The sequence below is a fragment of the Rhodococcus sp. NPDC060084 genome (assembly GCF_042730335.1).
Lineage (GTDB): Bacteria > Actinomycetota > Actinomycetes > Mycobacteriales > Mycobacteriaceae > Rhodococcus.
Window position 1 is genome coordinate 57,121 of the sequence record NZ_JBHWWX010000004.1, and the last position, 57,671, is coordinate 114,791.

General features: G+C 64.1%; 47 protein-coding genes and 3 pseudogenes (2 of these 50 only partly in view). 28 read left to right on the top strand and 22 right to left on the bottom strand.

Annotation, left to right across the window (positions count from 1 at the left end; genetic code table 11):
- The 6 genes from ACFWBU_RS03725 to ACFWBU_RS03750 form a co-directional block, all read right to left on the bottom strand.
- A protein-coding gene (locus ACFWBU_RS03725; protein ID WP_378527518.1) for a sulfurtransferase crosses the window boundary here: on the bottom strand, window positions 1-752 show its 5' portion. 127 nt of this gene lie to the left of the window's left edge; only the first 752 of its 879 coding nucleotides appear in the window; its start codon is at window positions 750-752; its stop codon lies beyond the left edge, outside the window.
- A gap of 88 nt (window positions 753-840) precedes the next feature.
- A complete protein-coding gene (locus ACFWBU_RS03730; protein WP_378527520.1) occupies window positions 841-1,956 on the bottom strand; it encodes a phosphatase PAP2 family protein in 1,116 nt (371 codons plus the stop codon).
- A gap of 54 nt (window positions 1,957-2,010) precedes the next feature.
- Window positions 2,011-2,376 (bottom strand): hypothetical protein, encoded by a 366-nt coding sequence (locus tag ACFWBU_RS03735; RefSeq protein ID WP_378527521.1) that lies wholly within the window; start codon window positions 2,374-2,376, stop codon window positions 2,011-2,013.
- A 167-nt stretch (window positions 2,377-2,543) separates the two neighbouring features.
- Window positions 2,544-3,053 (bottom strand): hypothetical protein, encoded by a 510-nt coding sequence (locus ACFWBU_RS03740; protein WP_378527522.1) that lies wholly within the window; start codon window positions 3,051-3,053, stop codon window positions 2,544-2,546.
- Window positions 3,054-3,243: 190 nt separating this feature from the next.
- Window positions 3,244-3,948 (bottom strand): hypothetical protein, encoded by a 705-nt coding sequence (locus ACFWBU_RS03745; RefSeq protein ID WP_378527523.1) that lies wholly within the window; start codon window positions 3,946-3,948, stop codon window positions 3,244-3,246.
- Window positions 3,945-4,880: an Lrp/AsnC family transcriptional regulator gene (locus ACFWBU_RS03750; RefSeq protein WP_378527524.1), complete on the bottom strand. Its 936-nt coding sequence runs from the start codon at window positions 4,878-4,880 to the stop codon at window positions 3,945-3,947. Before ACFWBU_RS03750 ends, ACFWBU_RS03745 begins: the two co-directional genes overlap by 4 nt.
- Before the next feature lie 246 nt (window positions 4,881-5,126).
- Here ACFWBU_RS03750 and ACFWBU_RS03755 point away from each other — a divergent pair, with 246 nt between their 5' ends.
- From ACFWBU_RS03755 to ACFWBU_RS03805, 11 genes are read left to right on the top strand one after another with little or no spacing between them, the layout of a single operon-like run.
- On the top strand, window positions 5,127-5,960 hold the full coding sequence (locus ACFWBU_RS03755; RefSeq protein WP_378527525.1) for a transporter substrate-binding domain-containing protein: 834 nt from the start codon (window positions 5,127-5,129) through the stop codon (window positions 5,958-5,960).
- Window positions 5,961-5,964: 4 nt separating this feature from the next.
- On the top strand, window positions 5,965-6,693 hold the full coding sequence (locus tag ACFWBU_RS03760; protein ID WP_378527526.1) for an amino acid ABC transporter permease: 729 nt from the start codon (window positions 5,965-5,967) through the stop codon (window positions 6,691-6,693).
- A complete protein-coding gene (locus tag ACFWBU_RS03765) occupies window positions 6,690-7,460 on the top strand; it encodes an amino acid ABC transporter ATP-binding protein (protein ID WP_378527528.1) in 771 nt (256 codons plus the stop codon). The genes ACFWBU_RS03760 and ACFWBU_RS03765 overlap by 4 nt, the downstream gene beginning before the upstream one ends.
- A gap of 19 nt (window positions 7,461-7,479) precedes the next feature.
- Window positions 7,480-8,445 (top strand): C-terminal binding protein, encoded by a 966-nt coding sequence (locus ACFWBU_RS03770; protein ID WP_378527529.1) that lies wholly within the window; start codon window positions 7,480-7,482, stop codon window positions 8,443-8,445.
- Window positions 8,442-9,332: a sugar phosphate isomerase/epimerase family protein gene (locus ACFWBU_RS03775; RefSeq protein WP_378527531.1), complete on the top strand. Its 891-nt coding sequence runs from the start codon at window positions 8,442-8,444 to the stop codon at window positions 9,330-9,332. Before ACFWBU_RS03770 ends, ACFWBU_RS03775 begins: the two co-directional genes overlap by 4 nt.
- Window positions 9,329-10,534 (top strand): aromatic ring-hydroxylating dioxygenase subunit alpha, encoded by a 1,206-nt coding sequence (locus ACFWBU_RS03780; protein ID WP_378527533.1) that lies wholly within the window; start codon window positions 9,329-9,331, stop codon window positions 10,532-10,534. The genes ACFWBU_RS03775 and ACFWBU_RS03780 overlap by 4 nt, the downstream gene beginning before the upstream one ends.
- Window positions 10,531-11,517, top strand: coding sequence for a PDR/VanB family oxidoreductase (locus tag ACFWBU_RS03785; RefSeq protein ID WP_378527534.1), 987 nt, complete (start codon window positions 10,531-10,533; stop codon window positions 11,515-11,517). Before ACFWBU_RS03780 ends, ACFWBU_RS03785 begins: the two co-directional genes overlap by 4 nt.
- A complete protein-coding gene (locus ACFWBU_RS03790) occupies window positions 11,463-12,281 on the top strand; it encodes a class II aldolase/adducin family protein (protein ID WP_378527535.1) in 819 nt (272 codons plus the stop codon). The genes ACFWBU_RS03785 and ACFWBU_RS03790 overlap by 55 nt, the downstream gene beginning before the upstream one ends.
- A 26-nt stretch (window positions 12,282-12,307) precedes the next feature.
- Window positions 12,308-13,249: an agmatinase gene (gene speB / locus ACFWBU_RS03795; RefSeq protein WP_378527536.1), complete on the top strand. Its 942-nt coding sequence runs from the start codon at window positions 12,308-12,310 to the stop codon at window positions 13,247-13,249.
- Window positions 13,250-13,282: 33 nt separating this feature from the next.
- Window positions 13,283-14,662 carry a 4-aminobutyrate--2-oxoglutarate transaminase gene (gene gabT, locus ACFWBU_RS03800; RefSeq protein ID WP_378527538.1) on the top strand — a complete coding sequence of 460 codons (1,380 nt, stop codon included), beginning with the start codon at window positions 13,283-13,285 and terminating at the stop codon, window positions 14,660-14,662.
- Window positions 14,659-16,095: an NAD-dependent succinate-semialdehyde dehydrogenase gene (locus ACFWBU_RS03805; protein WP_378527539.1), complete on the top strand. Its 1,437-nt coding sequence runs from the start codon at window positions 14,659-14,661 to the stop codon at window positions 16,093-16,095. Before gabT ends, ACFWBU_RS03805 begins: the two co-directional genes overlap by 4 nt.
- On the opposite strand, the pseudogene ACFWBU_RS03810 reads toward ACFWBU_RS03805, so the two are convergent.
- Window positions 16,080-16,266, bottom strand: a pseudogene (locus ACFWBU_RS03810) (MFS transporter); the annotation flags it as partial. The gene ACFWBU_RS03805 and the pseudogene ACFWBU_RS03810 overlap by 16 nt on opposite strands.
- A 137-nt stretch (window positions 16,267-16,403) precedes the next feature.
- Entirely contained in the window at window positions 16,404-16,763 is a 360-nt protein-coding gene (locus tag ACFWBU_RS03815) for a hypothetical protein (protein WP_169652723.1), read from the bottom strand.
- Between the two features lie 82 nt (window positions 16,764-16,845).
- Here ACFWBU_RS03815 and ACFWBU_RS03820 point away from each other — a divergent pair, with 82 nt between their 5' ends.
- Window positions 16,846-17,397, top strand: a complete 552-nt coding sequence (locus ACFWBU_RS03820; protein ID WP_169622393.1) for a helix-turn-helix domain-containing protein — start codon at window positions 16,846-16,848, stop codon at window positions 17,395-17,397.
- Window positions 17,398-17,603: 206 nt separating this feature from the next.
- On the top strand, window positions 17,604-18,593 hold the full coding sequence (locus ACFWBU_RS03825; RefSeq protein ID WP_378527603.1) for a rod shape-determining protein: 990 nt from the start codon (window positions 17,604-17,606) through the stop codon (window positions 18,591-18,593).
- Window positions 18,594-18,613: 20 nt separating this feature from the next.
- On the opposite strand, the gene ACFWBU_RS03830 is transcribed toward ACFWBU_RS03825, so the two are convergent.
- Window positions 18,614-21,427, bottom strand: coding sequence for an FtsW/RodA/SpoVE family cell cycle protein (locus tag ACFWBU_RS03830; RefSeq protein ID WP_378527540.1), 2,814 nt, complete (start codon window positions 21,425-21,427; stop codon window positions 18,614-18,616).
- Window positions 21,414-22,673, bottom strand: coding sequence for a hypothetical protein (locus ACFWBU_RS03835; protein ID WP_378527541.1), 1,260 nt, complete (start codon window positions 22,671-22,673; stop codon window positions 21,414-21,416). The genes ACFWBU_RS03830 and ACFWBU_RS03835 overlap by 14 nt, the downstream gene beginning before the upstream one ends.
- A 214-nt stretch (window positions 22,674-22,887) precedes the next feature.
- Here ACFWBU_RS03835 and ACFWBU_RS03840 point away from each other — a divergent pair, with 214 nt between their 5' ends.
- A complete protein-coding gene (locus tag ACFWBU_RS03840; protein ID WP_378527542.1) occupies window positions 22,888-23,337 on the top strand; it encodes a hypothetical protein in 450 nt (149 codons plus the stop codon).
- A gap of 144 nt (window positions 23,338-23,481) precedes the next feature.
- A complete protein-coding gene (locus tag ACFWBU_RS03845) occupies window positions 23,482-24,090 on the top strand; it encodes a DUF2510 domain-containing protein (RefSeq protein WP_378527543.1) in 609 nt (202 codons plus the stop codon).
- A 163-nt stretch (window positions 24,091-24,253) separates the two neighbouring features.
- Here ACFWBU_RS03845 and ACFWBU_RS03850 read toward each other — a convergent pair whose 3' ends face one another.
- Complete coding sequence (locus tag ACFWBU_RS03850) at window positions 24,254-25,666, bottom strand: hypothetical protein (protein ID WP_378527544.1); 1,413 nt, start codon at window positions 25,664-25,666, stop codon at window positions 24,254-24,256.
- A 43-nt stretch (window positions 25,667-25,709) separates the two neighbouring features.
- Here ACFWBU_RS03850 and ACFWBU_RS03855 point away from each other — a divergent pair, with 43 nt between their 5' ends.
- The 5 genes from ACFWBU_RS03855 to ACFWBU_RS03875 all read left to right on the top strand — a co-directional run bounded on the left by ACFWBU_RS03855 (window position 25,710) and on the right by ACFWBU_RS03875 (window position 34,452).
- Window positions 25,710-26,162, top strand: coding sequence for an aminotransferase class V-fold PLP-dependent enzyme (locus ACFWBU_RS03855; RefSeq protein WP_378527604.1), 453 nt, complete (start codon window positions 25,710-25,712; stop codon window positions 26,160-26,162).
- Between the two features lie 616 nt (window positions 26,163-26,778).
- Window positions 26,779-28,356 carry a hypothetical protein gene (locus ACFWBU_RS03860; RefSeq protein ID WP_240955155.1) on the top strand — a complete coding sequence of 526 codons (1,578 nt, stop codon included), beginning with the start codon at window positions 26,779-26,781 and terminating at the stop codon, window positions 28,354-28,356.
- A 181-nt stretch (window positions 28,357-28,537) separates the two neighbouring features.
- Entirely contained in the window at window positions 28,538-29,206 is a 669-nt protein-coding gene (locus ACFWBU_RS03865; protein ID WP_378527546.1) for a GIY-YIG nuclease family protein, read from the top strand.
- A 437-nt stretch (window positions 29,207-29,643) separates the two neighbouring features.
- Window positions 29,644-31,542 (top strand): UvrD-helicase domain-containing protein, encoded by a 1,899-nt coding sequence (locus ACFWBU_RS03870; protein ID WP_378527547.1) that lies wholly within the window; start codon window positions 29,644-29,646, stop codon window positions 31,540-31,542.
- Between the two features lie 39 nt (window positions 31,543-31,581).
- Window positions 31,582-34,452, top strand: coding sequence for a DUF262 domain-containing protein (locus ACFWBU_RS03875; RefSeq protein WP_240955154.1), 2,871 nt, complete (start codon window positions 31,582-31,584; stop codon window positions 34,450-34,452).
- Between the two features lie 105 nt (window positions 34,453-34,557).
- Here ACFWBU_RS03875 and ACFWBU_RS03880 read toward each other — a convergent pair whose 3' ends face one another.
- The 4 genes from ACFWBU_RS03880 to ACFWBU_RS03895 all read right to left on the bottom strand — a co-directional run bounded on the left by ACFWBU_RS03880 (window position 34,558) and on the right by ACFWBU_RS03895 (window position 43,831).
- Window positions 34,558-35,484 (bottom strand): HNH endonuclease, encoded by a 927-nt coding sequence (locus ACFWBU_RS03880; protein ID WP_378527548.1) that lies wholly within the window; start codon window positions 35,482-35,484, stop codon window positions 34,558-34,560.
- A gap of 78 nt (window positions 35,485-35,562) precedes the next feature.
- A complete protein-coding gene (locus tag ACFWBU_RS03885; RefSeq protein WP_378527549.1) occupies window positions 35,563-36,783 on the bottom strand; it encodes a hypothetical protein in 1,221 nt (406 codons plus the stop codon).
- Window positions 36,783-38,543, bottom strand: a complete 1,761-nt coding sequence (locus ACFWBU_RS03890; protein WP_169652714.1) for a helicase-related protein — start codon at window positions 38,541-38,543, stop codon at window positions 36,783-36,785. The genes ACFWBU_RS03885 and ACFWBU_RS03890 overlap by 1 nt, the downstream gene beginning before the upstream one ends.
- The gene (locus ACFWBU_RS03895) at window positions 38,540-43,831 is read right to left on the bottom strand and encodes an AAA domain-containing protein (protein ID WP_378527550.1); all 5,292 of its coding nucleotides are present in this window, start codon (window positions 43,829-43,831) and stop codon (window positions 38,540-38,542) included. Before ACFWBU_RS03895 ends, ACFWBU_RS03890 begins: the two co-directional genes overlap by 4 nt.
- 702 nt (window positions 43,832-44,533) lie before the next feature.
- On the opposite strand from ACFWBU_RS03895, the gene ACFWBU_RS03900 reads away from it, so the two are divergent.
- The 3 genes from ACFWBU_RS03900 (at window position 44,534) to ACFWBU_RS03910 (ending at window position 47,663) form a co-directional block, all read left to right on the top strand.
- Window positions 44,534-45,112, top strand: coding sequence for a TerD family protein (locus ACFWBU_RS03900; RefSeq protein WP_169652713.1), 579 nt, complete (start codon window positions 44,534-44,536; stop codon window positions 45,110-45,112).
- Window positions 45,113-45,200: 88 nt separating this feature from the next.
- Window positions 45,201-46,334 carry a DUF475 domain-containing protein gene (locus ACFWBU_RS03905; RefSeq protein WP_378527551.1) on the top strand — a complete coding sequence of 378 codons (1,134 nt, stop codon included), beginning with the start codon at window positions 45,201-45,203 and terminating at the stop codon, window positions 46,332-46,334.
- 81 nt (window positions 46,335-46,415) lie between these two features.
- The gene (locus ACFWBU_RS03910) at window positions 46,416-47,663 is read left to right on the top strand and encodes a TerD family protein (protein WP_378527605.1); all 1,248 of its coding nucleotides are present in this window, start codon (window positions 46,416-46,418) and stop codon (window positions 47,661-47,663) included.
- Between the two features lie 217 nt (window positions 47,664-47,880).
- Here ACFWBU_RS03910 and ACFWBU_RS03915 read toward each other — a convergent pair whose 3' ends face one another.
- The 4 genes from ACFWBU_RS03915 to ACFWBU_RS03930 are packed head-to-tail and all read right to left on the bottom strand — an operon-like array spanning window position 47,881 to window position 50,438.
- Window positions 47,881-48,645: a hypothetical protein gene (locus tag ACFWBU_RS03915; RefSeq protein WP_378527552.1), complete on the bottom strand. Its 765-nt coding sequence runs from the start codon at window positions 48,643-48,645 to the stop codon at window positions 47,881-47,883.
- A gap of 52 nt (window positions 48,646-48,697) precedes the next feature.
- Window positions 48,698-49,882 carry a hypothetical protein gene (locus ACFWBU_RS03920; RefSeq protein WP_378527553.1) on the bottom strand — a complete coding sequence of 395 codons (1,185 nt, stop codon included), beginning with the start codon at window positions 49,880-49,882 and terminating at the stop codon, window positions 48,698-48,700.
- Complete coding sequence (locus tag ACFWBU_RS03925; protein WP_378527554.1) at window positions 49,879-50,160, bottom strand: hypothetical protein; 282 nt, start codon at window positions 50,158-50,160, stop codon at window positions 49,879-49,881. The genes ACFWBU_RS03920 and ACFWBU_RS03925 overlap by 4 nt, the downstream gene beginning before the upstream one ends.
- Window positions 50,157-50,438, bottom strand: coding sequence for an SAV_915 family protein (locus ACFWBU_RS03930; protein WP_378527555.1), 282 nt, complete (start codon window positions 50,436-50,438; stop codon window positions 50,157-50,159). The genes ACFWBU_RS03925 and ACFWBU_RS03930 overlap by 4 nt, the downstream gene beginning before the upstream one ends.
- Window positions 50,439-50,813: 375 nt before the next feature.
- Here ACFWBU_RS03930 and ACFWBU_RS03935 point away from each other — a divergent pair, with 375 nt between their 5' ends.
- The 4 genes and pseudogenes from ACFWBU_RS03935 to ACFWBU_RS03950 all read left to right on the top strand — a co-directional run.
- Complete coding sequence (locus ACFWBU_RS03935) at window positions 50,814-51,815, top strand: hypothetical protein (RefSeq protein ID WP_378527556.1); 1,002 nt, start codon at window positions 50,814-50,816, stop codon at window positions 51,813-51,815.
- A complete protein-coding gene (locus tag ACFWBU_RS03940; protein ID WP_378527557.1) occupies window positions 51,796-52,236 on the top strand; it encodes a hypothetical protein in 441 nt (146 codons plus the stop codon). Before ACFWBU_RS03935 ends, ACFWBU_RS03940 begins: the two co-directional genes overlap by 20 nt.
- Window positions 52,237-52,246: 10 nt before the next feature.
- Window positions 52,247-52,411 carry a hypothetical protein gene (locus ACFWBU_RS03945; RefSeq protein ID WP_378527558.1) on the top strand — a complete coding sequence of 55 codons (165 nt, stop codon included), beginning with the start codon at window positions 52,247-52,249 and terminating at the stop codon, window positions 52,409-52,411.
- A gap of 471 nt (window positions 52,412-52,882) precedes the next feature.
- A pseudogene (locus ACFWBU_RS03950) lies at window positions 52,883-53,255 on the top strand (transposase); the annotation flags it as partial.
- Window positions 53,256-53,288: 33 nt separating this feature from the next.
- On the opposite strand, the pseudogene ACFWBU_RS03955 reads toward ACFWBU_RS03950, so the two are convergent.
- A pseudogene (locus ACFWBU_RS03955) lies at window positions 53,289-53,432 on the bottom strand (helix-turn-helix domain-containing protein); the annotation flags it as partial.
- A gap of 271 nt (window positions 53,433-53,703) precedes the next feature.
- Between ACFWBU_RS03955 and ACFWBU_RS03960 the strand changes: the two are divergent.
- The gene (locus ACFWBU_RS03960) at window positions 53,704-54,693 is read left to right on the top strand and encodes a linear amide C-N hydrolase (protein WP_378527559.1); all 990 of its coding nucleotides are present in this window, start codon (window positions 53,704-53,706) and stop codon (window positions 54,691-54,693) included.
- Between the two features lie 174 nt (window positions 54,694-54,867).
- Here the strand turns inward: ACFWBU_RS03960 and ACFWBU_RS03965 are convergent, their stop codons facing one another.
- The gene (locus ACFWBU_RS03965) at window positions 54,868-57,411 is read right to left on the bottom strand and encodes an AAA domain-containing protein (RefSeq protein WP_378527560.1); all 2,544 of its coding nucleotides are present in this window, start codon (window positions 57,409-57,411) and stop codon (window positions 54,868-54,870) included.
- Window positions 57,396-57,671, bottom strand: the 3' end of a protein-coding gene (locus ACFWBU_RS03970; RefSeq protein WP_378527561.1) for an AAA domain-containing protein. It continues 1,509 nt past the right edge of the window; the window shows 276 of its 1,785 coding nt (coding positions 1,510-1,785); the start codon falls outside the window, past its right edge — the gene reads right to left on this strand; its stop codon occupies window positions 57,396-57,398. Before ACFWBU_RS03970 ends, ACFWBU_RS03965 begins: the two co-directional genes overlap by 16 nt.

Consider the following 57,671-nt stretch of genomic DNA (forward strand, 5'->3'; position numbering starts at 1 on the left):
GCGATGCCGCCACCGCAGTACGTCACCGGTCGCACGTCCGGGTCCAGCGCACCCGCCTTCTCGAAGATCTCCCTCAGTTCGGCTGCGGGCTTGAGGCGGCCGGTGGACGGGTCCACGAGGTCGCCGAAGGGGATGTTGATGCTGCCCGGGATGTGCCCACGACGCGGATACGACGGGCTTTCACCTCGGTAGGTCGCCGGGTCGAGAGCGTTGATGATGAGGGTGTGGGGGTCGTCGAGAGCGCCCAGAATGTCCTGCGTCGACGTCAGCAAGTCCGGACGACGATGCGCCGTAAAGGTCGCGGCGTGCGGAATCACCTGCTCTTCCGAAACGGGATACCCCGCGGCACGCCACGCGGGGAGGCCGCCGTCGAGGACTGCCGCGTCGTCGAATCCTTCGAGTCGCAACTGCCACCACAATCGGGCGGCCCAGATTCCGTTCGACTGGTCGTAGATCACTACCCGTCGTCCGTCTCCGATACCCACCGCACCCGCCGCGATCGCGAACCGGTCGGACGAGACAGCGGTAAACGGCTGCGGCGCTTGATGGTCGGAAAAGTCGGTGAACAGGTCGGCGTACACCGCCCCCGGGATGTGCGCCTCGGCGTACGTGTCGAGACCGGGCTCGATGTGCACCGATCCGTCCGGCGGCATGCTCAGGTGTGTCGTGGCGTCGACGATCACGAGGTCTTCGTCGTCGAGGTGCTCGTGCAACCACTCGGGAGTGACGGACTGGGGTGTCGGGTCGCTCATGGAGCACTCCTTCTGCCGTCCCACGGCAGTGCTGGCCTCGACCCCGGCGCGCGAGGTCCGAACCACCAAATCGTACGCGGCGAGGCTCCTACACAGTCGCGTACGCGGCAGCGAGATCGATGCGTAGCCACCCGCCGTCGGGGTCGGCGCGATCGAGGGGGTACCCCGCAGGTAGCGCGGTGTCCCGGAGCACGCCGAGGCGCTCCTCGTCCGTGAGATGGGGCGCGACGCTCCGCAACAGCACCGCGGCGTCCGCGGGAATGTCGTTCACCATCGCCGGATCGACCGGCTCGAACCAGTAGGTCATCCGGTCCCGGTATTCGCCACACGCCGCATCGAGTGAGCGATACGGGACGTCGGACTCGATGTAGTCGGCCAACGGCGCACCCACCGACCGTTCGAGTTCCGACCGGAGTTCGGCCTTCGCTTCGTCGACGAGACGGACGAACGTCGGGTCGTTCAGCCGGTCGGCCGCTGCGGCCTGGCCCATGATGCGCGCGCCCATCACGTCGAGCGGGTAGTGCACACCCAGCACGATTCGGCTGTTTCCCACCTCCGAGGCACGGGCGAGAATCTGCGGTGCAAGCTCGGGAAGCATGTCCGCCAGCAGGATTCCCTTCCAATACGCCTGCGCCGTATGACCCGAGGGGTACGAACTGGTACCGAACACTTCCGCATAGGGGTCGGCAGCGCCGCCGGTTCCGTCGCCGAAGTAGTAGTGGATCCTCTCGGGTGCTGCCTCGAACGGCCGCGGGTTGTTCCAGTGCTGCTTTTCCAGGAGCGTCGAATTGGCGATGCCGCCGGCCCGAGCGAGGTCTCCTCCGAGCAAAGTCTCGGTCTTCGGTAGACGTCCCTCGTCGAGCGCGACGCGGAACGCTTCGCCCAGGCCGTGGCCGAACCCATCCGACAACGACAGCAGCCGGTCGTAGTGACTGTCGAACAACGCGCGCTGCTGCTCTACAGGCGACGCCGCATTGTTGATCGCCACGGCGGTACCGAGGTTCTGCTGCACAACGTCGGGACGACTCTCGCGAAGTTCGGTGAACCCGTCCAGCACGGAGATGTAGTTGACGCGCGCGGGGAGATCGGACGGGTAGGGACCGACCAGGTCCGGGAGAGCGAAGGGCCCGGCATAGGCGACGGGTGCCGTCGCCGTCATCATCACCGCAGCGATCAGTGCCCCTGCATACCGGCTGAACTTCATCGAGTGGCCTTCCCCCGGACGACGGTCCACGAAGTTAAGCCGCCCAGGTGCCCGTTACGCAAGAGGCAGCGACAGCGGCGCGTTCCTCGTGGGTTCGCTGCCCGCGGATTCTTCAGCGAGTCGCATCGCTACTCCGATGGCACCAGCCAAGGAACCCAGGAGTACGAGCAGGGTGAGTGCGCCGTTACCGGGGTCGCGTGCCGACCCTCCCAAGGCGTCGGTGTCGAGGGCGAGGTACGTCACCGTGTCCTTCAATGCGCTGGTGAAGGTTACTGCGGTGCCCAGCCAGAGCAACACGAGACGAGCCGGCGTAAGCCGCTTTGCCCTGACCAGACCCGTCGCAGCCGCGGCACCTGCGGCAGCGGCCGACGCTCCTACGACGAGGAATACTCGTTGCGCGATCGTCAGGTCCGAAAACACCGCACTCCCCCACACCGCCCACACCAACTGCTGTCCGGTGAATATGGCAGCGGCAGCGACCAATACGGCACCGAGGTGGTTCTGTAGTCGGCGGGCTCAGGTGGTGCTTCAACCGCTTGGGCGGTTGCCGCCGGTTGACCCGCGCCGACTCGGGAGCGTGGCTCCGCTCAGGCCTGTCCTTGCAGCGTCACCGCCAGCACGTACGCAACGACGGAGTAGCCGTCGGGAATCGGGCCATCTCGGTGCACAGTCCTCGGCCCCTGGTATTCGACGCTGTGCCAGCTCACATATTCGGTCGGAGTCCTTACTGCCCGCTGGATCACCGGACGACGGTCGGTGACCAGGGCACGGCCTGCGGGTTGGGCACGGTAATCCATCCACAGGTATCGGTCCCAGATCAGGCAACCGGTCAACGTCGTGTCACCGGTGAGGTCGAGACCGGGGGGAAGCATCGTGGAGAATCCGTGACCGAGATGGGCCCTGCGCTCGCCACCCGCATCGGTTTCGATCTCCTCCACCCGTGCCGAGATCGAGCACACCAGTTCGACGGGGAGATTCACCATGTCGGGCGTGATCCATCGGGTGGCGGGTGCACACACCTGGCCGACGCCCGGCTCGTCCGGCCACGGTTCGAGATCCTCGATCATCCACAGTGTCGTCGTTTCGGTCCTGCCCATATGAGAAGTCTCCCGACGACGACACGGACTCGGGGCGGCGACACGCACAACGGAGCGCCTCTTTCAGGTGGGTTCGGTCGGCGTTACTGGTGGAGAGGAGTCGTCACACCTCGATAGCCCGCACTGTACGCAGGATTCCGGACTTCACATCCTCGTCATGGCTGATTGTGGCCGTGCATCTGCCGAGATCTCAGCTGGTCGGCTCGGGAGCATCCGTGCGCACAGTCCGCGCCGTGTAGTCGGACGGCACGAGGGCACTGCCCGGCAACAAGTACTCGTCCGCCGCCAGCAGGCGGTTCCAGCAGTCGAGAAATCCGGGTAATGCTGCGTCGAGCGGGGCGGTGTCGACGATCCGGGTTCCGGGACGAATCAGCGCGGCGAGCAGCGCCGTCAGTACGACACGCACGTCGCCGCCGTGCGCGACGACGACAACTGCGGTCTCCTGAATCCCCGGCGACACCACGATCGCAGTACCGGCGCCGCGGGCAGTGATCCCGATCTGCCGCAGGACCGGAAGCCATTCCGTGGCAGCGGAATCTGTGCACGACAGGACGCAGTCGTCGGCCGCCCGGGCCGCCGCCACTGCATAGAGCGGAAGCACGTCCGCCGGAACGGTGCACCGGAACGGCGGGAGTTCACCCGCAGTGGCACGCGTGGTCGCGGTCAACCCGTCAGCCGAGGCCACCACGTATGCCCCGGTCGAGGCGACTGCCGCGCGGAGCGCCCGGGCGGCGTCGTCGTCGAGAGGTAAGGGCTCGCGCACCATCACGGTTCCGCCGGTCACGACGCCGGCGAGGAGCAGCGCGGTCACCGCAGCCGCGGATTCGGCACAGTGGGCGGTCGTACGGCCCCGCACCGGGATCGCTGCGTGCGGGAGTTCGAAGGAAGTGGTCATGACTGTTCCCCTCTGATGGTCGACAGCGCCGGCATGTTGTTGTAGCGCTCCTTGACGGTGTTGAGGTGGACCCAGCTGTCCACCTCGAGGACGGACCGGAGCGCGCGCACAGCATCGAGAGACGGCACCACGTCCTCGAGTCTGGTGGCGTGCACCGTACCGAGAAGGTCGTACCTGCCGATGGTGGCGGCCAGAAACCGCACCCCGGGCATCTCGCTGATCAGTGCACCCAGATCGGCGGCACGTCCGGTCGCGCGGACTCCGAAACCCACCGCGACTTCGCTCTCGCTCTGTCCCGCGCCGGTCAGTGCGCCGATTCGCAGGACTCCGTCGTCGATCAGTCGCTTGACGCGGATCCGCGCTGTGCCGGGCGAGGTGCCGGCCTCCTCGGCGAGGACCGAGTACGACGCCCGCCCGTCGTCCTGCAGGACCCCGAGAAGGCGGACGTCGAGGGGATCGAGACGCGTGGCGGCGACCTTGTCGGGTCGTCCGATATCGACGATCAGGTCGGAATAGACCAACGTGTTCGTTTCCCGGACGCCGTCGATGCACCGGATCCGTTCGAGCGACGACGCGAGGCGGGCAGCCCCGACCGTGCGCACCTCGGCGATGAGGGGGTATCTGCCGCTGACCAGCGACACGTACGGCACGTCGTGAAGAGTGGCGATGCGAGCAGCGACCTGCCGGACCGGCTGGTCCACCGCGATCGCAACGTGCCCCAGCGCGTCCAGTCCGATCGTGGACGGATGAACGATGCCCACGACATGCACCCGGCCGCTCTCGAGCAGCGCATTCAGCCGTTTCGAGACGGTCGGACGCGACACATTCAGCTTGGCGGCGAGCTCGTTGCGGCCGATGCGTCCGTCGCGGCGCAGTTCTTCGACGATGCGGGAGTCCAGGTCTTGCACGGCAAATGTTACGGGGCTGGTCATCGGAAGTTTACAAACGAAAAACGGACCAACATAAGTTTACTTATTATCAAATCACAGCACCCTTCTCGTTGTTCTGCGAACGATTCGCAATCAGATCTTTCCATAACATCAACGAGTGACGTTGATTGCTCGGATACCGACTTGGAAAGAACCTATCTCAGTTCATATGTTCTGTCGTAACCGAACGAGCACAGGCCAATGTCGATCTCGCTGCTCGGAATCCGCGCTTCGACAGGAGATTGATCAATGAGAAAAGTTCGCCTGCTAGCAGCCGGAGCCGGCATCGCCCTGCTGGTCACCGGATGCGGAAACGAGTCCGGCGGCAGTGAGGCCAGCGGCGCAGCGCCCGCCGGCCTGATGCGCGCCGGAGAAGTGACGTTCTGCACGGACCCCGAGTACCCCCCGATGGAGTACTACGCCGAAGGCGACACGAGCACGCCGATCGGATTCACCTCCGACGGGGCACGCGCCCTCGCCGATCTCTGGGAAGTCGAAACGAAGTGGCAGATCACCGCGTTCGACGGACTCATGCCGGGACTCCAGGCAGGTCGCTGCGACGTACTGTGGACTGCGCTGTACGTCAGCCCCGAGCGACTCGAGGTCGCCGACGCCGCTCCCTTCCTCGAGACCGGCCCGGGCCTGATCGTCCGTAGCGGCGACACGTCCATCACGGCACCAGGCGACCTGTCCGGCAAGACCGTCGCCGTGCAGGGCGGTGGCAGCAACGAGCTGACGGTAAAAGCGCTCTCCGACAAACTCGAGGCCGAGGGTAAGCCCGGCATCAAGATCCAGGCTTACCCGAAGACGGCGGAGACCGTCGCCGCAGTCACCAACGGCAAGGCCGATGCCCTCATCGAGACAGACGTCGCGGTCGTCGACATGGTCACCAAATCGAACGGCGCCCTTGTTGCCGTCCCGGATATCTTCCCGGCCGACACCCAGTTCGGCGTCTACACGAAGAAGGGTTCTCCACTGAGCGGTCCCGTGGCAGACGGTGTCCGGACCCTCGCCGAGAACGGCACCCTGGAGGAGATCGCGCTGAAGTACGGCCTCGACCCCGCCCGCATCACGACGGGTTGACGCCATGACCTTCGATCTCGACATCTTCTTCTCGGCCCTGACCTCCTCGGCGTTCTTCCGTGGCGCCTGGTTGTCCGTCGCCCTGGCCGCATCGTCGATGCTGTTCGCGACGGTGATCGGCTTCGGCGTCGCACTGCTCCGTATCAGCAACAACCGCATCGCCCGGACGATCGGCGGAGCGTACGTGTGGTTCTTCCGGGCGATCCCGACCTTGCTCGTTTTGCTCATCATCTGGAATGCCGGCCCGCAATTGTTCCCCGCCCTCCGGGAGAACTGGTTCAGTCCGTTCCTCGCGGCATTCATCGGTTTCGCGGTCGTCGAAGCCGCCTATATGGCAGAGATCCTGCGCTCGGCGCTGCTCAGCGTCGACGACGGCCAACGCCAGGCGGCCCGTGCGATCGGAATGCCGCCCCACAAGGTGATGCTGAAAGTCGTCCTGCCCCAAGCCGTCAAGGTCGCGTTGCCGCCGACAGGCAACGAGTTCATCGCAATGCTCAAGTACACCTCGCTCGCGTCGGTCATCTCCCTCCGCGAGTTGCTCACCACCGCGCAGGTCGGTGTATCGAACACCTTCCGCTACGCGGAGTACTACAGCGCCGCGTTGGTCTACTACCTCGTCATCGTCACGGCACTCATGGGCGTACAGACCCTGATCGAGCGTCGTTACCGCTGGGTCTCGTCCGGAGTCGACTCCGTCGCGACCGGAACAAGGAAGGTCACGGTGTCCGCATGACCAGCACCGCCCTGCTCGAGACGATCGGACTGCGCAAGACCTACGGGAATAACGAAATCCTCAAAGGTGTGGACTTCTCCATCTCGCCCGGCCAGGTCAAGGCCGTACTCGGACCGTCCGGCTCCGGTAAGTCCACCATTCTCCGCCTCATGTCGTTGCTCGAACCCGCCGATGGTGGATCGATCCTACTGCACGGCAAGGAGATCGGGGTCGCCACCGGCCGCGACGGGCGATCGGTGCCGCTTCCCGAACGGAAACTTGCTCGCGAACGCACCAACATCGGCATGGTCTTCCAAAAGTTCAACCTCTTCGCACACCTCGACGTTCTCCACAACGTCACCCTCGGACTGACCGAAGTGCACGGCGTACCCAAAGCGGAAGCCGTCGATCGTGCCGAGCAGATGCTCGACCGGGTCGGAATGTCCCAGCGCATGCGGCACTACCCGTCGGAACTGTCCGGCGGGCAGCAACAGCGCGTCGCGATCGCTCGCGCCCTGGTCCTCGACCCGTCGGTCATGTTGTTCGACGAGCCGACCTCGGCACTCGACCCCGAGCTGGTCAACGAGGTGCTTTCGGTAATGGAAGACCTTGCGCAACAGGGCATGACGATGATCGTGGTCACCCATGAAACACGGTTTGCCCGACGGGTCGCCGACGAGGTCGCTCTGTTCGACAGCGGCGTCATCGTCGAACAAGCACCACCCGAGCAGTTCTTCACCGCGCCCGAACACGAACGCACCCGCGCATTCCTGTCCCACATCCACTGATCGACCCGAACGGAGCATCATGGCATCCCCGATCGCGGTCTACACCGATCTCGACGACCTCGACCCCTCCGAAGGAGTCGCACTGCTCGAGGCCGAAGGCTTCGAGGTGCGTGTGCTCGACACCCGCGACCCTGACACGATCGCCGCCGCGGCGGCGGATGCGTCCGCGCTCCTCGTTGGGTACGCACCCGTCGACAGCGACCTGCTCGGGCAGCTCCCTCACCTGGGTATCGTGTCGATGCTCTCGCGCGGTTACGACTCCGTCGACATCGATGCGGCCACCGCCCGTGACGTCTGGGTGGCCACGGTCGGGGATGTCGCTTCCAGCGAGGTCGCCACCCACACGTGGGCACTGACACTGGCGGCGGTGCGCCGGCTCGACTTCTTCGCACTGCACGGTCGACGCGGGTGGCTGGACCGCCCGCGGTACGCCCCGCGGCGACTCTCGGATACCACTCTCGGCCTCGTCGGGATGGGGCGTATCGGCAGCGAAGTGGCCGCACTGGCCGCCGGTTCGACCGGACGGATCCTCGGCTACGACCACGCCGGGCGCCGGATGCCGGCGGGAGTGACAGCGTCGTCGCTCACCGACGTCATCACACAGTCCGACGTCGTCTCGATCCACCTGCCACTCGACGACTCCACCGAGAAGCTGTTCGACGCCGACCTCATCGCTGCGATGAGACCCGGCTCGTGGCTGATCAACGTCTCCCGCGGCGGCATCGTCGATTCCGATGCACTTGCGGACGCACTCGACTCCGGCCACCTCGCCGGGGCCGCCCTCGATGTGCTCGACGTCGAACCTCCGCTCCCAGGTGACCGGCTTGCCGAACACCCCAACGTCCTCCTGACCCCGCACGTGGCGTACCTGTCGGACCGAACGGCCCGCGAGTACGTCCGCATGCAGGCGGCCAACGTCGTCGAGTGGTACCGCACCGGCACCCCGGCACACGCCGTCACGAACCTGTACGAGGTGACCGCATGAGTATCCGACTGGAGATGTTCCAATCCCTCTGGGCAATGGAGGATCTGCCGTGGCAGGGCACCCCGTGGAGCCTGACCGAACAACTCGACCGTCTCGCCGGCGAGCACTTCGACGGCGTCGCAGTCGACCTCGGTGCACGCGGCAAGCCCGAAGCCGCGACCCTCGCTCCTCTGCTGCGCGACCACGACCTACAGGCTGCGGTGTTCGCCTTCGTCCGCGACGACAGCGACCTCGACGCGGCCCTGCGCTATGCCGACACGATCGGCGCGAGCCGGATGGTGGTGTGCGGCTGCGTCTTCGACCCCGACGACGCGGTTGTGCTCGACACCGTGCACCGCTGGCATCGCACCAGCCGGGCGGCGGGCGTGGCGATGCAACTCGAAACCCACCGCAACACCCTCACGGACGATATGCGCCGCACCACCAGACTGTTGAAGGATCTGGATCCGGACGTGAACCTGGCAATCGACTTGTCGCACTATGTAGCCGGCAGTGAGATCCCGGTGACGCCGACCTCCGAGATCGACGGACACATCGAGGCGTTGTTCGCCCGTGCGGAGTCCGTCCAGGGACGCGTCGCGACCCGTTGCCAGGTGCAGATCCCCCTCGGGTTCCCCCAGCACCGTGAGTGGGAGGAGCTGTTCACCGGCTGGTGGACTCGGGCGTTCACCTCGATTCTCGAGCGCCGCGGCCGCCGCGGCAGCACCGATCCGGTGATGTTCTGCACCGAACTCGGCACCACCCCGTACGCCATCACCGATCGCGTGGGTGCTGAGCTGTCCGACCGGTGGGCCGACACCCTGACCCTGCGCGACCGGGCCGTCACCGCGTTTGCCGAAGCGACGGACCGCACCACCACCATCACTTCCCGAGGAGCGTCCCGATGAGCACCCTTCAGTTTCCGGTACCGGAACGAACCACCACGTCCACCGGCAACGTCGTGATCGACGGTCCGCTGCCCGCGATGCCCACCGGACGCTCTCTCGTCCCGGCGCGCGCGTACACGGGTGCCGACGAATTCGCCCTCGAACAGGACCGGATTTTCTCGTCCGGATGGGTGTGGGCCGGTTACGCCCACTGGGTTGCAGAACCCGGCGCTGTACATCCCGTGACCATCGGCGGTAAGCCACTGCTCCTGGTACACGGAGAGGACGGCCGTATCCGCGTGTTCCACAACTCGTGCCGCCACCGCGGCATGGCACTGACCGAGGATCCGATGGTCGTGCAGGGGCGCATCCAGTGCGCCTACCACTGCTGGTCGTTCAAGCTCGACGGAACGCTCGCCGCGGCACCGTATTACACCCGTGAGCGTCGGTCGAAGCTCGATCCCGAGACCGCCGAACGGCTGAGCCTGCTGCTCGTGGCGAGCCACACGTGGGCCGGCATGATCTTCATCGACCTGTCGGCGACCGACACGGATCCTCAGGCTTGCGCCGACAGCTTCGCTGCTCATCTCGAGCCGCTGCTCGCTCGCTGGTCGCATATCGACTTCAGCCGCCTGCACCTCGCCGGCGAGAAGAAGTTCGAGATCGACGCCAACTGGAAGCTCATCGTGGAGAACTTCCTGGACTTCTACCACCTGCCGTTCGTGCACCCGCAGGTCGGCCCGGTGACCGCGTCCCTCGACGTCGACGATGTCGCGCTGCATCCGGACATCATCGGAGGAAGCTACCCGCGCGGTGCCGCGGGCAAAGCCGAGAAGACCGCGAAGTCACTGCCGTGGCTCGGCGACGTGCCCGCCGACCGGCTCGAACGGCAGGACATCTTCTGTATCTTCCCCAATGCGCTGGTGTTCCTCGAGGCCGACTGGTTCCAGGTCATCGGCTACCACCCCGTCGCGCCGGACCGCACCGTCGAGTACATGTCGGTGTTCGTCGACTCGTCCGCTGCCGGTGACGATTTCGCCGACACCCGCGCTCAACTGACCCAGGTGTTGTGGGAGGTCAACGAGCAGGACATGCCGATGCTGCACCGCCTGCAGATCGGGCGGAACTCCCCCGGCTCCGACTCCACGAACCTCGTATCGCACTGGGACCAGATCACAGCGATGTTCCAGGACCGCGTCGCAACGAAAGCAGGGTACCGATGACCGCGCTGCTCGAGAGCTCGACCGACCGCACGCTGCGCACCCGATCGGTGCGCGTCACCGGAATCACCTGGGAGGCCGAGGGAATCCTATCGATCGACGTCGCCGACCCGGCCGGTGAACAGATGACCGCCTGGGATCCCGGCGCCCATATCGACATGGAACTGTCACCGGGGCTTACTCGCCAGTACTCGCTGTGCGGCGATCCGGCAGACCTGCGCAGCTGGACGGTCGCGGTGCGCGCCGCCACAGATTCTCGCGGTGGCTCGGCGTACGTGCACTCGACGTTGCGCCCCGGTGACATCCTGCGTGTGCAAGGTCCCCGTCAACACTTCCCACTCGAGGACGCAGCGGCCTACGTCTTTGTCGCCGGGGGCATCGGAATCACCCCGCTGCTGCCGATGGTCGAGGCCACTGCCGCGCGCGGTGCGACCGTGTCGGTGCACTACGCCTACTCCGGTGAAGCCCCGGCGCGATTCGTCGAGCGACTCGCGGCCACCGGGGTACCCGTGCATCTCTACCCTTCCACCGAGGGCGAGCGCATCGATCTGCCGACGCTGTGCGCGGATCTCGGTCCCGGGGCATTGATGTATTCGTGTGGCCCGGAGCGCATGCTCGCCGAACTCATCGAGCTGCTCCCCGCTGAGGTGTTACGGATCGAATCATTCTCCCCCGCAACGGCCCTGCCTGCGGAAGCTCCGGCCGTCGATGCTCGATCCGGTACCGCATGCTCGGTGCAACTCGGTATCGACGGACCGGTGCTGGAGGTCGCGGAAGGCGAATCGGTCCTCGACGCTCTCGAGCGTGCCGGCGCCGACGTGATGTGGTCCTGCCGCGAAGGCACGTGCGGTAGCTGCGAAGTCGGGGTGCTCTCAGGTGCGATCGAGCACCGAGACAACATCCTCCTCGACGAAGAACGTGCGGAAGGAAAATGCTTCTTCCCGTGCGTATCCCGCCCTCTCTCGAAGGCGGTGCTCGACCTGTGACCGATACTGCCGTCGCCGCCGACACCGCGGAAGAGCTGCGCCTGCGATGCGAACTTGCCGCCGTCTACCGGCTCGCCGCGCACTTCGGGATGACCGACCTGATCTTCACCCACATCTCGCTCCGGCTGCCCGGGCCGGAGCCGCGATTCCTCATCAACCCCTATGGGCTGTTGTTCGAGGAGATCACCGCATCGAACCTCGTGGTGGTCGATCCGGCGGGACAACCGATCGGAGACACCGGGACACTGGTCAACCCGGCCGGGTTCGTGATCCACGGCGCCGTGCACACCGCGCGATCCGACGCGCACTGCGTGATGCACACCCACACCCGGGCAGGCTGCGCAGTCGCCGCGAACCCTGACGGTCTGCTTCCCGTCAACCAGATGTCCATGGAGTTCTACAACCGCGTGGGCTACCACGAGTACGAGGGTGTCGCGCTGAGCCTCGACGAACAGGCCCGGCTGGTCGCCGATCTCGGCGACCACCCCGTCCTGATCCTCCGCAACCACGGACTGCTCACCGTCGGGAGCACTCCGGCCCAAGCGTTTCTGCGCATGTTCTACCTCAACCGCGCGTGTGAGATCCAGGTCACCGCCGCTGCCGCAGGGCCGCTCGTCCTGCCCCCTCCGAACGTGTGCGAGCGCAGCGCACGCCAGCTCACCGGCACCGAGACCGGTGACGATTTCATCGACCCGGGAGCCGACCTGGCGTGGGCAGCGATGCTGCGCCTACTCGATCGCATCGCGCCCGGTTACGCCGACTGACACTTCCCTACAAAAAGGACCCGATCATGAGCCCTATCGGACCCGTCGACGCCTCCCGGATCCCCCGCTACAACGGCCCCGGCACCTTCGCGCGACTCCCCCGCCTCGACGAGGTCACCAGCACCGACGTCGCCATCGTCGGCGTCCCCTTCGACACCGGAGTGAGTTACCGGCCGGGCGCACGCCTCGGCCCCGCCCATGTCCGCGCGTCGTCGAAACTGCTGCGTCCGTACAACCCGGCGCTGGACGTCTCACCGTTCAACGCGATGCAGGTCGCCGACGCCGGCGACATCGCCTGCAATCCGTTCAATATCGACGAGGCCGTCACCGACATCGAACGCGGCGCCGACGCTCTCACCGGTGACGGCACGCGCCTGCTCACCATCGGTGGCGACCACACCATCGCGCTACCGCTGCTGCGTTCGGTGGCGCGTCGCCACGGTCCCGTCGCCGTCGTCCACTTCGACGCGCACCTCGACACGTGGGACACGTACTTCGGCGCCTCGATCACTCACGGCACGCCGTTCCGCCGGGCCTCCGAGGAGGGCCTGATCGACCGCGAAGCCAGCATGCACGTCGGTACGCGAGGTCCGCTCTACAGCGACCAGGACCTCGCCGACGACAAAATGCTCGGCTTCTCCGCCGTCACCTCCCCCGAGATCGAAATCGACGGTGTCGCAGCGGCGATCGAGCGGATGCTCGCCCGTATCGGGGATCGACCGGTCTATGTCTCCGTAGACATCGACGTGCTCGACCCCGCCCATGCCCCGGGCACCGGCACCCCCGAAGCCGGCGGCATGACGAGCCGGGAACTGCTGCGGATGCTCCGCGCGTTCGCCGGAACGAATCTCGTCGGCGCCGACATCGTGGAGGTGTCGCCGTCGTACGACCACGCCGAGATCACGGGTATCGCCGCCGCGCACGTCGGCTACGAACTGCTCTCCGCCATGGCCCTGCCGAAGGCCTGACCACCCCTCTCTGCTCCACCGAAAGGCCCGTCGATGTCCGAGATCGAATACCGCATCCCCCAGCAGCGCCGCCTCGTCACCGAACTGCCCGGCCCCCGCTCGGCGGCGCTGGACGAACGACGCCGCAATGCCGTCGGTGCCGGAGTCATGTCGTCCGTCCCCGTCTACACCGCTGACGCCGACGGCGGCATCATTCTCGACGTCGACGGAAACGCACTCATCGATCTCGGTTCCGGTATCGCCGTCACGAGTGTCGGAGCATCCGACTCGGCCGTGGTCGCGGCGATTCGGGAACAGGCGGGGCGCTTCACACACACCTGCTTCATGGTCACCCCCTATGAGGGGTACATCGCGGTCGCGGAGAAACTCGCCGAACTCACGCCCGGCAACCATGCCAAACGCACGGTGCTGTTCAACAGCGGCGCCGAGGCGGTAGAGAATGCGGTGAAAATCGCCCGCGTCGCCACCGGCCGCAAGACCGTGGTCGTCTTCGACCACGCCTACCACGGGCGCACCAACCTGACGATGGCTATGACGGCGAAGAACAAGCCGTACAAGGAGGGCTTCGGTCCGTTCGCATCGGATGTTCAGCGCGTCGCGGCGTCGTATCCGTTCCGTGACGACCTCAACCACGACGGCACTCCGATCTCCGGGCCGCAGGCCGCACAGCGCGCAATCATGCAGATCGACAAGCAGATCGGCGCGCACAATGTCGCGGCGATCGTGATCGAACCGATCCAGGGCGAGGGCGGATTCATCGTTCCCGCCGAGGGTTTCCTGCCCGCGCTCGTCGACTGGGCCAAAGCCAACGGCATCGTGTTCGTCGCCGACGAGGTGCAGACGGGCCTCGCCCGCACCGGCCGGTGGTTCGCGTGTGACGACGAGGGCGTCGTGCCCGACCTCGTGACGATCGCCAAGGGTGTCGCGGGCGGTATGCCACTCGCTGCGGTCACGGGTCGTGCCGACCTGATCGACGCGGTGCACGGCGGCGGACTCGGCGGCACCTACGGCGGCAACCCGGTTGCCTGCGCAGCCGCGCTCGCCACTCTCGCTCGCATGGAAGAACTCGACCTGTGTGGTCGGGCCCGACGCATCGAACAGATCGCCACCGAAAAGCTGCGTAGTCTCGCCGACGACATGGACGTCATCGGCGAGGTTCGTGGCCGCGGGGCGATGCTCGCCGTCGAACTGGTTCGTCCCGGTACTCGCGAACCCGATCCCGAGGCCGCCTCGGAGATCGCCGCGCGTGCCCTCGCCGACGGCGTCATCGTGCTCACGTGCGGTACGTACGGCAACGTCATCCGGCTGCTGCCGCCGCTCGTGATCTCCGACGAACTGCTCGTCGAGGGCCTCGACGTCCTCGCCGACGCGGTGCGTGCCGTCGCCGGCGCACTCGTGGGAACACCGCAGTGACCGCGCTCGGCGCCCCGACCCGACTGTGGCTCGGCGGCACCCTCGCCGACGCGTCCACCGGCGCGACATTCCCGGTCGAGGATCCCGCCACCGGTGAGGTGCTCGCCGAGGTCGCCGATGCGTCTGCGGCGGACGGTCTGCGCGCGCTCGATCTCGCCGCAGAGGCGCAGGCCGCGTGGGCGGCCACACCGCCTCGTGTGCGCAGCGGCATCCTCCGCACCGCATTCGAACTCGTGAAGCAACGAGCGGACCACTTCGCCCGCACGATCACCCTGGAAATGGGCAAGACCCTCGCAGAGGCGCACGGTGAGGTGAACTACGGTGCCGAGTTCCTGAGGTGGAACGCCGAGGAGGCCGTACGTATCGGTGGGCGCACCACGACGTCGCCCGGCGGCAACGGCCGCATCCTCGTCACCAAAGAACCGGTCGGGCCGGTCCTCGCGGTGACTCCGTGGAACTTCCCGTTGGCTATGGCAACTCGCAAGATCGGCCCGGCACTTGCGGCGGGCTGCACAATCATCGTCAAACCCGCTGCCGAAACTCCGTTGACGATGCTGCTGCTCGGGCAGGTCTTCGCCGACGCCGGCCTCCCTGAAGGGGTGCTGTCGATCCTGCCGGCGTCGGACGCTGCCGCGCTGACCGAACCTCTGATCACCGATCCGCGCCTGCGGAAGATCACCTTCACCGGCTCCACCGGTGTCGGGAAGCTACTGGTCCGCCAGTCTGCCGAGCGCCTGCTGCGCACTTCCATGGAACTAGGTGGTAACGCGCCATTCCTCGTCTTCGACGACGCCGACATCGACGCCGCCGTCGACGGTGCCATGGCAGCGAAGATGCGGAACGGTGGCGAAGCGTGCACCGCCGCAAACCGCTTCTACGTGGCTTCCCAAGTGGCGCAGCAGTTCACCGATACGCTGGTCGCGCGGATGACGGCGCTTCGCATGGGGCACGGCCTCGATGACGGTACCGACCTCGGGCCGCTCATCACCTCCGTACAGCGCTATCGAGTGCACGAGCTGGTTCTCGATGCGGTGGCACGCGGGGCGGGTCTCCTCGCCGGCGGCGTCGTCCCCGACGGACCGGGCACCTTCTACCCCCCGACCGTCCTCGACCAGGTGCCCGCCGACGCCCGTGTGCTGCGCGAAGAGATCTTCGGCCCGGTCGTCGCCATCACAACGTTCGACACCGAGGAGGAGGCGGTCGCTGCGGCGAACGACACCGAGTACGGCCTCGCCGCGTACTTCTACACCCGCGATCTCGACCGTGCGCTGCGCGTCGCGTCGGCGCTGAACGCCGGGATGGTCGGCGTCAACCGAGGCGTCATCTCCGACGTCGCAGCACCTTTCGGCGGGGTCAAGGAATCGGGCTTCGGGCGTGAGGGCGGTACGGAAGGGATAGAGGAGTATCTCGAGACCAAGTACGTCGCGCTGTAGCCCGAGGTGAGGTCTTGGAAGACGGCAGACAGCAGCGGACCGAGGCGGGCCGCGGTGTGACCCACGCCCTGGGTGAAGCCCGACAGTGCGGCCGAACCGTGGGTACGTGAGCGCGGGGTGATCAAGGTCCTCCATCGGGAAGGTGCGGGGTCCGAGGACGAGCAACACGATCGAGCCACGGGGCTCGGCTTCGAACCCGAGCACTCCGCGCTGGTTACGGCCGTAATCGACGGCAACGAAGACGCGTCAGGCAGGCAGCACAGGTATTGCTCGCCGAAACCGCCGGCTGAGCCGGACAGCGTCGGTGGTCAGTGAGCCCCGGCCGGGTCCACGGCGTTCGCGAGTGCGTACGCATTCGGAGAACTCAGTAGAAGCTCGTCGAACTCGGTGCCGGCCCGGCGCACCCCGATGCGCAGCACCGGATATCCGCGCTTCATCGCGACCAGGCGCCGTGTGCCGCGCGGATGCCGGAAGGTGCCCACTTTGAGATATCCGGAGATCACCAATCCCGATCTGATGCCGAGTATTTCGGACGTCCAGCCCGGCAGAACCTCGACGCTCGAGATCTCCGACAACGGCACCTCCATCGTGCTCCGGTGGACCATGATCGCCTCCCACCAGGAGAACGAGAGATGAAGGGCGTTGTCTCGAATGGTCGATGTCGCCATAACGTCAGGTCTCCCGTCGACGGTAAGCTCGATGTAGTACTGAGAACATTATCAGACTGATAATAATGCGGGAAGGGTGCCGATGGGAAAGACCTCACCGATTGCCGAGGTGGTGCTGCATCCCGTTCGCCTGCGGATCGTGCAGCAACTCGGCGGGCGCCGGCTGACCACCGCACAACTCCGGGCCGAGCTCCCCGACGTCACCCAGGCCACGCTCTATCGGCACATCGCGGCCCTGATCGACGCCGAGATCGTTACCGTCGTCGACGAACGCCGCGTACGCGGCACCATCGAACGCACCCTCGCGCTCGGCGAGCGTATGGCCCATGTCGGACACGACGAGCTCGCGGCCATGGACGAAGCCGAACTACGGAATGCCTTTCTCGCCTTCCTCGGATCACTCGGCAAGAGTTTCGACTCGTTCGTCGAGAACGACGATCGACAGCTCCGGCACTATCTGGGTTTCGGAACCACTCCGCTCTACGTCACCACCGACGATCTTGCGGAAATCCAGGCGCGACTCGGCGAGATCCTTGCCCCCTACCGAACGGATGCAGGCGGCGACCGAATGCGCGTCGATCTGACCACCGCGGTGATTCCCACTCCCCCGCCCGTCGCTCCCGACGAGAAGTAGCCGACCCCCCCGAAGGCAGGGGTGCGCATCCCCGTATCCGGTCATCCACGACGAGCGGGGCACTCTGCGAGAGTCCACGTCGCCTATTCCGCCGAACAACGCGCCGAGGCGAATTCGACAGCGGTAACCTTGCTCTTATTCGACATCTTCGGATGCCGCTGACCAGCATCTGAACACTCTCGCGGGTGATCCGCTCGGAGGCCGACGTGCGTGGATTCGGTATCGATCTCGGAACAGCCAACACTGTCGTCGGCACTCCCGAAGACGGCATAGTCCTGAACGAACCGTCGCTGTTGATGGTTCGGACGAGGGAGCCCCACAAAGCGCTCACGATCGGCCATGACGCGAGTGACCTCGTCGACCGCATTCCCTCCGGAATCACGGCGATTCACCCGATACGTGACGGTGTCATCGTCGATCTCGGGACCGCTCGGACGTTTGTCAGTGCCGTTCTCGAGCGGGCAGCCCCCCGCCGCCGGTTCGGTACACGGCCGACGGGCGTCGTCGCGGTTCCCGCCGGCGCGACCCCGCTCGAGCGTCGCGCGATGTTCGAAGTCGCACACGAGGCGGGTCTGCGGAAGGTCGGTCTGGTGCCGGAACCGGTGGCCGGCGCGCTCGGTTGCGGTCTCAACCCGCTCGAGCCGTCCACCCACCTCGTTGTCGATATCGGCGGTGGCACTTCGGAAGTCACTGCTCTCTGTTACGGCGGTGTCCTGTCGCACCGCAGTTGCCGAATTGCGGGAAACGACTTGAACAGGGCGATACTCCGCTACCTGCGCGCGGAACACGAACTCGTCGTCGGCGAGTTCACCGCGGAGCGGGCCAAGGTGGGAGCGCCCGAGGTCGCCGAGGAACAGCCGCTCGTGGTGGAGGGCCGCGACGCCGCGACCGGCCGGGTCCGGCTGGTCACTCTCGAAACCGACGAGATCATGGATGCGGTGCGGCCCACGATGACGAGCATCGTGCAGACGCTGTCCGCGTGCCTCGACGACCTACCGGCGCGGGCCATCGGTGACGTGATGGCCGAAGGAATGCTGGCGATCGGCGGTGGATCGATGCTGCGTGGCCTGCCGCAACTGCTCGAAGAAGCCTTCGGCCTTCCCGTGAAGGCCGCCGAGCGTCCTCTCACCTGCGTTGCGGAAGGCGCGACCGCCTGCATGGACCACCCCGAGGTGGTCGCTGCCTACAGCGCCTGATGTTCAGCGGGTCTGGTTGGTCAGCGGGTGTGGGCGAGATAGCGCTCGAGCAGAGTCTTGACCACCGGACCTGATGTCGCCGAACCGAATCCACCGCCCCGCACGAGTGCCGTCACCACCACCTCGGGTGCATCGAAGGGCACCACCGCGGAAAACCAGGCATTGAGGCCCTTCCCGGGGGCCGAGGGATCCTCGGCGGTACCGGTCTTCGCCCCGGCCGGCACCGGCAGGCTCGCGAGCTGGCCGGCGGTACCGGCGGCGGCCGATGCACGCATCCCCGCTCGCACAGGTCCGAGTTCGTCCGCGAAGGACAGTCGATGCGGTTCCTCGGTCGGAACGGGCACACCCTCCGCCGGCCCGTAGGCCGCCGCGAGTTGGGGCGTCACCATCGCGCCGGAGGCGATACCCGACGTCCAACGCGCCACCTGCAGCGGGGTCGAGCTGACGGTGCCCTGACCGATTCCCATCAACAGGGTCGACCCCGGATACCAGGCCCCACCGATGTCGCTGACGTTCTCCGGTGTGCCGAGGAAACCCGCGGACTCGTTGGGCAGATCGATGCCCGTCGGCGAGCCGGCACCCAGTTCACCCGCGGTCGTCGCTATGCGCTCGGGGCCGATGAGGTCGGCGAGCTGATAGAAGTAGACGTTGTCCGACCACTGGATAGCCCCCAGCAGACTGTTTCCCCCCATGGGCTGCCAGTTCGCAAAAGTGTGCCCTCCGTAGGCATAGGAGGCGCCGCCCGCGAGCACGGTGTCCGGCGACAACACGTGCGACGACGCATTCGCCGCGGCGGTAACGATCTTGAACGTCGAGCCCGGAGGCACGGCAGTCTGCGCAGCGTGGTTGAGCATCCGACCCGGCCCCGTGCCCTCGGTTTGCGCCGCGAGCGCGACCGGGTCGACCGGTGGTTCGAAGACGTTGTTGTCGTAGCCGGGAACACTGGCCAGTGCCAGCACCCCACCGGTGCGGGCATCCATCACGACTGCGGCACCGAGGTCGCCTCCGCTGGTGCGCATTGCCTGTGCGAGCGCATCGGTCGCGGCCTGTTGCATGCCGAGGTCGAGGTGCAACCGCAGGTCGTGACCCCGTACCGGGTCCACCCTCTCCCCTGTGCCGACCGGACGCCCGGACGGATCGACGTACATGCACTGCCGGCCGTCGACGCCGCGGAGCAACGCGTCGTACTGCATCTCGAGTCCCGCCTTGCCCACCCGCGCTCCGAGCGGGAGGTTCGGCCAGTACTGCATGCCCTGCTCGTCCGCGGTCCCGACGTACCCGAGGACGGACGCCAGCGACTCCCCCTGGGGATACTGCCTGCGTCCGGTCGGGTACACGAGCACCCAGGGCAGCTGGGCGTCCACGATTCGGCGGGCCTGCTCGGCCCCGACGCGTCCGAGCACGAGCTGCATCTCCCCTTCCGCGCTCGTCAGGTCGTCCGCGAGTTCGTCGGGCGTGATGGCGAGGAGTGCGGCGAGTTCGTCGCGTATCCCGGGGTCACCGTCGGCGAACATCCGCGGAACCACCGCAACGGAGTATTCGGCGACATTGACCGCGACCGGAACACCGTTTCGGTCGAGAATGTCACCTCGTTCGGCGGGCAGGCGGAGACAGCGCAGCATCTGCGTGTCGCTGGTGGCCCGCAGATCGCCGCCGTGAGCGGTCTGGAGTTGCCAGGCGAACATCGACATCGCGACGAGCGACGCGGTCACCGCCACCGCGCTCGTCGACACTCCGCGAGGGAGCCGTCGCTTCCGGGATTCGGTGGCCCACAGCGACCGCGTCACGCCGTCGCGCCGCACCGCGAGCACCAAGCCGAGGGAGACGAACCCGACGATCGAGGCGGTGCCCCCGTAACTGAACAAGGGAATGGGCATGCCGGTGTGCGGCAGCAGCGACAGGCTCTGGGCGACCGACACCACCGTGTGAATTCCGAACAGTCCGGCGACACCCGCCGCGACGAGTGCCGCTTCCCTCGTCCGTGCGTGTCGGGCAGCGAGGACGGCACGCCACACGATGACCACGACGGCCAGCACGACGGCCAGCCCGGCGACCAGACCCCATCCGTACACCAAGCTCGCGAAGGCCAGGTCGTGCTCGGATTCGGGCAGGTAGGTGGCCCGGAGGCCGTAGTCCGGTTCCCGGCCGAGGCCCCACCATCCCGCGCTGCCGATCGCGATGTCCGCCTGCCAGGCAGCCCAGCCGGAACCCTGCGGATCCGCGTCGCGCGAGAGGAAGACGTTGATCCGATCGAGTTGGTACGGGCGGAGGAACAGCAACGCCAGCGGCAGCGAGGCGACGCCGAGCGCGAACAGTGGAAGCAGCGACCGCATCGGCACCCGGGCCAGGATCAGCATGAGCACCACGGTGAAGACGAGCACCACGGCCGTCGACAGGTCGGGTTGCAGCGCGACCAGCGCGATCGGCACACACGCAGCCGCCAGGACAGCCAGGAACCTGCGGACCGTGTAGTCACGAGCCAGTATCGATGCGGGCACTAAAACCAGGGCGAGCTTCGCGATCTCGGAGGGCTGCAGGGTGAACACGCCGAGATTCAGCCAGCGCTGCGCGCCCATCGTCGCGATCCCGATCAGCGGCACCGCCACGAGCAGAACAACCGAGGCAATGTAGAGGATCCAGCCGAAACGGCTCAGGGTGGCGACCCGCATTCGCGACGTCGCCCACATGGCGCCGAGGCCCACGCCAGCGAGAACCGCGTGACGCACTGCCGGTGCCGTCATTCCCGTCGTCCACATGTTGAGCACGCCGAGAGCGACCAGGACGACTGCCGCAGCGACGAGCCAGGGATCGGATCGGCGCCTATCCGCCTGCACCAGAGCCCCCCGGCGGGCAGGTTACGTTCTCGGCGGGCACGTACAGCGGCTCCGACGCGGCGGCGGCTGGAGCCGTGCTGACCGCGGCGACCGCCAGCGCAGCGCCCGGCGGCAGATCGACGCGACCGACGCCGTAGGCCTCCTGCGCGCCGGGCGGTACCGGCACCGTGACCTCACCACCCGGACCGACCGCACCCGTACATCTGTCGTAGACGGTCAGATTCCAGGTCACCGCACCGACATTCGCTGCGGGATCGACACCGACATCCACCCGCAGGTTGCACGATCGTCCCGGCTCACAGGCACCGTTGGCAAAGCTCGCGACCATCCGGGTGATGGGTCCGGCTTCACCCGGAAGATCGACGGGGACGGGGCCCGGCTCGGTGGACCCCGGCTCGGCCGGAGGGGATACGGCGTCGGGCGCCGGGGGCGGCGGCGAAACCGGACTGATCTGATCGTCCATCGACGACTCCCCGGGGTCGAGGAGGGTGTTCCATCCCTGCCTCAGGTCCGACCATGCTTTCGGAGCCACCCACACCATCCCGGCGAGTACGAGGAGGGCGAGCAGGGCGAGTAGACCCCGGCGCCACGACGGTCGCCTTCTCTTGCGATGCCAGATCTTCGTTGCGGGTGGCTGCCAGCCGGTCGAGGCGAGAGAGGATCCGGCAGACGGGGGAGGCTGATCCGGGGCGTCCGGCTGTTCCTGCCCTCGACCTTCCGGACGGGCGCGTCCCAGCACCGCCGAGACGAGCGCCGCAAGCTGACGACGCGTCGCCTCCACATCGTCCGGAGCGAATTCTGTTGCGACGGTGCTGCGCACGAGCTGCGCGAGGACGAGCGAGTCCGACGACTCGGCGATCGATCCGTCCAGCCGGTCCACAAATTCCGCGCTGCGACAGTTCGCCGCGATCTCTCGAAGCAGGACGGCGACCGCATCACGGACCTCGTCCCGGGATCCCGCGTTCCCGCCGCGCTCGATCGTGAGGTGCCCGCTTTGGGAAACCGTCACGGCGTTTCCTCGAAGCCTCGCCGGAGAACGCCCCGACTCGTGTGCCGACTCGACCTGATCGACCACATCGGTGACGAGCACGGCCGCCTGCGCAGGGGTCAGCTTCACGAGGGCAAGCAGCCTCTCGAGGGAGACGCCGACGCCACTTGGATCGTCGTCGGTTCGCGTCGGCGGTCCGGACCGAGCCTGGTCGGGCTCGCCATCCGTCGCGTGGATCCCCACGAGTGCCTCGATCATCGCACATCCTGAAAACGCTAGTCCCCCAGCATCTTTCAAGCATCGAGAAGCGGGGTGGACGGTGGACCCTGCAAGCACCTTTCCCACTCGCCTGCTATTGGTTACCGATCCATTCTGTGCCATTCGCCCCTCGGTTGCGGCGGCTTTCGACCGAAACTCTGCGGCCCGTCCGGGGCATCCTCGAACGGATCACCTCGTCCGTTACCTTCCCTGCATGAAGATGCTCCTGACCGTCTCGATCGTCTCGGTGTTGTGCACGGTTGCGGTCCTGATCTACGTGGTGCCTCAGCTGGTCGTGTCAGGAGTGGTCGAAGTCGGCGGCCGTGGTCTCGAACTGCTGGTGGTGCTGCCGACATTGGTCGGATTGCCCTGTTCTCTCGCCGGAGCCATCGTCGGGACCGCCTGCATTCTCCGGCGACACACTCGAGGGAGGGCGACAGTCCTCATGGCGCTCGGACAGGTGACCACAGTGGCTCTGGCCGCGACCATCGTGGTGTGGGCTTTCGGGTTCGCCTCGACCGGCTGGGAGCTCGTCGCGCTGCCGACAGCGTTGATGGTGGGCCAGGTGATGGTGGCGGCGGGGCTGGTGGTGGCGTTCACACAACGATCTGGGTGTTCGCCACGCCGAATCGGGGTTCTGCCCGTGCACCCGGCTGCACCATAAACACCCGTATGAATGGAGCCCCGTATTCCTGCAGGCTCAAGTACCGACCGGTGGAAGTTGGCCATTGTAGGTTCGCTGATCGAAATGCGCGTTAGTCTTGAACAATCACGGCTGCCTGCGATGCTCCATGGAGGGGTGAGTACCGTGACCGATGATCCGAATAGCGCGCAACCGGGTTGGTATCCGCGGCCCGATCATGGGATGCAGTACTGGGACGGCCAAAAGTGGCTCGATCTGCCGGATCCCTCTCCGAAGCACCCACTCCGCTGGAAGAACCTCATCCGACATCCGATCGGGGTGATGCTGGCAGTTTTGTTGGTGACTGTCATCGGTGTAAGCGTCGCCGTGAGGTTGTCTCGCGATGCAGACAACCGCGCCGACGTGGCGGCCGCGCAGCTTTCCGCATCAGAGAGCTCCGCAGCGCGGGCCGCCGCTGCCGAAAAGGCTGACCGCGAACGCCGCGAAGACTCGGAGAGAGCGATGCGCAGGTTGAGCATCACACACGTTGAAAACAGCATCAGAGAAATGGCCACCGGTCATGCGAACTCGTCCATCATCGACGGTCCGGTGCTCTCGGTGTCGTGCTCACCGGTCGCGGGCGGATCTGTGGATGACCTCCTCGCGCAGACGACCGTTCTCGAGTGCTTCGCGGCAACCGAGGAGAATCCGAATGGTTCGAAGAGGGGGTACAAGTATCACGCAACAATGAACTGGGAAACCGAAACGTTCACCTATGGATTCGGAGAGCCCTGATCTTGTCGGAGCGATGGCTCGTCGATTCCACACCTCTAAGATCGCTGACACGGCGGTGCACAGCCGCTACTGCTCCTGGGCTGCCGCTACCCTCGCCCCGAAGCGCGAACCCTGGAGATCCCCTTCGGCAATCCGGCGACGGCACTTTTCTGACCTGCTCCGCCTACATTGCCTTGTACCTCTCGGACGCGGCGGTGAACGCAGCATCGGCGAGTTGCGGGCAGTGAACCCTGCGCTGCATGCAAGGACCCTTACGCATGATGTGAAGTGCAGTGGTCGCGGCAGCCCGAGTGACAGCCACGTCGTCGACGAGGCGTTCTAGGGCGTCCAGGGTGTCCGCATATAGGAAAAGTTGACCGGGTCCTGATTCTTGATAGTCGACCTCGGCAACTCGCACAGCCGGGTGGCGGCGGAAGAACATGAATTCGGATGCATCCGTGGGGAACAACTCCGCTTCGTTCACCTGAATTTTTCCTCCTGGTGGCATGCCCCGGTCCTGATAGATCACCAATGTTTCGGTCATCGCAATCGTGAGACAAGACAAGCGACCGAAACTCTTCCCAGGCCTGGTCAGGCAACTGAGAGCCCAGCAGTGATGCTCGGTCCTGACCGGGTAGGGAACACAACGACTCAGGTAGCCCCCGATGATCCTCGTTATCTGATCGCCGTCATCTCGGTGCCGAAAATGTTGATAATTCGCGGCAGTACGGGCCAGCCGTTCGGCCGGAAAGCTTTGGCGCATAGTCGGGTCCGAGGTATTGACGATATCGGGCGCGTCCAACCAGCGACGCTGCTCGTCGGGCGAGACCAGTTGATCGAGATACTTGCTGACGCCGAGCATGGTGGCCATCTCATTGATGTTGCGGGCGAGCAGCCCAGCGTCCTGCGCGGAGTGAATCAAAGTCTTCTCGTGCAACCGGAGGTGACGCTTACCGACCAGAGACCCCGTTCCCGCAGAGTCCGGACGGATCCGGACTTGCTGGATGTCTTGATAACGAGCACGGTGTTGCCTCAATCGCTCGGGAAGATCAATCGATTCACCGATGTAGCACTGCCCGTCGACGAATTCCAGGATGTAGTAGCCGGCCCGCCCTGTGCCTGCCTCGTCGAGCCTTCGAGTCACCGTCGCCGGGTTCGGTTCCAGCGGAGTAGAGAACCCCTTCTCGGCAGACCACACCGCAATTCGATGCAACCTGGTAGCGACCACATCCGGAGGCGGTGGGGGTTCGAGAGTCAGAGGGACAGCGGGAAGAACGGAGGACGGGGTCGAGGCGCCGGCCGAATGCCATTGCTTCGACGAGTCGGAAGTGGGGAGGGCATTATTCGACGCTGCCTCAATCATCGCATCACAGAGCGTGTCGAGTGTAGCGACATCAATGGTCTCGTCAGTGCCGACGAAACCGGTCTGTTCTGCGTTCAAACGCCAGCTGTCCCGGAGCCTCCACTGCATCCGCATATCTCGGATATCCAACCCCAGGGCCTCCCCGATGAGCGACCTGAAGTTCTCATCGAGGTCCATAGGAATCTGCGTCGACATCAGGATCGTGGCGCGGTCTCCGCACGACTCGATGGTCATTCTTCGCCGCCGGGGATACCGACGCGTCCCGCTCACACCGTTGATGGTCGGCGGTGGGCAGGAACGGGGACTCCGCCCCGGCACCCTCCCTGTTCCACTCATCGCCGGACTGGGAACAGCGGTCTCGTCTGCGATGAAGAACCAAGCAGCCAGAGCGGCTCGCGTCGCCGAACTGCGGTCCGGCTTGGTCGAAGCCCTTACACCCCTCAATGTGCGAATTAACGGGTCGGCCGAGAACACGCTCACGAGCACGCTCAACTTTTCCGTGCCAGGTGTGGACGGCGAGGCAGCGATCCTCGCACTGAAAGATGTAGTAGCCGTGTCGAATGGCTCGGCATGCACGTCGCAGAGCTACGAACCCAGCCATGTTCTGAAAGCGATGGAGCTCGACGACGACACCATCCACGGCGCCATCCGCGTGTCATGGTCTCACCTCACCGAAGACCCGCAGTGGAACGTTCTCGCTGACCGACTCTCCGAGCTACGAGTTCGCTAACGGAGGCTTTGAAGACAGCTTGCAACCGCAAGCCATCGGCCCGCCCTCCCCCGATTGTCGGGCAGCTACTTTTGCCAGCAAATGGACGTAGCGCATCAACGGCGGCTACCAGCGGATACGGGTGCGGACAAGGTCCTGGCGCGGCTTGTCCGCGACCTCATGCCTATGTCATGCCGTAAGCGTTCTGCACCTACACCGAGTGCTTCCCCAGCTGTACAAATGGCCTAACGCGAAAACCAAAGACCGGCTGAAGATTCACACTTCGCTACGCCTCCGGGATCCCCGATCCCATCCCCGATGGTCTTCCATACAATTGCCTAGGGCGCGCGGGTATCGGTCGTGGTATACGAGCCGAGACTCCGTCTGGTCCTTCGCGCGGGGCGTCCGCAGCTTCACGGACGACCTGATTCGGTTTCGACGACAACAAGCAAGACGTCGACCACATCCGCAACCTGCCGTTCTGGGCAGAACGTTTCGGCGACCGCTAAAAGACTCGCCGCTGCGGATCAGGTGTCGAGTCATGCCCCCGACCCGTACGTCCATCCGCCTCGTCCCAATGTCGGAATTTCAGGGTATGTTCTCGGTCCGTCGGGCCGAATCGGAGGAGAGCAAGCGGATGAACGAGTTGGCACGGACGATGGGTGCGGCCGTTGTGCCGGCAAGCGACGAGCCCGGCACCGACGTCGCACTGTGTGTAGAGCCCGAAGGTTTGCTCGTGTGTGGTGATCCGAGCGCCGTTGCCAGGTATGTGACCGAACTTCGCGGGCTTGTGTCGGATGCGATTGAGACCGCCGACGTCTCTCCCGTGGTCGCAGCGCACGCTGGTGCGATTGCGGCGGCGGGTGTGGCGATGTCGTCACACGCCGGTGAGTTCGTACGGCTCTCCTCCAAAACCGTCGAGGCATTGAAGACGGCGCGCGCACTCCCCGTCGGCAACGGCTTCTTCCGCGGAACGTTGGTCGACAGCGCAGGAAAATTCTCGCATCAGATGCAGTGGCAGAAGGTGTCCATGGCGCCTGGACGAATGGCGTCTGTCCAATTGTTGGCGGTCCAAGTTGCACTCGCCAGTGCCATCGCGTCCGTGGAAAAATCAGTTGCCCGTGTCGAGAGCAAGGTCGAACGAGTCCTTATGCTCGCCGAGGCTTCCCGTGCCGGCGATGTCCGCGGCCACTACGTCGTGTTGAGTCGCCTCACTACGCAACTCGATGAACACCAGATCCTCACGAACACCGACTGGGAATCCGTCGCAGGCCTCGGGCCGAAGCTCGTCGTCACCATCGAGCGCCTACGCGAACACGCGAAACGTACTCTCGGCGGTTTCGACTCGACGAAGCCTGTACATGAGCGCGCCGACTATCTGAGAAAGGCTCTCGACGACAACCGTCTCGGCGAGACTCTTCATCTTCTGGTTGTCAGCGAGCAATCGCTATACCTGTGGCAGCGACTCCGGATAGCACGGGTTCAGGCAACCGAGGCCAATCATCTTCAGATGGTGCTCGATGACGCCCGCCGACTCCTCGAGGACAACGCCGACCAGGACGGCGCGTTGTTACACCACGCGCGCGAGCATCTGTCCGAATTCACACGTATGAACCGGCTCGACGGCTTCCGGTGGGGCGCTACCCACAATCTGTCCCACGACATCGTCAAGCTCCGGGACGATCTCGAAGGGTTCGCCGAGGCGCGCGGTCGACAGATCACCGAGTGGGTGGCAGTCGAGAAACCTTCTATCGCTGACGCCTTCGCAGAAGTGGGTAGCCGAGCCCTGTCGGTAGGAGGGTCGGCCGCAGCGGGAGCCGGCCGAGCACTCGGCGCCGGACTCGCCGGCGCAGGAGCGGGATTGGGATTCGTGGGACGAGGCGTCGGCCAGCTGGTCGGGGGATCTCGTCCCGAGGCCGAAAACAAAGTCCGGATCGAGCAATGGGCGACGGCCGGAGAGGCTTCCACCGCAGTTGGGTCCTTGTACGAGCACGTGAAGGACGGCCGACTGCGTGCCGGCGAAACCCTTTGCTATCGCGACGCCCCGGCAGGTCTCGTTCACACCGCGACGGTGACCGGTGACGGACGAATCCGTTTCGAGGACAAAGAGTACGACGACCCGTCGACTCCCCTGATCGAGAAGTGTGGTCGCAGCCGGAACGGATGGCGAGATTGGAGGCTGACCGACGGGCGGTCGCTGCGAGATCTGCAGTGAAGCACGATCGCTCTGAGGCGATAATCGCGGTGCTGATCGCTAATACTCTGGTCACAAGCACCTTTCGACGTGTCCCGTGCGCGCTCACTAGCGCGAGGTCGAGGTCTCAGCCCGGCCCATAGCATCACCGCGTGTGACGAGGTCGAGGCGTAGGTGCTCGATCCTTTCGTAAGCCGTTGTTATGTTCATCGCCGTGACGCAACAGCTTGACCAACGCGCTTCTGATATCTATGAAGTGGACGTCGATGTCCAAGGGATCTTGTCAAACGAACCGGTGCGCCGCGACGTAGCGGTCGGGCGCGGCACTCCGGTTCCGAAGGAGGGCGGGGTATATGCATGGTGGTTCGATGAGCTACCAGGCGAAGTGGAGGCTTCCGGCTGTATCCAGCGTGACGGCCTGACACTTCTGTATGTGGGCATCAGCCCTAAAGCTCCGCCGAAGACCGGAACTCTCGTCAGCAGCCAAACACTTCGCTCCAGGATCACGACGCACTATGCCGGCAACGCGGAAGGTTCGACGCTACGTCTGAGCCTCGGGTGCCTCTTGGCGCCTACGCTCGGGTTCGAACTCCGACGATTCGGTTCCGGCACTCGGATGCACTTCGGCGAAGGCGAGCGGGAACTGTCTCGGTGGATGCACGAGCATGCTCGTGTGTCCTGGATTGCGGACGATGCGCCCTGGGAGCTCGAGTCACGGCTGTTCGGGAAGTTGGTGTTGCCGCTCAATATTTCCGGTAACGCTAACTGCCGTTTTGCGGCGCGAATGAGTGTGATCCGAAGCGATGCGCGTACGCGTGCTCGGGCGCTCCCCGTACTGGCAAATCCGGGCGTCGGTGGGCGGTACCCATAGCCGGACGCGCCAAAGGTTGAGGGGCTATGACGGTCGGGTCGGCCCGGTGCCGAGACAAGACCACGCGATTCCTAGTCTCCCCGGGCTACCGGTCGCTTCGCACCCACCCCGACAGCCCGACCCGTCATTCGTGTTCAGGGTGTAGTGCGATCCTGTCGTCCCATATCCGTAATGTCTCGGTTCGTCGGAACGACAACACGATGAACAGGTAATCAGCGGAGCGGGGAACGAGGGCTGGCATATTGGCAACACTTGCGATCGACAAGGGCTTCCTCCTCGACTTCACGAAGCTCGAGTCGACAGTCCAAGCTCGAGTCACAGAGGTGTTCGAGAAGTTCGACTCCGCCACACACTCGGGTCTCCATCTCGAGAAGATCAAGAACGCACGCAATCCCCTTTTCCGGTCGATCCGCATCACGCAGTTCTGGCGTGGCATCGTGCTGGCCCCCAAGAACGGGGACACCTACACTCTCCTGAAAGTTCTACCCCACGACGATGCGTATGTGTGGGCGGAGCGTCGCGACGTCTCCGTCAACCAAGCGACCGGCGGCATCGAAGTCCGCGATGACGCCGCACTTGACGAGCAGCTGGCTCATCTCGATCACGAATCCGAGAATGTCTCTGCCAGCTATTTGTTCGAGCACGTCAAGGACAACGAACTTGCCCGGCTCGGACTGGACGAGAAGGCAATACGCTTCGCGCGGCTGCTGGCTGAGGACTCCCAGCTCGACGCAGCCCAACCCTACTTCCCCACTATCCAGTGGCAGGTCCTCTACGGCCTCGCTGCCGGCATGACTCCCGACGAGGTGTGGTCAGATCTCGGAGCCGAAATCCTCGACGGACCCGTGGACACCGACGACCTCGACGCCGCAATCAAACGCAGCTCCGACCGCGTGCTTCTCGTCGACGGTCCTGCGGAGATGATGGCGGTCTTCGCCCACCCCTTCGCTTTATGGCGGATCTATCTCCACCCCGCGCAACGGGCCGCGGTGGATGCAACCTATCGGGGACCGGCGCGTGTAACGGGCGGGCCGGGAACCGGTAAGACCGTCGTCGCGCTGCATCGCGCACGCCGATTGGCTGAACGGGGCGAAGGACAAGTCCTCGTGACAACCTTCACCTCGACCTTGTCCGATTCACTCGGAGAAGGCATCGAACTGCTCGCTGAGGGTTCCGACGTCACGTCCCGCATCGACGTCCAGCACGTCGACCGTCTCGCTCATCGTGTTTTCCGCGATGTGCACGGTAGCCCCCACATGGTCAGTTCCGCGGACGAGAAGAAGCTCTGGCGAAGCATCATCGACGACCTGGACATCGATTTCACCGAAGCGTTTCTCGGCGAAGAGTGGCGCCAGGTGGTGCTCGCGCAACGTGTCAGTTCTGCAACTGAGTACCTCGCTGCCAAGCGAACAGGTAGAGGGCGGCGACTCGGTGCCACTCAGAAAGCACAGGTGTGGCAAGCAGTCTGGGAATTCGAAGAAGCACTGAAGACACGTGCGCTGCACACGCACGAAACCGTGCGTCGAGAAGCGACGAAGATTCTCGAACAACGCGACTACAAGCCCTACCGCCACATTGTTGTCGACGAAGCTCAGGACCTGAGCCCCGATCAGTGGCGGTTCCTGCGTGCTGCCGTGCCGGAAGCGTCAGACGACCTGTTCCTCGCCGGTGACACCCATCAGCGCATCTACAACAACCATGTCAGTCTGCGCGAGCTCGGCATCAAGGTAACGGGAAGATCCAACCGTCTGTCTATCAACTACCGCACCACTGCAGAGATTCTGCGGTGGAGTCTCGGCCTGATACAGGGATGTCGCATCGACGACATGAACGACCAGTTCGACTCGATTGCCGGCTGTCGCTCGGACATTCACGGCGATCACCCCGCCGTTCGAGGCTTCGGAACGCGAGATGTCGAGTTCGCTTTCATTGCCGACAAAGTGCAGGAGTGGATCGAAAGCGGAATCGCGCCGTCGGAGATCGGGATCGCTGTACGGTCCAAAAAAATCGGGGAGTCCCTTGCGGGTGTTCTCACGAAACAGGGCATCCCGAATTCCGACTTGTCCGACTCGCGCAACGGCAACGACGGTGTCTCGATCGGAACGATGCACCGCATGAAAGGTCTCGAGTTTCGTTGCCTGGCTGTCGGTGCCGCTACCAGTAAACAGATTCCCGCTCCATATGCCGTTACCCCGGTGAGCGAGGACGAACACAGCCACGAGCGCGACGTACAACGCGAACGCTCTCTCCTGTTCGTCGCATGTACTCGTGCGCGAGAGCAACTGTCGGTGACTTGGCATGGCGAACCCAGCCCGTTCCTCACCCCGCTTATCTGACTTCCCGCTCTACAGTTCTGTTTTCCCGAGAGGTTTCGAATGCCCAAATTGTCCACCCTGCTCGACGAGATCGACTCGGGCACCGTTCTTCTCCCCGAGTTTCAACGCGGCTACGTCTGGAATCGGGATCAGGTCCGAGGCCTGATGCGCTCGCTCTACCGGAGTTATCCCGTGGGCGGCTTGTTGATGTGGGAGACCGCGACCAATGAGATCGCTGTACGTGGCGAGGTCACCAGTGGTGGTGTTCGGCAGCTTCTGCTCGACGGGCAACAGCGCGTCACCTCTCTGTACGGCGTGGTGCGTGGCACCCCTCCCCCATTCTTCGAAGGCGATCCCTCTGCGTTCACGGGTTTGTACTTCAACGTCGAGTCGGAAGTCTTCGAGTTCTATCGCCCGATGGTCATGGCAGAGGACCCGTGTTGGGTGAGTGTCACTCAATTGTTCCGCGAGGGTCTGAAGCCCTTCTTCACCGCCTTTACCAACCACGCCGAGAAGGCCAGTACCTACCTCGACCGCCTGAACACGTTGTCGCAGATTATGCAGCGTGAGTTCAACGTCGAGAAGATCACCGGTTTGGACAAGTCCGTCGATGAGGTGGTCGACATCTTCAACCGAGTGAACTCCGGTGGCACCAAACTCTCGAAGGGCGACCTTGCGCTCGCGTCGTTGTGCGCACAGTGGCCACCCGCCCGTCAGGTGATGCGCGACAGCCTCGCGGTGTGGAAGAAGGCCGGCTTCGATTTCACTTTGGACTGGCTGCTGCGCAACGCAACCGCGGTTGCGAGGGGGCGTGCACTGTTTACCGCACTGAGCAGCGTGCAAGCCGACGAGTTCGAGCGCGCGCTCACATCGTCGGTCGCCCACATCGGCACCTTCCTCGACGCAGTTTCCGGACGACTCGGTCTCGACCACGACAGGGTACTGATGGGGCGCTACGCGATCCCGGTGGTGTCGCGTCTGCTCGAACTGAACGGCGGTAAGTTCACGGACGCCGCTCAGCGCGACAAAGTCCTGTACTGGTATGTCCACTCGGCGCTCTGGGGTCGCTTCAGCGGTTCGACGGAGAGCTACCTTCAACAGGACTACGACACCGTGCGAGACTCCGGAGTCGACGGTTTGATTGCCACGCTCGAACGTGTCCGCGGCGGAAACCTCGAACTGCTTCCGCACGACTTCGACGGATCCACGCGAGGCTCCCGCTTCTACCCCTTGCTCTACCTCCTCACCCGTGTGAAGGGCGCCCGGGACTTCGGCAGCGGGCTGGAACTGCGTGCAGAGCTGCTCGGAAAACTCACCAGTCTGCAGGTCCACCACATCTTCCCGAAGGCCCTGCTGCGCGATCGATACGACCGCAACGAGATCAATGCGATCGCGAACTTCTGCTTCCTCACCCAAGCCACCAACCTGGAGATTGGCAAGAGTGCGCCGGAGAAGTACTTTGCGGAAGTCGAAGCAAAGAATCCCGGTGTACTCGCGTCTCAGTGGATTCCGACCGATCCGGCACTGTGGACCGTCGACCGCTACCCGGACTTCCTCGCAGCACGGCGTGAACTGCTCGCAGAGGCAGCCCAATCATTCTTGGAAGAGCTCCGGTCCGGTTCTCAAAGCGCAGAGGAGTCGCTGCAGCCGCTCGCCGTCACGGAAACAGAGCCCGATGACCCGAGAACTCTGCAGATTCAGGCAATGATCGCGGAGCTTCGCGACCTCGGATTCGCGGAACCGGAGGTCGACACCGAGATCACCGATCCCGCGAACGGGCGCTTCCTGTCCATGGCAGAAGCGTTTTGGCCCGACGGCCTGCAGCACGGCGTCGGCGATCCTGTCATCCTCGAACTCGATCCCGATGAAGCCGACCTGCCACGTCTCGAGGAACTCGGCTACAAGGTGTTCACATCCGTGGACGCTTTGCTCGGTTTCGTCAACAACCTCAACGAGGCCGCTGCCGGCGTCCCGGAGTCGACCGAACCGGAAGAGTTGCTCGAGGAAGCTGGCGACAAAACGAGCGAACTCGAGTCGGAGTTCGGTTCCCGCATCCGCGAGCTCTATGACCGTGCTCGACGCGAAGCCGGCTACAACGCCACCCACTTCATAAGCATGGTCGCGAACATCGGTCCTCTGGGTACAGCAAAGAAGCTCCTTGCCTCGAGGACCATCTCGGACGGCTTCTCCGAGCTGTGGGAACGAGGACGCATCGACCTCACAGTGGAGGCGCTCGTCATCGAGCCCACTTTCGAAACACTGTTCACCGACACGGAGCTCGATGTCGCCCGGCATCGACTCACACAGTTCGGATACACGGCCAACAAATCCGCCTCGAAGGCATCTCCCTCGACCCGTACGTCGCAAAAGCCGGCCACGACGGAAAACACGAACCTGACGCCGACCTCGGAAAAGCCCGAGTGGAACGGGCAGGACTGGTACGTCTGCCTGGGCGAAGTCAACGATTCCCGAAACTGGGACGACGCGCGCAAGTACGGGTTCGTGTCAGCCGGCGGAGGCCGTTGGTATTCCGACACCCTCAAGAACCTTCAGGTCGGAGATCGCGTTTTCGTCTACGTCCCGAAGGTCGGCTACGTCGGTGCCGGAACAGTCGCCGGCTCCGCCGCTCCGGCGGACCGAGCGACACTCGAGGTCGACGGCAAGCAGGTCAGTTTCCGCAGTCTCGACCTGGTCGGTCCGTACACGCACGAGATCGACAACCCGGACCCTGACGAGGACTACCAGGAGTGGATCGTTCCCGTCGTTTGGGAACGGACTGTCGACCGCGAGTCTGCACTGCGCGAGGCCGGTTTGTTCGCGAACCAGAATTCTGCCTGCAGGCTCCGCGACGAGCACACCCTGAACCGAGTGACAGAGTTCTTCGGCGTCACCGACCTCGACCGATCTGCCCCTTCGGCAGACAAGCGATGAGCTAGGGGTGTGCGAGGGACCAGCCCTCGCACACCCTTTCACTCGTCAGACGTCACTCGAGCTATCGAGGCGGCGAAGCGCGTCCACCGCGTCCAGCGCCTTTTCTTACCCGGCGCTGAGAAAACGCTTGTAACTTGTCGCCAGGAGTTCTGGATCAGGGCGTTCATTGCGAGCCGGCGGAACCACCATGAGCTTCTGGCCGTGCCGCTCCTTGAGACCGTGCTCGAGCATCGGACCGTCGATCTCGTCGAGAAGATCTTTCCGGATCTCTACGACCAAATCCGGCGTAATGCCAAGGATGTTCACGTCGTATGCGGCGTGGTGGATCTTGCACAGAGCAAGCCCGTTGGTCACCGACGCAATACCCGCGTCGTGCGAGTCGGGCACGATATGCGCAGCATCGAGCAGCTCGCTATGTCCGAGAGCGCAGACCGCGCATCGCGTTTCATATGCACGCATGACAGTGGCACGAAAGACAGGCTGATGGAGCCGACGTTTCGTCTCGGCCACTACGTAACGCCGAAGCTGCGCCTCGGCTTGCGAATCGGGACGGTGGAGATCGCGAGCGACTTCTGTGGCGATGACGAACTGATGTTCGCCAGGTTCTTCCCCGAGGATGAACACCGGATAGATGGGCTGGAACAAACTCGGCCCCACGCCGTAGAACCAGATCAGCGGAACGCCCTCATTCATGGCAGCGCGTAATCCCCTGTTGTCCATGTTGTTTGGGTCGGTCGTCGACCATTTGTAGCGGAGAAGCCCATCCGAGCCGACCTGATCCTCGTACGGACGCTTCGCACCGGGCGCGCGGTACGTCGTGCTGATGGACAAAGCAGAAGAAAGCTCCTTGGGTTTCCGAATCCCGCGCGTCGGGTCCATCAGCCGGAACATCTTCCCATCGATCGTGAAGTCGAGTAAGTCCTGGCGACTGATCGGATCGAGTCCGTCGTTTGTTCGCACGGTCAACCAGGCCATTGCCTCACGACGAAGCCGGAGGTCGAACCCGTCACCGCGCCACAAACTGTCACTCACAGATCCTCCTGATGCCGCCCGAGACCACACCGACGCCATCATCATGGGATGGTCGATCGGTCCCTATTGAACCATTACCTACTCGAACGACTTGCTCACGGACTCCCGCAGCGTCCGCATCGAGGTGTCGTCCACATTCCACAGTTCCCACCCGTCGAACGGACCTTCATCACCGAGCCTGAACGCCGACACCACGGCCGCCGCGGCGGCGTCGGGGTCCGGGTATGTCGCACCCAAGAGAGCGCGAACCGGCGCGACCGTCACATCCATCTTCTTGCTATCGGGATCGAACAACGCCTTCACTCGGTGACCATCACAGTCGAGGTAGACGCGAATCCTCTTGCCACTGAGCGCACTGATGACTCGTGTAGATCGAGCCCGGGCCGGCCCCGACTCGGCGACACGGGACAGGGTGGTCGGAGCGTTCGAGGCGTCCGTCGGACTCGAAACACGCGCCCCACTCGGACGAGGTGAACCATCGCGCGTCTCGACACTGTCCTCCTTGTTCCACACTTGCGTTCGCGGACGACGGGCCGTGTGCTTGGTCGCGGCGCGTCGAGAAGCTGCCGGTGCCGGCTTCGAATTCGCGCGGAGACCCGAGGGACCGGAAGACTGCACAGGGTCAGGCAATGCCTCCGACATGACGGCTTCCCACAGCGTGCCGAGACGCTGGGCGCCGAGGTGGTGAAGGGGTGTTCCCTTCACGGCTTTCTGCAATACCTTTATCCCGGAGTTCGCCGGCAATCGTCGAGTCAGATCGTTCAGAGTTCGGATCCGCTCCAGTTGTACAGCAGCGGCCGCACCCTCGGTCCCGCCTGCAGCCATCCACAGCGACCCGACCGAGTTCCATATGACGCCGTCATGGGTTTGCACAACGTCAGGGACTTCACCGAGCGAGTCGGCCAGCTCGGCTTGACTGGCGATTCCTTCGAACGCGTCGAGCGCGGCACGGAGCTGATCACCGATGCTCATCGGCTCTGTTACCACTTCGGGATTCCCGCCCAATAGCAAGTTGAGCGCGGAGAATCGGTCGTTGCTTCCCGCCGAGAAGCGCACGACGTCGTTGTGTACAACTGAGTCAGTGGCAGCGGCTCCCGCTGAGACATTGATCCGTAACGAGCCGAAACTGGATTCGGTCGCAGACTTGAAGTCGGTGCCGACGACGTCGCCGCGCAGCGCGCGGATCGGCCGCGCTGTCGGCTCTGAGAAACAACCGCTGGGGATTCCCTCACGCACGATCCAGACGTAATCGTCCTCGAGGACGACCTGGCCGTCGAACCCTTCGAACCACTGCGCCATTACACGGCCTCCATCCGCACCATCACGTCCGACAGCAGCTCACCCGCGACGGTGTCTCCCAGGTACTCGATGGCCGTCCTCTCTATTCGACTCACCTGACTCGAAGAGACACCGAGCCGTGCTCCGACCTCCGCCTGGCGCTTCGGTCGCTCACCACCGAGGCCGAAACGCATGACGAGCACGGAGACCTGCCGAGGTTCGAGGATCGACAAGCATGCCAAAACCGTGTCGAAATCATCGACAGTTCCCCGTTCACCCACCTCGAGCAGGACACGACCGATCTCGGCGTGTTCGCTACCAGTGACTACGTCTTCGGGCGCGTCATCGTCAACCAACCGCTGCGCGATTGCGACGACTTCTTCGGCCGTTGGCGAATCAACTCGCGACTCCGAGGGACGTGGAGGCTCAGCGAGTGGCAACAGAGTGTCCGGGCCCTGGGGAGCGGCTTGCATCCATTCACGAAGCAGCGCAGGTGCATCGCCAGGACCGACCGTCACCACTTCGGAGGCAATTCCCGTGAGTTGTTCCAGGAAGGTTCCGTGAGCCCCGTTCCTGGGATCTTCAGAACTGTTCTCCGCGAACATCACCAGGAAAGAAGCCGGTCGGCCATCGGATTTCGGCCGGATGACTCGCCCCATACGCTGAATCATCTGTCGGCGACTCTTACTGCTCGCCAGAATGATTCCGACGTCCGCCTCGGGAACATCGACACCTTCGTCGAGAACCTTCGGAGCGACGAGCGTGGTTACCGTACCGTTCTTGAACTCGGTGAGGAGCCGCGCTCGGTCCGCACGTTTCAGGTCGCTCGTGAACGGTGCGGCGAGCACACCCTCTTCGAGAAGCACCTCAGCGGCGGCACGCGACGAATCCTTCGTCTCCGAGAAGGTGAGTGCCTGCCCGGTCTCCTTGAGCACGGTACCGAGACCCCTCAGAGCCTCGAGCTTTCCGCGGCACTCGGCGAGCAGCGAGCGACGCTTCGAGAACGCATAAAGATACTTCCGGGCGGCCCATGTCGAACCCTCGGCGCTCTCCCCTCCACTGAGCAGCTGAACGTCGCGCATGAACTCACCGAAGGGCTCCCCCGCGCATCCGAACTTCTCAGTGAGATCACCCCGGAGCTTGCGTGCCAGCTCGTCGTATTCCTGGTATTCGGCCGCCTCGAACTCGTCGAACGGCACCGCGACAAGCATGACTCGCACGGGCGCGAGGATGCCGTCGGCATGACCACGCTCGTAATCACAACCGTTGATGACCGTGCGGAAGTAGGGCATCAAATGCCGTTCGACGCCGTCGTCGGACCGCTCGAACGTGGCGGTGAGACCGATCCGTTCCGTGAAGTCGTCGGTGAGCAGTCGCGAAAACGTCAGCGCGCCGTATCGGTGCACTTCGTCGGCGACCAGCAGCGTCGGCGCGACCGGACGCGGCGCCGATCTACTGATCGCCGACTGCACCGTGCTGACGAGAATCCGCTTGCCATCGAAACTGTCCGCGTACCCACCGCCACGTCGACCGACGGGGATATCCGGGAGAACGCGCCGAATTGATCGATGCCATTGGTCCAGCAGTTCGATCCCGGGCACGACGATCAAGACGTCCAGGCCGCGCGCGACTGCGTCCGCGGCCGCCGCGATACCGAGCGTTGTCTTTCCGGAGCCCGTGACGGCTTCCACCACGGCACTTCGGTCGGCCGCCACCCAGGCATCGAAGGCTTCGCGCTGCCAGGCACGAAGAGGCGTCCCGGCGGGGGTAACCGTCGTCATCGGCCGGCCTCGGTCCACGTGACTCCTGCACCGGCGGAGTTCTTGCGCAACCGGCCCTCTGCTTCCAGATCTTCGAGAACGACGAGAAGGCGCTCATCGTCGAGTCGGGTCAGCTTCCGTGCCCGTTCCAACGACAAAGCAGCGAATCCGGCAGCCGTAACCAACACGTCGGCGACAGAATCGAGGTGTGCCGGCGGCAGATCCGCAAGGGTGACTGCCTCCTGGGCCGCGGGGTGCACAGGGGGAGCGGCGTCGATGAGAGGCGACACCTCGTCTGCCAATCCGTATACACGCGGGCCACGTTCGGGCATCCACTTCGCGCGACCCTGGGCAATCAGCTCCCCCATGATCGCTTCGATCCGGTCTCTCGGTTCGTTCAACCGGTATTCGAGGTCTGCCAGCGAAACCGGATCGGCGGCGAGGCGTTCCAAGATGCGCGAGCCGAGGCTCGGAGGAAGTATCGAGGTAGCCGCCGCGGGCATTACTTCCCAGCCACGTACGAATGTCGGTGTGGCAGAGGGTTCGGGAACTGCTACGCCTGGATCGGACGGTGTCACGTTCTCGACGCCGTGCGACAGCTCAAGGTCTTCAACCGGGGAGAGACCACCGATCAGGTGATAGTGGGTCAGCTTCCCGAACTCGTTGACTTCCTCGACGCGTCCGTCGTGCTGAAGGCGATCAACCTCTGTCTGGACGCTCCGCCAGTCTTCGCCGAGACGCTGCGCAAGCGCACGTACGGGGAGGGGTTCGCGCTCCAGTTCTTCGAGGATGGCGGCTCGTAGTGTGCGCACCGGTCCGCTCTCGACGGCCGGGTCGACCACCGGTACCGGTGTCTGGGCGGGTGACACGAGTGTCGGCGTCGCGGTTTCCTCCAGCGGAAGATGTTCGACCTCACCCGTGCAGGCGGGCGGCTCTGCACGTTCCTCCGAGTGTTCGATAACAGGAACCGAAGCATGCTCGACGACGGTGGGCACCGGACGAATGACCGGCTGCTCCGCCACATCCACTACGTCATCGACCGGCGAGTCATCCTCCACGAGCTCTACCGGAGTCCAGCTCTCCTGCAGGGACTTTACGACGTCGTTCACACCGACAACGTGCGGCCTGATGCCGCGCCTGTCGAGCTCCTCCCAGAGACCCATCATCGATCCCACCGGATCGAGGTAGTACTCCGACTCGCGGATACGCCAGAACTGCCATCCGCAGCGTTGCAGTTCTCGTTCCCGCTCGAGGTCCGCACGCTGCTGTTCGGGACTCGTGTGCCAGTGGTCGCCGTCGCACTCGACCGCCAATTTTCCGTCCGCGCCCGTGACTACGAGATCGATCCGTCGACCGTTCACCGCGACCTGCGAATTCACGTGATAACCACGCGCCACGATGTCGAGGAACACGCGCTGTTCGAAGAGACTGTCGAACGCTTGATGGCGTTCGTCGCGTTTCACGCCTTCGGGCATCGGTTCTGCCGGCGCAGGAGAAGTCGATTGCATGTAGGTGAGCAGCGAATGCCGCAGGTCGGTTGAGCGCAGCGATTCCAGGCTCCGTGAGTGGAACAGCCACATCTGATCCTGGGCACGCGACGCAGCAACGTTGAAGCGGCGCTGGTACTCGGTCTTCGTCATCGCGGCGATGTTCTGTTCGGGCGCCACGACCATCGACAAGAAGACGACGTGACGTTCGTCCCCCTGAAAATCCGGTGGCGTACCTACTCGCAATCGACGCTGTTCCCATTGCTCCGGTGTCAGCCGGTCGAGCAATTCGTTCGTGATGATGTCGACCTGCGCTTGTCCCTGAAGCACCACGACACCGAACGTCTTGCCGTCGTACGCTTCGTCCGACAGACACCGTTTGATCGCGTCGGCAATAGCGCGAGCTTCGATTCGATTGGAGAGGGTCGCATTCCGCCCGGTGACCACTCCACCTTCGACGAAGGTGGTGCGCAGGGGCGGCAGCCGATCGGCACCGAACTGGCGCACGGGCACCAACGGTGCGTCGGAGTAGAACTGACCGCTGGACCAGTTGATGATCTCAGGCATGCACCGGAAGTGTTCCCGCAGGCGGATAACGCTTCCGAACCTCGAGCGGAGCAGCGAGAAGACACTGGATCGAGGTGTGAAACTGTCGCGCAGGTACTTCGGCACGTCGGGCAAGTAGGAGTCGAGCCGGGTGAACACACCGTCGAGAGCACCTGACGACACATCACTGGGTGCACACTGCTTGTCGTCACCCACGACGATCACCCGGGGCGCGAGCCACAACAGGAACAAACTGCTGATATCAGCCTGGCTCGCCTCGTCGACGATCACAACGTCAAACGAATTCTGTTCGGCCGGAATGGATGACAATACTTGCTGGAGCGGCATGACCCACGCCGGAACCGCGCGTTGCGCCACCTGCATCGCTTCACGTGCGCCCGCCCGGAACCGCTCGGCGTACTTGCCGGTCCCCTTACCGATACTGGACACGTGGTCGCGATACGTCTGCAGTGCTTGCACCTGCTCAGCCGTCGTTCGCCCGAGACAAGCACTCCATGCTCGTTCGGCAGCCAATCGCGCGGTCAACTGGGCGATGTCGTTCTCGGTCGCGTCGAGTTCGTGCTGGAGCTGGTTGTCGTCGTCTACGCCTCGGGAGTTCTGCCGGACCCAATCGTGTGCACGACGCCACGCCCAGGCCTGCTCGATGTAGGTCAGGCGCACCGACCACTCCGACGACGAAGGGTTCTCGGAGATCGCCTGTGCCAGCGCGGGCGCCTTTTCCGTCAAGCGCGTGTGCAGCGATTCGAGATGGAGTTCCTCCTGATATTCGCGGACCGCGGCTTCCCAGGAATCGATCGCCGTGCGGATCCTTCCGAATTCGGCGGACTCGATGGCCCGGGCGAGGAGGTGCCCTTCCGGGGGAACCCCGTGGGTCAGCTCGGCTCGAATACGAGACGCAGTGTCCGTCAGCCAGATACGGTTTGCCTCTGCATAAGCAGCTGCGGCAATTGCCTGCGCCGCGGTCGCCACCGATCTGGCCTGGTCCAGGCTCGCGATACGCGGTACTCCGGGGCTCACCTGCCGCAGCGCGAGCTCGACTTCCTTGGTTCGCGCTGCGAGCACTTCAATCAGGTCGCGTGCCCGCGCGGCCCGCGCGGCTGCACCGATAATCTGGCTACGAGAGCCGGTGGTCTCCATATCGATGCCCAGATCGCGGAGGATCAGCGCCACGGACTGGATGGCATCGAGCGCACGAAGATGCTCCGCAACCGCACGGGCGCGCTGTGCAGTAGTGGCTTCGAGGCCGTCGACGGTAGCGACTGAGCCCAGTGCTTCCACCGCGGTCTGCTCGTTGCTCCTGCGGAAACGTCCGAGACCGCTTCGCCACACCTCACCGCCCTCGAGTGCCCTTGCGAGCGCGTCGTACGCGTGCAGCGCAGATCGTCCGAGCACCGGGGCGTCGACGACAGTAGTTGTCCCCAGGAACATGTCCGCGTTGTACGCGGTGGTGACCAGCTCGCGGATGTGGCTGGTCTTTTCCCACAGGTAGTCGATCCCCCCGGACAGCACCGCATCTGCGAGGTTCCGGTACGCAGGTTCGAGCCCGTCGACATCGCTCAGAGCCTGCTGCAAGTACTCACATTGTTCACGGAGCCGTTCGAGCGCCTCTGGGGCGGCACCTTCCAAGGTCCGAACCAGTCCAGAGGAGGGAAGGTCATCCGACCCGGTTCCGTTTCGAATCGCTTCGCATGCAGTTTCGAAGTCAGACAGTGTCGGCAGACCTAGATCCGGAAACCACTGCCGTCGGCGCTCCGCACGTCCGGGTCTGGACCGTTCGGTCAGCGCGAGCAGTGTCTGAAACTCTTCCTGCGTCAGCGGTGGGCTATCCGCATGGAGCGGGCCCTGCAGCCAATCGTGGTTGGCGTTCTGTGCCGAAACCTTCTGCACGATCTGCGCAGGTGTTCCTGCATAGCCCGCCGCGATATCGTTGTGCGAGAGCGTTTCCGCAGCACGACACTGCCGGATCCGCTCCGTCAGTACGGCTCGGCGACTCAACGCGGCGTCACGCTGCTGCGCTACCTGGTCGATGAGAGCGGCGGTTCGCCGAACGTCGAACTGTGCCTTGCGGGTGGCGATTTCGCTGACGCTTCGGTTCAGCTCGGCAGATCCTCCACGGCCTGTGTCGGTCACCGAAACGCACAGGTCCTGTAGTTCGGCGGGCAATTTGTCTCGGAGCACACGAAGCGCCTGTGCTTTTTCGCTGGTGACCAGTACACGCTGGCCGCGCGCCAGCAGCGCCGACACCAGGTTTGCAATCGTGTGAGTCTTTCCCGTACCGGGCGGGCCCTCGACCACTACACCACTGTCGCCGGCGAGGCGGTCTATGATATCTCGCTGTTCCTGATTGGCAGGAAGCGGAAAAAGCGGGTCGTCGGCAAGCAGCGAAGATGTCGACGTGCCTGCCCGGTCCAACCACGCGACCCGATCAGCGGGTTCGATCGCCTCCACGAGTTGCGCCAAGCCCAGGGGGACTCCTGCCGTCTCGTCTGCAGCGGCTGCGGTCATGCGGTCGTAGTACTCGATCAGCGCGTACGCGCCTCTTTTACGCAGGACCAATGCGGGAGACGGCGTCAGCAACCGGTCTTTGGACGGGGCGTCGTCGGGTCGGTCGACGACGTCGACGCGGGTCGTCAAGGCACGGTCCGACCAATCCTTGAGGAAAATCTTGGCGGCAGGGTCGATGGGCGAGCACACACGGGCAGCCAACGATTCGTGCAGGCTTCGAGTACCGGTTGAATCGAAAACCTCCAGCCCCGTCAGCAACTGCGTGTCTTCGAGGCTGGGCGCGGATTCCGGATCCAGTCGTACCAGCAGATCACCCGATGCTGCGTCCCGCTCGACCAGCGCTGACTGCGTGATCAGGTGCGTGCGTACCCGTTCTCCCGCAATGTCGGGCGGGAGCTCGAGTAGTCCCGACGCAGCCACGAGTTCCAGTGATTCCGGCTGCGCTTCGAGTTCCAGCATCGCGCGCTGCAGGAACACATAGAGATCCCAGGCGGGCCGGCGCTGCCGATCGAGCTCGGCCCAGGCACGCCACTTATCCAACCATCGTTCGAACTCGCTCGCCCCCGACGCATCGGGGTGGAGCGTCGGTTCGGCACTCGAGTCCGCGATCGACCCCAGAACGGAGGAAGCGATGGCGGTGGGCGGGCGAGGTGGGTCCTCGAGATGCACACGGTGTGCTCGGATCACGACATCACCCGCGGACGCATCCGTGTTGAGAGCAACCTCCAGGTTGCCCTGGTCGAGTGCCATCACGCCTCGGTGCCTTTCGAGGACTCGAACAGGAGCACTTCGTGCTTTGACGAGCTCGGACAAGAACGCCAGCAATCGCTGGACACGATCCTTCAGTTCAGGATCGTTCTCCCTCGAATCCACAACCACCCCATTTGCGCGATGAAGTCACTCCGTAGGCGAACGGAGGAAATGCCGACCACCATAAACAGCACCTACGACAGAACTATCGGGTTGCCACCACTGTGCTTCTCCGCCCGTACCTCCCGATCCGTCCCGATCCATTTCGGGGTACATCTCTCCAGCTCCGCAATTGTTACATCTACTCAGCGCACGGCCGCGCGTCCACCCCCTTACTCCGCGCATAAATCGGCCCGAGAGCACAAGAATAACCGGAACTTCCGAAGACTCGGTTGCACCTGCTATGTTGTGCCCCGACAGTCTGTCGGGGGCTGGAGCAGGTGACGTACGGCACGTTGTTGCCTTTGCGTGGCATGCCCAGAAGTGCCCCCGCAGAAGGAGTTCAATCAAGCAGCGTGGACTAACCATTCCGCCGAGCCCGGAGATTCGTCCCGGAGTGCTCACCTGTAGATCGAGGGCATCTACCCGTCTACTCGCTCATTTCTTCTGATATCTTCGCCCACCCCGGCGACACCTGTGGTGCATTTCGGGCCCCAGGCGTCGTCCTGACAGACCTCCCCGCAGGAACTCGAAAGGATTGACATGAGCGTCTCGCTTGCCAAGGGCGGCAACGTATCTCTGTCCAAGGCCACCGATAACCTCACCACCATCACGGTGGGGCTCGGCTGGGACGAGCGCACCACCACAGGTGCGCCGTACGACCTCGATGCGTCGGCGCTGATCACCGGTCCGGCATTCAAGGTTCTCTCGGATAAGCATTTCGTCTTCTACGGGAACCTTTCCTCGCCCGACGGCACGGTCGAGCACACGGGCGACAACCTGACCGGTGACGGCGACGGTGACGACGAGTCCATCCACGTCGACCTCGCTGCGCTCCCCCCGTCGGTGACCAACATCTTCTTCGCCGTGTCGATCTACGACGCGGACGTCCGCGGCCAGTCCTTCGGTCATGTCCGCAACGCGTACATCCGAATCATCGACCGTGTCACGGGGATCGAGCTCGCCCGTTACGACCTGTCGGAAGATGCCTCCACCGAGACCGCGATGATCTTCGGTGAGGTCTACCGCCACAACACCGAGTGGAAGTTCCGCGCTGTCGGGCAGGGTTATGCATCCGGACTTCGAGGAATCGCCCTCGACTACGGCGTCAACGTCGCCTGAGTTCATCAGATTCGATTGCACGAAGCGACCGGGACGCTCGACATCGGGTGTCCCGGCGCTGAAGCGTCCATAGAGAAAGGCCACGTCCGTGGTTCTGCGCATATTCGGCGCATCATTCGCCGTCACCGTTGTCGCCCTGGTCGTCGCTTTCCTCTACGGCGGCCCTCAGGCCCTCCTGCTCGCAGCCATCCTCGGCGTCCTCGAGGTCTCACTGTCGTTTGACAATGCGGTCATCAACGCAACCGTGCTGCGGCGAATGAGTGAGTTCTGGCAGAAGATCTTCCTCACGATCGGCATACTGATCGCCGTCTTCGGTATGAGACTCGTGTTCCCGCTCCTCATCGTCTGGGTCGCCTCGGGGCTGGGCCCCGTCGCGGCTCTGGACCTGGCCCTGAATCCGCCGGCCGACGGCGCCGCATATTTCCCGGACGGCAGGGCGAGCTACGAAACCCTGATCACGGACGCGCACCCGCAGATCGCTTCGTTCGGCGGAATGTTCCTGCTGATGTTGTTCCTGGGCTTCGTCTTCGAAAAGAAGGACATCACCTGGCTGTCCTGGATCGAGCGTCCGCTGGAACGTATCGGCAAGCTCGACCAACTCTCGGTGGTCGTTGCATCCGGGCTCCTCGTTCTCACTGCGCTTTTCCTCGCACCCGACGGCAAGTCATCCACGGTGATGATCGCCGGCACGCTCGGCATGATCACCTACATTCTGGTCAACGGCCTCGGCGAGTTGTTCAACGTCGACGAGGAGGGCGAAGAATCGTCGAGTGGTCCCAGCGACCTCGCGAAGGCAACGGGTAAGGCGGGCTTCTTCCTGTTCCTCTACCTCGAAGTGCTCGACGCATCGTTCTCGTTCGACGGAGTCATCGGTGCATTCGCCGTGACGTCCGATCCGATCATCATCGCTCTCGGCCTCGGTTTCATCGGCGCCATGTTCGTTCGTTCGATCACGGTGTACCTCGTCCGGAAGGGCACCCTCGCGGAGTACGTCTACCTCGAGCACGGCGCTCACTGGGCGATCGGCGCGCTGGCGCTCATCCTGCTGTACTCGATCGGCCATCACGTCAGCGAGATCGTGACCGGCCTGACCGGCGTGTTCTTGATCCTCGCGGCGTTGGCCACCAGCATCATCCGGAACAAGAACAACCCCGGGGACACAGACCCCGACGCGGACGCGGACGAAGATCCCCGACCCGAGTCGCTCACTGTGAACGCCTGATCAGTTGGAAGTGTGGCCAGCCGGCACCCGGCTGGCCACATCCCTCCGCCGAAAGGAGTCGGCCGTCTGGCCGGACACGCCATGCCTGCACTTCCCCCCGGAGCGAATACCGTAATCCACGACGGCACCGCGACATTGTCGGTGTCGGGTGCACGCCAGGGCACAGTCGATCTGATGGCCTTCCAGCTCACAGAGAACCAGCGTGTACGGAACGACGACGACTTCATCTTCTTCAACCAGCCGAAGTCACCCGAAGGTGCTGTTCGGCTGATCGGTGCAGATCGAATCTCGTTGGACCTGTCCCTTATTCCCGCGCACATCCATACCCTGTCGATCGCGGTAGCGCTGGACGAGAGCGTGAGCGGCAGTCTGGCGGCAGTTCAAGGACTCGGCGTCACTCTCGAACAGCCGACCGGCTTGGTTGTTCAGGCACCCGCAAGCGGATTGAGTTCCGAGCGGGCAGCGATTCTGATGGAGGTGTATCGCCGCAACGGGACGTGGAAGATGCGCAACGTCTCGCAGGGGTGGAACACCGGACTTTCGACCCTCGCCATGAATTACGGTGTGGACGTCAGCCAGCCCGCGCCGGCCCCCGCACCTGCACCCACTCCTCCGCCCGCGCCCACTCCTCCGCCTGCGCCGATGCCCGGACCGACAACCGAGCGCCGAGGTGTGCCTCCGTCCCGGCCGCGGCCATCAACACCCGCCTCACCGCCTGTCACGCTCTCCAAGATCACTCTCGACAAGAACACTCCCTCGGTGAGCCTCGTAAAGGCCGGTGAGGAGCAGGGAGTCATGCGCGTGAACTTGAACTGGACGACCAGAGGCTCCGGTAAGGGGTTCCTGGGGCGCCTTGCCGGTACCAACGGCATCGATCTCGATCTCGGCTGCCTCTACGAAATGGCCGACGGCAGCAAGGGCGTCATCCAAGCCCTCGGGGAAGCGTTCGGATCGAGATACGGTTACCCGTTCATCGAGCTCGACGGCGACGACCGAACAGGCTCCGTGGCCGGTGGCGAGAACCTTTACATCGACCTGTCGAACCCGCGAGCGTTCAAGCGCATCCTTATCTTTGCGTATATCTATGAAGGTGTGCCCAATTGGGCTGCAGCAGATGGAGTGGTCAGGCTGTACCGAACGTCCGGCCCGGAAATCGAGGTCCGCCTCGACTCTGGTGACAACCGCGCCCCCATGTGTGCGATTGCGTTGCTGGAAAACAAGAACGGACAGATGGACATCAAGCGCGAGGTCCGCTACATCCGCGGCAGCCAGTCGGACCTCGACAAAGCGTACAAGTGGAGGATGCGATGGACAGCGGGCAGTAAGTAGAGGGCAACGGGTCGCTCTACTCCGGCGCTCAGCGACATTTGCTAGAGACGCGGCGGTGGGACACGCTGCAGCGGCCTCGGCATCGAAACCGGATTCTGCGTGGACGGGCCACCAGTCGGTTCCGTTGCTGACGCCATGGTCGCCCAACCTCCACGGGTAGCGCTCCCGCGATCGGGAAGGACGTGAGACGCCGACGAACTCTGCTCGTCGGCGCTACTCACGCGAATCTTCTTGCCTTGATCCGCTCCAGCGCAGCCTCGGTCCCCAACTCGCTTCGATACCCGGGGTTCTCGAGATAGAACCGCAAGAGCGAGTAGAGGAGCACCGGATCGATCGGGTGCATGTGACAATGCACTTCGATCATCGGCGTGATCGGCAACCCACCCCAACCTAAACCCCGGGGCACCGTCGCACGTCGCTCCCACTGTGCTGCAGGGTGTCCGAGAAGCACAACCGCCCAGTTCCCGAGTACTACGGGCCTGACGGTGAGGATGGAATGCCAGTCCAACGTCGATTCCAGACTCCAGCCTCGCTGGTGGATTACGTTTGGCGTCAGTACAAGTCGTCCACGGCGGATTCTCCCGGCCAGCATCATGGGAAGGAAGAAGCCCACAACACATCCGAACACGCTCAACAAGATGACGAGCACTATCGTTCCTCCACCACCGCCATGACGAAGAATGTCCGCTGCAGCCGACAGGCAGAGTCCAGCCCCGGCGAGGAAAAATGTCGTCACCACTGCGAATACGATCCGCGACCCTTCGATGACAGTCGCCGGCACACCGTTCCACTCGATGGTGTGAATAGAGCCCATCCGATTCCTGCGCGCGTTCGCCGCGAAGGGCATCAGAATCGCGCTCACTAACACGCAACTGAACAACACTCCATATTTCGCCAGGTATGGATCACTTATCACGAGTCCACCTGCCGCAATGAGTAGCGCGGGAACGGAAAACGCCGACATGACGATCACCGAGAGCACCAGGCGTCGAGTCCATCTTCGCGCCGACCATTCGATCGGTCGTGAGAGCTGATCAGAATAGTGCATCCCAGATACCTTCCACAACATCGCCAACGGCTGATCCGGCCTCGGTGACCGCGTCGACACCGGCTGAAACAGCACCTCCCACATCCCCGATCCCGTTGGCGTACAAAGCGTCTACCGAACCTGATGTGACGAGCCCTGCGGCTGATCCCACGGCTGCGCCGACAATCGCCCCTGCCGTTGTCCCCAGGACCGGCACAGCCGACCCCAAAAAGGCACCGGTCCCCGCACCCGCTGCCAACGAGGCGCCGAATCCCGCAGCCCCGGAAACAACCGCCTGACCAACCGGTTTGTCCGTGGCAAGTACGTCGTATGCCACGCCTGCAACCGCCAAAGCTCCGCCGAGCTTGATACCACTCATTCGCGCCAGGCCGTCAGACCTGACAGCCGCGGCTGCCGCGTCGTCGGCACGATGGGCCAGAGCCCTCCCGAGATCAAAATCTCGGTAGATCACCGAGGCTGGTGTACCGGGTACTCCCGATCGCGCCAGGTCGACGTACTTCTGCGCTTCTCCGGCCAAGAACGCTGCGTTCTTCCTCAATGCGGCCGCGTTCACAACAGCGAGTGCACCGGATATGCCGTTCACCGAGTTGGTGGCAAAGAAGAACCATTTGCTTGTAATCTCCGCCCCAACGTTGCGGGTCGATTCCAGCGCGATCATCCAGACAGATCTCGCGGCTCTCACTGCGGCGTCGGCGATCTCGAAGGCTGCGGTCAGCTCGTCATGTCGACGTCGTGCCGACACAGCGGCGTCATAGGCCGAAACAACGCTCGGCGACGCGTCCTCCGGCGGTACGCCGGGAACGGACGGCGGAGTTCCCGGTGGATAAATCAGCCCGCCTTCCACCGCCAATCCGGATTCCCGTGCCGCGTCGCGTGCGCGCTCCAGATCCGACTGGGCGGATCGCAGTTGGCCGGCCAGGTCGTCGATGTGCCGCCCGCAGTCGGCGATCGCCTCAGCAAAGCGCTCCGCGGTCTGTGCGTCAGCAGTGATGAGCTTCCGGAAGTCTTCACTTGCCGCGCCTTCCCATCCACCGTCCGCCAGGCGTCGAGCCGCGTACATCGCATCGACCGCCCTGTCCACTTCGGCCGCGAGTTTCTCGCTGAGCCATCGACTCACGGTACGAATGGATTCGGGGTCACCGGGCAGGCGGGTATCGAGCGGCTGACTCATTCGGTCCACGCTCGGGTCAGGTCGGAGGCGAGATCGTGATCCCCGTTGCGATACGCGGTGTTTATTTCTGCGACGACAACGCTGGTTTTCGCGAGAGCAGCCACCAACTCGCCCCCGTTCTCGAGCAGCAGCGCCGCGATCCCCAGTACGAGCGCCGTCGCGTCCCCTGCATCGACCGACAACGGAACGGTCTCGCCGACTTCCCCGACAGTCCTACTGGCAGCGCCGCACGTCGCCGTGATCTCCTCGAGTGCAGTGTGATCGACGTAAACGCTCACTCCCCCGGCACCTGTCCCTCTGGCGTGACAACGTCCAGCAGCAGCAGGTCGAACGGGTCAGCGCGGTGAAGAGCCTCCAAGGCAACCGACGGGAGTGCAACCCACGGTTTGAGGTCCCCGCAACACCTCTGAAACCCGTCGAAGACGGAGTAGGCCAGAAGCGCCGTCCGGCCATCTTTAGTGCGTCTCAACTCGATCACTGCGTCCGCCGGATCGGTCACTCTCTCGATGCACGGCAGATAAACGATCGGCGGTACTTCTCGCACAGCACTGGTCACATTTCCCCCTAGATCCGATCACCGATCCCCATCGGTGTTCCCCACCCGGATTCCGGCGCCAAGGGTAACGCATTGCGACGTGCAGCAAGTGAGCGTGATCTTCGAGGTACTGCAGTTGCCCGTAAGGCGCCGGGGTGTCAGGCATCTGCCGAGGTCGTTGTCGATCATTCGAACAGGGGACAGTCAGAAGACCCGCAATCCCCTAAAGTCACCTTTCTGAACTGCCCCTGCCATAATCACACCGTTTCGGCGCCGGCCACCACACCTGCGCACTCGCCACACTTGATGCCTACGCACTTCGACCTTCAACACCACCGTGTGGTTGATTATCCGATTTCGATGGCACACTCAGCCAACCCGCATGAAGGAAAGTACATGGTCCTACCCCTGATACCTGCCGCACTGATCGCGATCGGTGCCGTGACCGGTGGCGGCGGTGTCGCTCTCGGTGGCAGGGGCATTGCCGACCGGAAGAAGGCCTCGGGCCAGTTGCGAACGGCCGTGGAGCGATACACGAAGCGGCGCGATGCCATCGAGGAACGCATAGGCAAGACGAATGCCGAACTCGAAGCGCTGGGCAATCTGCAGCAACAATCGCTGGTGGACGTCGTGTTGCGAATGGCAGAGTTCCTTCGCCGCCACGAAAAGCAGGTCCGGGACAACGAGAAATTACTCGCCGACGGCCTTCATGCAGGCATCTCCTATTTCGACGGGCCGAGTGGACTCGAACTCAACCTCGGCGGGTGGATCAGCGGCGCGATGGGTGCGGCGGCGACCGGAGTGGGAACTGCTTCCGCAGTCTCGGCCGCCGCCACCAGCTTCGGAGTTGCCAGCACGGGGGCTGCCATCTCAAGCCTGTCAGGTGCGGCCGCACAGAGCGCTGCTATGGCTTGGCTCGGCGGAGGCGCATTATCGGCTGGCGGCGGCGGAGTGGCGCTCGGGGCCGCCGCACTCAATGTCGTGACCCTCGGTCCCGCACTACTCATCAGTGGTTTCGTCATCAAGGGCCAGGGCGAGAAAGCACTCACCGAAGCCGCCGAACTCCAAGCAAGAATCGAGATCGCGAACGCCGAACTAGGCACCACCGATGCGCTTTTGACGAGTATCGACCAGCGGATCGACGAGCTCCGCGACCTCCTCCGCACATTGACCACCAAAGCCGTCGCGGCACTGGACCTTCTCGACTCGGAGGGTTTCGACCCACGTGTCCATGCATCCCGTTTCCAGAAAGCGATGGCACTCACCGTGGCCGTCCGGGATGTCGCTGCGACTCCCGTCCTCGACGAAGACGGCGAACTGACCGAGGACAGCGCGAAAGTGGCCGTACGGTACCGCCCCATGACCCGAGGAGACGGCAGTGGCGCCGAAGAAGCCTGATCAGAAAATCTACGAAGGCGATGTGTTAGGTCCTGTGAGACGCGCGATCTCCGCCGCCGACGGATTCACCGCGCTATCCCAGTTGGTTTCAGCCGCGCAGGAGTGCATCGAAATCCACGCCGTCGAGCAAACGAAGCGCGCGAGACTCCACACTTATGCAGCCGCGGAGGTCCAGCGCATCAAATCCGCCGAGTCGATCGTCAGGGGATACTTCGAGCAAGCGTTCGCGGAGCGGCGAACAACCTTCGACGCTTTGTTCACCCGACTCGACCAGGCGCTCGAGCAAGACAACACGCAAGCAATCACTGACGTGCTACGGGGAATCGTCGACATCGCCAGAACATCTCCCCTCGCGGATCTGGGCGACCTCGGCCAGATTCGCGCCGCACTCGACGATCCCGACCAGGTATGGGAGCTCTGAAGGTCGGCACATGAGCGACGATCCGATCCCTGCATCGGTAGCTATCGGCGCACTCTCCGCCAACATATTCGTCACGGCCGATGCGCTCGAGTCTGCCGAGATTCTGGTCGAGTTCGCAATCCCGAAAGTCGAGTTACTCGCCCAAACGACATTCAGTCCATCCACCCCGACATAGAGAGTCTTTCCGAAGCCGCAACAACCGACTTGCCGAGGGTTCTCGGGGAGGGACTTTCGGACGCATTTTGGGCGCTCAGGAAAGCTCGGGCACATATGGTGGCCGGTTCAAAACCCTGCGTCGGACCCACAAATGGTCCGCAGCCCGCATCGCCCATGAACTCGCCGCCGACGGCATCAGACACAATATGTGCGGCATCCAGCAGGTCGCCGGGCTCGAATACACAAACAGCACAACGTGTCTCATATTCGCGCATGACGGTGGCGCAGCCGAGCCATGACCTCTCGGCGCAGCTGGGAATCGAAATCATCCGCGTCTACGTGTGATCGGATCAATACGTCCATCCATCACCCCTACTTGCTCACAACGAACGTATACGTGATCGAGCCGCGACCGGATGTCCCATAACTATGTTGAAACCCGTGAGCTCTGAACCGTGCTCGGGGCGAGTCGGTTTAGATCCAAGCTCGGGTCTCGACCCGCCGGATGGAGAAACTCGTCGACACCCTCGGCATCACCTCACTGCCGAAACCGCAGGTCAGCGTCATGGCAAAGGAACTCGACGGGCAGGTCGACGCGTTTCGGAAACCGGCCTTTGGACCAGGGCCCGCACACATTCATCGCCGCCGACGCCCTCGTGCCCAAAGCCCGCGAGAACGGCCGAGTCGTCAACATCCATGCCTTGGTCGAGGTCGGGGTCAACGCCGACGGCTACCGCAATCCTGGGCATGATGTCACCTCCGCCGAAGGCGGCGCCGACTGACTGATCTTCTTCCGCGGACTGGTCGCCCAGGGCCTGTTCGGGGTGCAGGTGGTGACCGCCGATACCCACGCCGGCCTCGTCGGCCTTGCGCTGCGCAAGATCCACCATGCTGCGCGACGTGGGCTGGTGGTGAGTGACGCTGGGCCGGTCGAGCAGACCGAGCTCGCCGTGTTCGTGTTCGCGGTAACGGGCCATCCATTTGCTGGCGCACGCTCGGGAGATTCCCGTCTCTGCCGCGACATGCGAGATCGGACGGGTATTTCCCATCTTGCCGCCGGAAGGCCCGTTCTCGGAATCGAGGACGAGGTGCGGGTCAAAGCGATCCTCGGGGCACTGTCCCGGACGAATGACCACACAATTCACCCCCACAGTCGATCCCCGGCTGTATCGTTGACGACATCGTTCTGTCACCCCGTGATACAACATCGAAATCCCTTGCGAATCGGCACAGGAATGCGAACCGGGATACGCCGAGTCACAGGTACTGGAAACTGCCGATGCGCGGAACTCCCGCGGAAAGGTGTCGCGTATGTGCACCCGAGTCGTGTGGCACGGCCCATCCGGTCAAGTGCTTGTAGGCCGGAACATGGATTACCACCGAGAGACCGCCACCAACCTGTGGGCGTTACCCCGGGGAATGACACGTGACGACGGGGTCGGCGGGCAACTCTCGTGGACGTCGAAGTACGGCAGCGTGGTTGCGGGAGCCTACGACGTGATGACCGTCGACGGCCTCAACGAAGCCGGGTTGGCGGGGCACGTCCTGTGGCTGACCGAGTCGGACTACGGGCACCGCGACACCAGCAAACCCGCGCTGAGCGTCGCGGTGTGGATGCAGTACTTCCTCGACAATTTCTCCACCGTCGCCGACGCCGTCGCGTACGTCGAGGAGAACGAACTGCGGGTCGTGCCGCTGGGCGATCCCGCGACCGGCGAGGTGCCGGCGGTTCACCTCGCCCTCGACGATGCGACCGGCGATTCCGCGATCATCGAATACCTCGACGGCAAGCCCACGGTGTGGCACAGCCGCGACTACACAGTCATGACCAACTCACCCACCTACTGCGAGCAGTTGAAACTGCTCGAACGCGTCCAGGGGTTCGGGGGCGACGAACCTCTCCCCGGCACCGATGCGGCACCCGACAGATTCGCCCGCGCGGCTCACTACGTCGGGCGACTTCCCGTCCCCGACAGCCAGGTTCAGGCCATCGCGGGAATGTTCAGCGTCATCCGCAACGTCGCACAACCGTTCCGAGTGCCGGATCCCGGGAAACCGTTTGCATCGCAGACGCTTTGGCAGACCGTCGCAGATCTGACGGGCAAGCGTTACGTCTTCGAGTCGACGACGCGCCCCAACATCGTGTGGGTGGACCTCCAGGATCTCGACTTCTCGGAAGGCGCGTCGGCACGCAAGTTGGATCTGCTCGGCGACACCGCCGTCGAAGGTGGCTTGGTGGGCAATGTCAGTGACCGCTTCGAGAATTCGGATCCGCTGACGTTCATCGCCCTACCGTCGTAGACGCCGCACCCTCCGTATACGAAGAATCCCCAAGAGACGATGTCTTCGGGGATCCTTCGCTGAGAGTTGTTGCAAATCAACAAATATCAGGCACTTGTGTACTTTTGCTGAAGAAAGCGGGTGGAAAGACGCACTGTAACGTTCCCGGCCGAGAACCTTTGCTACCAAGCTGTTTCAGTCATCGTCCGTCCCGGCGATCGATTGCATATCCACCCGGCCGGGTGTGATTCCGCGACGTTCCAGCTCGCCCCACAGTCCGGTCATTGCCGCAGCCGGGTCGAGGTAGTACTCCGACTCCCGCACCCGCCAGAACTTCCACCCACTCCGGTGCAGTTCCCGCTCTCGCTCCAGGTCGGCTCGCTGCCGGTCGGGACTGGTGTGCCACTGCCCGTCGTCGCACGCGACCGCCAGCTTGCCCGCTGCGCCGGTCACCACCAGATCGATGAAGTGGCCGTTCACCTCGACGCGCGGGTTCACGTGATATCCGCGGCCGACGATGTCGAGGAACACCTCCTGCTGGAAGAGACTGTCGAACGCCTCGTGTCGTTCGTCACGCGTGACACCGTCCGGCATGGGTGCGGCGGGCAGCGTCGACGTCGACTGCATATGGGAGAGCAGCGAATACCGCAGGTCGGTGCGCCGCAGCGTGTCGAGCGTCCGCGAATGGAACAACCACAGTTGGTCTTGAGCACGCGAGGCCGCAACGTTGAATCGTCGCTGGTATTCGGTCCGCGTCATGGCCGCGATGTTCTGGTCGGGCGCCACGACCATCGACAGGAACACCACACTCCGCTCGTCGCCCTGGAAATCCGGGGGCGTGCCGACGCGCAACCTGCGTTCCTCCCACTGGGCCGGGGTGAGCCGGTCCAGCAGTTCGTTCTGGATGACGTCGACTTGCGACTGTCCCTGTAGAACGACCACGCCGAACGTCTTGCCGTCGTAGGCGGGGTCCTGGACGCACTGCACGAGGGTGTCGACGAGGGCATGGGCTTCGACGTGGTTCGCCAACGTGGAGTTTTGTCCCGTGACGGCGCCACTCTCGACGTACGTGGTGCGCAGTGGCGGTAGACGGTCGGACCCGTACTGCCGCAGGGGAACCAGCGGATCGTCGGCATAGAACTGTTCGCTGGACCACGCGATGATCTCCGGCATCGACCGGAAGTGTTCCCGCAGCCGGATGATGCTTCCGAACCGCGACCGGAGCAAGGAGAACAGACTCGACCGCGGAGTGAAGCTGTCGCGCAGGTAATTCGGAATATCGGGCAGGTACGAATCGAGACGAGTGAAGACGCCGTCGAGTGCACCCAGCGACACGGCACTCGGTGCGCACTGCTTGTCGTCGCCGACGACGATCACACGCGGCGCCAGCCACAGCAGAAACAGACTGCTGATGTCGACCTGGCTCGATTCGTCGACGATGACGACGTCGAACGAATTCTGTTCGGGTGGAATCGAAGCGAGTACCTGCTGCAACGGCATCACCCACGCCGGCACCGCACCCTGGGCAACCTGCATGGCCTCGCGCGCCGCGGCCCGGTAGCGCTCCGCATACCGCCCGGTTCCCTTACCGATGCTCGCGACATGGTCGCGGTACGAATGGAGTGCCTGGACCTGTTCGGCAGTCGTGCGGGCGAGACACTCACTCCACGCCTTCTCCTCGACGAGCTGCGTCGTGAGACGCGTGATGTCCTTCTCGACTGTGTCGAGTTCGCGTTCGAACTGCCCGTCGTCGCTACGTTCGTGGAAGCGCCGCACCCAGTCGTCTGCGCGTCGCCACGCCCACGCATCGTCGATGTGGGCGAGACGAACCGGCCATGCCAAGCTCAACGGATTGTCTCCGAGGGTCTGCGCGAGTGCCGGTGCAGCAGTCGTCAAACGCGCCTGCAGCGCTACGAGTTCCAGCTCCTCGCGTTGTTCACCGACCGCACGGTCCCACGCGTCCAGTGCCGCGTTGATCGCCTCGAAGTCCGCTTCGTGGAAGGCGCGTGCGAGCGCGCGTCCTTCGGGTGACGCTCCCCCGGCGGTCTGTCCCCGCACGTACATTCCGATGGATTCGAGCCAGTTCTTGCTTGCTTCCGCCGTGCCCGTCGCGGCGATGGCCCGTGCCGACTCCGCGATGGACCGCGCCTGTTCGACGCTCGCGATCCGCGGCGCACCGGGATGGACATCGCGAAGCGCCGATTCGACGTCTCGAACCCGTGCCACGAGACTGTCGATGATGACGCGGTCGCGGTCGATGAAGGCGAGGGTGCCGACAGCACGGCTGCGCGACTCGTCGAGCTCGATGTCGATGCCCAGGTCGCGCAGGACGACCCCCGCCACCCGGATCGCCTCGAGCACACGGAGATGTTCGGCGACGATGCGCACCGTGTGGGCGGTGGTAGCCGCGACGCCGTCGACGGTCGCCGGCTCACCGAGCGCCTCGACGGCTGATTGTTCGTCGCTTCTCAGGAACCGAGCGAATCCACTGCGCCACGTTTCGCCCGCCTCCAGCTTGCGGGCGAGCGCGTCGTAGGCCTCTAAGGCCAGCGGTCCCACCACCGGCACCTCGACCGAACTGGCACCGACGATCCGGTCGGCCTCTTGCGCGTCCTGCACGAGGCCTGCGAGTTCGGCGGTCTTTCCCCACAGATGCTGAGCCTTCCCCGACAGGACGTCGTCGGCGACGCGACGAATTCGAGCGTCGAGCCGATCTGCATCCTTCAGGGCGCCCTGCAACTGCTCGCACCGGTCGCGGATGTGGGCGAGTGCCTCGAGGGATGCCCCTCGAGTATCCGCAGCAATCCCTGCATCTCGTCGTTCGAGGTGCCGCTCGATGCCTGGGAGACGGCAGCGCACGCGTACTGGAGTTCCCTCTGGGTGGGGAGGGACAGTTCCGGGAAGCGTTGGTGCCGGCGTCGCGCACGCTCGACACTCGACCGCTGATGGAGCGCATGGAGGGTGACGAGCTCGTCGACCGTCAGCGGCGGGGCGTCGGT

Excerpts from the sequence above, each read along its gene's own strand:
- ACFWBU_RS03960 (WP_378527559.1), top strand. The coding sequence starts at position 53,704 with ATGTGCACCCGAGTCGTGTGGCACGGCCCATCCGGTCAAGTGCTTGTA.
- ACFWBU_RS03895 (WP_378527550.1), bottom strand. The coding sequence starts at position 43,831 with ATGGCACTCGACCAGGGCAACCTGGAGGTTGCTCTCAACACGGATGCG.
- ACFWBU_RS03750 (WP_378527524.1), bottom strand. The coding sequence starts at position 4,880 with ATGACCAGCCCCGTAACATTTGCCGTGCAAGACCTGGACTCCCGCATC.
- ACFWBU_RS03760 (WP_378527526.1), top strand. The coding sequence starts at position 5,965 with ATGACCTTCGATCTCGACATCTTCTTCTCGGCCCTGACCTCCTCGGCG.
- ACFWBU_RS03850 (WP_378527544.1), bottom strand. The coding sequence starts at position 25,666 with ATGACCATCGAGTCGTGCGGAGACCGCGCCACGATCCTGATGTCGACG.
- ACFWBU_RS03785 (WP_378527534.1), top strand. The coding sequence starts at position 10,531 with ATGACCGCGCTGCTCGAGAGCTCGACCGACCGCACGCTGCGCACCCGA.
- ACFWBU_RS03860 (WP_240955155.1), top strand. The coding sequence starts at position 26,779 with ATGAACGAGTTGGCACGGACGATGGGTGCGGCCGTTGTGCCGGCAAGC.
- ACFWBU_RS03840 (WP_378527542.1), top strand. The coding sequence starts at position 22,888 with ATGAAGATGCTCCTGACCGTCTCGATCGTCTCGGTGTTGTGCACGGTT.
- ACFWBU_RS03835 (WP_378527541.1), bottom strand. The coding sequence starts at position 22,673 with ATGATCGAGGCACTCGTGGGGATCCACGCGACGGATGGCGAGCCCGAC.
- ACFWBU_RS03815 (WP_169652723.1), bottom strand. The coding sequence starts at position 16,763 with ATGGCGACATCGACCATTCGAGACAACGCCCTTCATCTCTCGTTCTCC.
- ACFWBU_RS03865 (WP_378527546.1), top strand. The coding sequence starts at position 28,538 with ATGTTCATCGCCGTGACGCAACAGCTTGACCAACGCGCTTCTGATATC.
- ACFWBU_RS03755 (WP_378527525.1), top strand. The coding sequence starts at position 5,127 with ATGAGAAAAGTTCGCCTGCTAGCAGCCGGAGCCGGCATCGCCCTGCTG.
- ACFWBU_RS03900 (WP_169652713.1), top strand. The coding sequence starts at position 44,534 with ATGAGCGTCTCGCTTGCCAAGGGCGGCAACGTATCTCTGTCCAAGGCC.
- speB (WP_378527536.1), top strand. The coding sequence starts at position 12,308 with ATGAGCCCTATCGGACCCGTCGACGCCTCCCGGATCCCCCGCTACAAC.
- ACFWBU_RS03885 (WP_378527549.1), bottom strand. The coding sequence starts at position 36,783 with ATGGCGCAGTGGTTCGAAGGGTTCGACGGCCAGGTCGTCCTCGAGGAC.
- ACFWBU_RS03935 (WP_378527556.1), top strand. The coding sequence starts at position 50,814 with ATGGTCCTACCCCTGATACCTGCCGCACTGATCGCGATCGGTGCCGTG.
- ACFWBU_RS03745 (WP_378527523.1), bottom strand. The coding sequence starts at position 3,948 with ATGACCACTTCCTTCGAACTCCCGCACGCAGCGATCCCGGTGCGGGGC.
- ACFWBU_RS03945 (WP_378527558.1), top strand. The coding sequence starts at position 52,247 with ATGAGCGACGATCCGATCCCTGCATCGGTAGCTATCGGCGCACTCTCC.
- ACFWBU_RS03770 (WP_378527529.1), top strand. The coding sequence starts at position 7,480 with ATGGCATCCCCGATCGCGGTCTACACCGATCTCGACGACCTCGACCCC.
- ACFWBU_RS03875 (WP_240955154.1), top strand. The coding sequence starts at position 31,582 with ATGCCCAAATTGTCCACCCTGCTCGACGAGATCGACTCGGGCACCGTT.
- ACFWBU_RS03890 (WP_169652714.1), bottom strand. The coding sequence starts at position 38,543 with ATGACGACGGTTACCCCCGCCGGGACGCCTCTTCGTGCCTGGCAGCGC.
- ACFWBU_RS03740 (WP_378527522.1), bottom strand. The coding sequence starts at position 3,053 with ATGGGCAGGACCGAAACGACGACACTGTGGATGATCGAGGATCTCGAA.
- ACFWBU_RS03765 (WP_378527528.1), top strand. The coding sequence starts at position 6,690 with ATGACCAGCACCGCCCTGCTCGAGACGATCGGACTGCGCAAGACCTAC.
- gabT (WP_378527538.1), top strand. The coding sequence starts at position 13,283 with ATGTCCGAGATCGAATACCGCATCCCCCAGCAGCGCCGCCTCGTCACC.
- ACFWBU_RS03820 (WP_169622393.1), top strand. The coding sequence starts at position 16,846 with ATGGGAAAGACCTCACCGATTGCCGAGGTGGTGCTGCATCCCGTTCGC.
- ACFWBU_RS03910 (WP_378527605.1), top strand. The coding sequence starts at position 46,416 with ATGCCTGCACTTCCCCCCGGAGCGAATACCGTAATCCACGACGGCACC.
- ACFWBU_RS03920 (WP_378527553.1), bottom strand. The coding sequence starts at position 49,882 with ATGAGTCAGCCGCTCGATACCCGCCTGCCCGGTGACCCCGAATCCATT.
- ACFWBU_RS03775 (WP_378527531.1), top strand. The coding sequence starts at position 8,442 with ATGAGTATCCGACTGGAGATGTTCCAATCCCTCTGGGCAATGGAGGAT.
- ACFWBU_RS03780 (WP_378527533.1), top strand. The coding sequence starts at position 9,329 with ATGAGCACCCTTCAGTTTCCGGTACCGGAACGAACCACCACGTCCACC.
- ACFWBU_RS03855 (WP_378527604.1), top strand. The coding sequence starts at position 25,710 with ATGGTCGGCGGTGGGCAGGAACGGGGACTCCGCCCCGGCACCCTCCCT.
- ACFWBU_RS03790 (WP_378527535.1), top strand. The coding sequence starts at position 11,463 with ATGCTTCTTCCCGTGCGTATCCCGCCCTCTCTCGAAGGCGGTGCTCGA.
- ACFWBU_RS03730 (WP_378527520.1), bottom strand. The coding sequence starts at position 1,956 with ATGAAGTTCAGCCGGTATGCAGGGGCACTGATCGCTGCGGTGATGATG.